Source organism: Pseudomonas sp. PS02302, assembly GCF_029959585.1.
Lineage (GTDB): Bacteria > Pseudomonadota > Gammaproteobacteria > Pseudomonadales > Pseudomonadaceae > Chryseomonas > Chryseomonas aestiva.
The window spans coordinates 1-54,070 of record NZ_JASCON010000035.1; the positions used below are offsets into that span (position 1 = coordinate 1).

Genomic DNA, 54,070 nt, shown 5'->3' on the forward strand with positions numbered 1-54,070 from the left:
TGTCCCGGGGGTTTTTTTTCACCAGCCCCGGGGGGGGGGCAAACCCTCGGGGGGCCCCCCGGGGGCCCGGGGGGGGCCACGAGGGATCAGACCGGGCGAGCCAGCTGGCTGCTCGGGCGCGGGTAGGGACTGCTGACGTAGGTCTCCGGGGCGGACGCGGAGCTGTAGTGGTGCAGCGTGCGCAGCGCCTGGATCACCATCAGATAGCAGATGGTGGCCTGGAGGTACTCGAAGAAGCCGGCCAACGGCCAAATCACCAGCTGGGCCAAGGTGGCGGTCACCACGAAGCCGGTATCGGGGTGCAGCATCTTCGCCCAGCGATAGTAGAGGAACAGCGATACCGGGATGATGATGAAGGCCAGGAAGCCGAAACGGAACAGGGTGCCGAACACCCCGACGTCGGAGAGGAAGAAGTACTCGCCGAAATAGGGGATGAAGCCGTTGTTCCACATCAGCGACAGCGAGCCACTCGGCAACCAGTGGTTCTGGCTGAGGTGGGAGAAGATGTAGCCGATGGTCTGCTCACGCACGCCATCGGTGGGACCGTCCTCCACCGACTGGGCATAGAAGTCCAGATTCAGCCCCAGTACCTTCATCAGGTCGGGGAAGATGAAGAAGGGCGACAGCAGCAGCGTAGAGACGCAGATCCAGACGATGGACTTGCTCTTCAGGCAGAACACGGTGAAAACCAGCGCCAGCACGATCAGCTGCCGGGTCTGGGTACCGAACACCAGGGTCAGCAGGAAGACCATGGCCAGCACGATATGGACGGTCTTGCTGCGCGCCGAGCCATCGATCGGCGAGATGCCCTTGTTCCAGGTCTGGATGCAGTAGAAGTAGGCCAGGCACAGCGCCGGCGCACCGATGGAGGAACGGTCCGGGCGGTCGAAGGAGGATTGCTTGTCACGCAGGTCCGGCAGCACGCCGAACTTGAACATCCAGGCCATGACGGCGGCCAGCAGCGCGGTGATCAGCAGGGCCTTCTCGAATTGCGAGGCGGTCATGTTGCGACCGAGGAACATCAGGGTGGCGAAGCCGAAGCAGAACAGGATCCGCCGCTCCTCGATCAGGCCATAGATCAGCGGCTGACCGTAGAACAGGAAGGAAAAGACCGCCGGCAACCCGATGAAGACCACCGACGAATAGACGGCGTAGGTCATCAGGATCTTGAATTCGCGCTGCTGGGTGCCAATGCTGGTCAGCAGGTAGAAGAAGGTGAAGGCCATGCAGATGGCCAGATACAGCTCGTTCAGATAGAGGATGCCGACCGGGTTGTGCGGGCTTTCGCCGAACACGTCCAGGTGCAGGATCAGCAACGGGACCAGGAGAACGAAGGAAACGGTACTTTTACGGAGAATGCTCATAGACCTACCCATCCAGACGGGACCACCGGACGGCTTGTCCGGTGGTCATCTTCCTTGCGGCTGAGCAGCTGCGGGGCAGCCACTCAGGTGCGTCGACTGCTGCGTTCCTTGAGATAGATGGGCAGGATGCTCAGCGCATCGTGCACGTAACGCTTGGCCAGCCGCTTGGGCTCCGAGCATAGCCGGTGCAACCATTCCAGCTTGGCTTTCTGCATCCAGCGCGGTGCGCGCTTGACGGTGCCCACGGCGAACAGGATGGACGCGCCGATGCACAGACCGACACCGGTACGCTTGCTGCTGTCGATCTGCCGCGCGAGCTTTTCCTGACGCGGCGCCCCTACGGCATAGAGGATGAATTCCGACGGATTCTGCATCACGAAGTCGACGCACTTCTGCGTCTCCAGCGGATCGTTGATGAAGCCCATCGGCGGGTTGTAGTGCGCCAGCTGGATGTGCGGATACATCCGGCGCAGCTTGCCGACGTCGTTCTCGCTGGAACCGATCAGTACCACCGACAGGCGCTCGTCGTTGGCCTTGCGCAGGACGCTCAGGGTCAGATCGCTGCCGGTGATGACCTCGGGCACGGCGACGCCCAGCGACTTGAGGATGGGCATCAGGATGCGGCTGTCGCAGATGCGCTTGCCGGCGCGCTGATAGGACTCGCGCATGTCGGCATTGCTCTGCAGCTGCACGACATGGTCGATGTTCGGCGTGACGATGTAGCTGTAGGGCCGATGGATATCCTGGCTGATCGAGCTCAGCAACTCGTCCTTGGTACCGGTGAAGAAGTCGATACCAAAGGCTTGGGTGCGTAGGTTAGACATGCATCGTCGCTCCCTTGAAGGCGCCCTTGACGCCGGACCAGGCCAGTTTCGGATTCTTGAATTCCTTGAGCACGGTGATGCCGGACAGCAACACGGCGGAGACCAGTGCGTAGGAGGTGCCGTGGAACTTGCGATTGAAACGGGTCGCCGCGCGGTTGCGGAAGTAGTGATAGAAGGCGCTACGTCCGCCCGAGCTCATGGAGCCGTAATGATAGAGCTGGCTCTCGGGCGAAACCTTAAGGGCGACGCCCTTGCGCTTGGCCTGGTGCTGCCAGTCCACCTCTTCGGAGTACATGAAGTAGGCCTCGTCCATGAATCCGATCTCGGTCAGCAGGCTGGCGCAGAAGGCCATGCTGCAACCCATGATGTAGTCGGGTTCACGGTCCAGCTTGGAAATCTCGCTGACCTCGATGTCCTTGCCCAGCAGCTTGGACTTGCCCAGCAGCGGATAGAGGATGCCGCCGCCATAGCATTCCAGGCGCCCGGTCTGAGAGCTCAGGATCACCGAGCCGACGATGGTCTTGGGCGCGCGCTGCAATTCGGCCAGCAATGGCGCGAAGGCATCGTCCTTGACGTAGGCGTCGTTGTTGACGACCCAGAAATGCTTGACCGCCAGATTGTCCAGCGCCCAGCGCATGCCGTAGTTGTTGCCACCGGCATAGCCGTCGTTGCGCGGACTGGCGAGCACGGTAACCTGGCTAAGGCCGTTTTCGGCCTGCCAGCGTTGCAGGACGTCGATGGAGCCGTCCTGGGAATCGTTGTCCACCACCACCGTGTGATCGATGGACGGGCAGTGCTTGAGGATGCTCTCCACACAACTGATGGTTTCGTTGGGGGCCTTGTAGTTGAGCACCATGACTACGTTCATTGGCGTGTTCCTATTCTTCAGAATCATCAATCCGGTACAGCGTCGAGATCCAAGGCTGCCAAGCGTGGCCGGGTTCAGGAGCGAACCCTTCGAAATCGCTGTGTGAGGTAGTTTCTTGTTCGATGCGCCTGTACGAATACTGCCGCGATCCCTGAAGGGATTGGCTGGACGGCGCTCAGGCCGTCCAGCCGGGGTCGTGCATCAGCTCTTGGCGTCCTGCTCGTAGGAGTAGTGGTAGTTGCCATAGGAGCCGTAGTTACTGGCCTTGCGTTCGACGGCGTTGAAGATCACGCCCTTGAGCGGAATGCCGTTGAGGTCGAAGCGGCGCTTGGTCGCCTCAAGCTCCTTGACACTGTTCACGCCGAAACGTGCGACGATCAGGCTGGTACCGGCATGACTGCCGATGATGCCGGCCTCGGTCACCGCCAGGATCGGCGGGGTATCGATGATCACGATGTCGTACAGCTCGCTGAATTTCTTCAGCACGGTGGTGAAGCGGAGGCTCATCAGCAGTTCCGACGGATTCGGCGGGAACTGGCCGCAGGAGACGAAATCCAGGCTGCCGACTTCGGTCTTCTTGATGGCGTCGTTCAGGGCGATGCGGCCACTCAGCAGATCGGACAGGCCGTCCTGCTGCTTGGTGTTCATCAGCTTGTGCAGATAGCCCTTGCGCATGTCGCCGTCGATCAGCAGGACGCGCTGGCCGGACTCGGCGATCACCGCGGCCAGGTTCGAGGACACGAAGGACTTGCCGACGCCCGGGCTGGGACCGGAGATCATCAGGATGTTGTTCTTGGCCTCGATCATGGCGAAGTGCAGGCTGGTACGCAGGCTGCGCAGCGCCTCGGTGCTCAGATCGGTCGGATGGGTGATGGCGGTCAGCGAGGATTCGCCCGGCTGCTTGGTGCCCAGTACCTTGGTGGTGTCCGCCTGGTTCTTGCTGTAGGGGATCGAGGCGTAGACCGGCAGACCGATCTGCTCGATGGCTTCCGGGGTCTCGACACCGCGACGCAGGGTATGACGGGTGTAGACGATGGCCAGGCCGACGATGCCGCCGAGGATGATGGCGACGGCGATGATCAGCGGCTTGTTGGGCGCGGACGGATCGTCAACGTTGGCGTTGGCGTTGTCGATGATGCGGACGCTACCAACGGTACCGGCGCGAATGACTTCCAGTTCCTGAGCCTTGTTCAGCATCAGCGCATAGGTCTGGCCGGTCACTTCGATGTCACGGTTCAGACGCAGCAGTTCCTGCTGGGTTTCCGGCAGCACTTCGACGCGCTTCTGCAGCTTGGCGCGCTCGGCCTGGAGTTGGCCCAGCTGGCTCATCAGCGCCTGGTAGGCCGGGTGCTGGCGAGTGAACTTGCGATCCATCTCGGTGCGCTTCAGGTTCAGCTCGGAGATCTGGTTGTCCAGGGCAACGGTCTGTTCCAGGACACCCTTGGTCTCGCTGTCGATATCGACCGACTTCTTGTTGGTCTGGTAGTAGTTCAGCGCGGACTGGGCCTTTTCCAGGTCGGATTTCACGACCGGGATCTGGGCACGCAGGAATTCCAGACTCTGGGTGGACTCGGCGGCGTTGCGATCGATGTTCTGCTGAACGTAGATGTCCGCGACTTCCTGGACGATGGCCTGGGCCTTCAGCGGATCCGCGTCTTGCAGACCGACACCGATGATGCCCGACATCTTGCCGCGCTCACCGGCGACGATGCGACCCTGGTATTCCTGGATGGTCTTGGAGAAACGCTTCTTCATGATGGTGAATTCGGTGCCAGGGCGAGCCTGCAGCGTAGTCACCTTGATCTGGTACCCGGCATTGCTCACCGGCTGGCCGAGGCCACCGTGCAGTACCACTTCGTCGTCGGCGTTGAAGACGGTGAAGTTCTGGTTGTCCTCGACCTTCAGCTTCATCGGCTTGTCGAGATTGCTGTCCGGTACTTCCAGCTGGTCGATGACCAGCTTCTCGCCACCCCAGGCAAAGCTGTTCAGGCCGAGCAGGGGAGAGGCGACGTCGGTTTCATTCTGCGGATCGAAACGACGCGCGACGAAGTTGCCGATCAGCGGGAAATAGCGCGGCTTGACCTCGATATCCAGCTTGAGGTTCTCGATCGCCTTGCCGATCACGGAGCGCGACTTGAGCAGCTCGATCTCGGTCACCGCCTCGGGCATGGGCGGCGGCATGCCGGTGGACTGATCGGTCAGTCGGGTAACGCCCTTCTTCTCCATTTCGATCTGGATCATGGCGTTGGACGAATACATCGGCGTGGCCAGGATGGCATAGCCGATACCGAGCGCGGCGAAAATGCCGATTACCGACAGGAGTTGCCATTTGTAATCTATCAACATACCGAAGAGTGCGGAGAAGTTGATATCCGACTCATTCTTAACTTCGGGAGTAAAGCGAGGCATCGTGGTCATGAAATTCCTTCTTCCCTATTTGATGTATGGAAGCCAACTGTCTACACAGCGCGTCAAAAGTATTTGGACATTTTGAAACATCTCTTTAGAAAGGCGATAAGGGTCTGGTACTTCTTGATTGCTCAACCATTTCCCGATCAGAAAAACCTTACCCCTGACTTCAGGAGCAATACTTTCGACGGAGCGTGAGTGGAACTCTTCCATGGTCAAAATCAAATCCGCCTTGCGCAGCATCTCTGCATCCGCCTGGCGAGCTTTGTGGGTCGTGAAATCGATGCCGTTCTCCCGTAGTAGTACCTCCTGAGCGGTCTTCTCGATGCCGTGGCCAACCAGCGCCCTGATGCCGGCCGAGCCGACCTGGACGTCACGGCCTTCCAGTGCCTTGGCCAGTAGTGCTTCTGCGACCGGGCTACGGCAGATGTTCCCTTCGCATACAACCAATATCGACTTGATCATTCTTCAAAACCTTCCTGTTGTCCGGACAACAGGTATCGACGGCAGATAGCCCAGCAATCCTTTCGGGAGTTGCTCGCTGCCGATGTAATTAGAGTCAGGAGTCCAGGCTCCAGATCGTCGTGCTGAGCAGTGGGGCCAGCGGCCCCGGCCAGACTCAGTATGCGTTCTTATTGATGAAGCCTTTGAACAGCGTGAGGAAGATGATCTTGACGTCCCACCAGAAGGACCAGTGGTGGATGTAGTCCAGATCGAACTCGACGCGTTTCTGCATCTTGTCCAGGGTGTCGGTCTCGCCGCGCCAGCCGTTGACCTGAGCCCAGCCGGTAATGCCGGGCTTCATCTTGTGGCGGAGCATGTAGCCCTGCACCAGCTTGCGGTACTGCTCGTTGTGAGCGACGGCATGGGGGCGGGGACCGACGATGGACATTTCGCCGCGGAGTACATTAATGAATTGAGGCAATTCATCGAGAGACGTACGTCGTAAAAATGCACCAAACGGGGTGATCCGGGAGTCATTCTTGGTGGCCTGGGTGACCTTGGCGCCGTTTTCCATGACCTTCATGCTGCGGAATTTCCACACTTCGATCGGCTTGCCGTCCATGCCGTAGCGCTTCTGCTTGAAGAAGATCGGGCCGGGCGAGGTGATCTTGATGCCGATGGCGATGGCCAGCATGGGCAGGGAGATCATGGCGAGGATGATCGAAGCCAGCACGATGTCCTCGATACGTTTGACGATATGGCTGGCGCCATCCATCGGGGTATCGAAGATGCTGATGCTGGGCAGGCCGTCCAGGCTTTCGCTGCGGGCATGCAGCAGGTGGAACATGAAGATGTCCGGGATAATGTACACCGAAGCCGTGGTGTCGCTCAGCTCCTGGACCAGCCAGTTGATCTTGCTCTGATCGGCCATGCCCAGGGTGATGTAGACCTTGTCGACCAGGCCGGAGCGGACGTCCTGCATGAGCTGGTCGAGGCCGCCATTCAGCGCCGGGCTGGGCACGCCTTCTTCACCGGTATCCTGGTTGTCGCTATAGAAACCGGCAATGCGCAGGCCCATCCAGGGCGCCGTGCTGATGGTGTGCGCCAGGCGCTGGGCGACCATGCCGTTACCGGCGATGGCGACGTGGCGGGTATTGATGCCGGCCTTGCGCAAGGAATGCATGATCGAGCGCAGCAGCACGCGATAGCCGCACAGGGTGCCCAGCGTCAGACCTAGCCAGCCCTGCATCACGCCAGGCGTCAGATAGGACTGATCGAAGAAGAAGTAGTCCACCATGAACACGGTCGCGAAGGTCAGCACCCAGTAGGTGGCGATCTTGAGCAGTTCATCGGTGATGCGCTCGCCGCGCCAGGAACCATAGACGTGGTTCAGCTCGGTGAGGAAGTGGAAGATCAGCAAGGACAGGAAGATGACGACCCAATGCTCGGGACGCATGCCGGTGTCCGACGCCCAGGTGCCTGCCACGTAGGCGCTCAGGGTGATCACGGCGAGATCGAGCAGGCGGTGTGCGAGCGAGATTGCCGAGGAATTCGTATGCAAAATGCCGCGTTCTTTCAAATTCATGGTTCCATCCTTGTGCGTATACCGTGCACGAACTTTCAACTGGGCGAGGCAGCTACCAGCGTATGAAATGTTCACTATGGCGCTCTAGGACCGATGACTGACCACCGATCGCTAAATGCCATGATGGCTGTAGCGACGTTAGGACTCGGCACTGATTAAGAGGTTCACACGGTAGAAAGGCCGGGCGGCGCTGTCGAGCTGCCCCAAATCAGGGCAAATAGCACGCCAGTCGTTCTGCGACGGGGGGAGGGAAGTGAAAAAGGGCGGAGTGCGTCACAACGTGTGCGGACGGCTGGCACACTTCTTTCGCATCAGGGTGCGATGAGTGGCCTGCCCGGGCAGCGGGAGGGGGTAAAACGTTCCGTCGGACTTTAACGCGGGATGCGGAAGTTGTGAGCTGCTTCACCAAACAATGAGACAGCCAGACCGGTCAGGTCGGGTGTAGGCCAGTCCCTGGCCTGAAACACGCCTCAATGGCGATGGTGGGACTGAAAACTCAGGGGGGAATTGACGGGAAGGCTGGAGATCTTGGAATGCCAGGCTGAATTTCTCGTGTTGTCGTGCGAGAACAGCAGGAACGACCAGCTGACAAGGAGGGAGGCCACCGCAAGCCAGGGCAGCTGGGCTTGGGCGAAGACGAGGCAACCGGCAACGCCGGTCCAAACGGGCAGGTAGTAGCGCATTTTTGTTATTCCTGCTTTTTTTGCGAGATTGCAACCTAACTATTGTGCAGACTTTGTGAGAAGTCCATCACCAAAAGGTATTTTTTACACTCCTCCGCTCAAATTCCGACAAACGTGCAGGGTAGAGCGGCTGTAGGCCTATGCCAGGCAGCGTTTTTCCGCGGTCAGCAGCAGGTTTCGCGGTGTCAGGCTGGCGGGACAGAAGGTCCCCACCCTCACACTGTAACCTTGCTCCTGTAGGAACAGCGCCTGATCCAGCACCAGCCACAGCTCCAGCGGTCGTCGGAACAGACCGGGCAGCAGTTCGAGATTACGAACTTCTGCCAGCCGCTGGAAGCCCCGTTGTTCCCAGAGTGGCCAGTCGATTCCGGCGGGCAGCCGCAATCCCTTGCGCCGCGCCAGTTCCGCACCAAAGGCCGAGAAGGGCTGGCGCAGCCAGTGGCTGGGCAGGGGCGGGGTATTCAGATAGGTATCGCAGCCCCTGATCTCGCGTTGCAGGAGATCGAATCCCAGCCGGCGGGCCATGGACAGATCTCTGTCCCGCCGCACCCGCTGGCCGCCGGTGACGGTTTCGCAGAGGGCCAGGCGCAGGGCTTCCCGGTCCAGGCGCAGCGCCGAGGCCTTGGCCGGCACCGACAGCGGGTCATAGGCCGCGGCGGCGATGCGGTCATAGCAGCAGGGCGCCAGGGCCAGCTGCCGACAGCCACGTTCCGCGGTCACCCTGAGCAGCTGGACGTGCAGGTCGCCGCAGGCGTGCAGGGCGACGGGGGTGTCGCGACTGCCGAGCGATTCTCCTGCCAGCGATTGAAGCACATCAGCCTGATAATGGTGCACCGGGGTTCGCGCCCGGTGGCTGAGCCGTTCGCCTTCCTCGACGAGAGCCGCATCGACCTCCAGACAGACGGCCGGCGCACCTTGATGGGTCAGGTGCCTGGCGAGGTGGCCCTTGCCGGCGCACCAGTCGACCCAGCGCTGCACGGGGTGCTGGAAATCCAGCGTGCGGGCGAAGGCTTCTATCTGCAGCCATTTGCGTCCGGGTACGTCGACTTCCTGCCTGCCAGGCCGATCGCGGCCGGGTTGCGTCTGGCGTTCCTCGACCTGAGCCAGCGCCAGTGAGGTGGCTGCCAGCGAGCGGAAGGGTTCAGGGGCAGCCAGCAGCTGGGGGGTATTATGGGCCGCCTCGGCCGCTTCCAGACTGCGGGCCCGCAGCCAGCGGGCCAGCTCCGGATGGCTCGATTCCCAGGCCAGTTCCCGTTCGACGAAGGGTCTCGGCCGCCACAGGTGCTGATACCGGGTCAGAAAGAGATCCAGGGCGGTGAAGCGGTCTAGCAAGTCGGCGGCAAGCATGATGGCATTAGGCGATGACGGGATTGGCAGGAAGGCAGGGCCTGGCCACTATTGTCACTTCGCCCAGGCAGGCTTGGGTATCGAAATTTCCGGCGCCTGGCTGCGCCTTGCTCGACGGCGTTCGGACCTTGGCTTCCGGTGGCTGAAGCGCGCGAGGCAGAGCGGTGACCGTGAGTCAGCTTGATGAATCGATTTATCTCAAAGCCGGACATCTGGTCGTGTCACCACTACTTGTCGCGCTAACATTGTCTGTTCGGTATATCCCAGAAGGAAAATCCTATGAAGCCAACCTCCCCGCACAAGCTGCGTCTAGCGTTCAGATCCCTGCTGAAATCGGACAGCTGCTACCACACGGCGTCCGTCTTCGATCCCATGTCGGCGCGCATCGCCAATGATCTCGGTTTCGAAATGGGCATCCTCGGCGGGTCGGTGGCTTCCCTGCAGGTGCTGGCCGCGCCGGACTTCGCCCTGATCACCCTGAGCGAGTTCGTCGAACAGGCCACGCGCATCGGTCGGGTCGCCCGGCTGCCCATCATCGCCGACGCCGATCATGGCTACGGCAATGCGCTGAACGTGATGCGCACCATCACCGAGCTCGAACGCGCCGGGGTGGCTGCGCTGACCATCGAGGACACCGTGCTGCCGGCCGGCTATGGCCGCAAGTCCACCGACCTGGTGAGCGTCGAGGAAGGCATCGGCAAGATCAAGGGCGCGCTGGAAGCCCGTATCGACGAAGCCCTGAGCATCTTTGCCCGGACCAATGCCACCGAATTGAGCACCGCGGAAGTCATCTCCCGCACCAAGGCCTACGAGGCCGCAGGCGCGGACGGTATCTGCATGGTCGGCATTCGCGATTTCGCGCACCTGGAAGAGATCACCCAGCACCTGAGCGTGCCGGTGATGCTGGTGACCTATGGCAATCCCCAGTTGCGTGACAACGCCCGCCTGGCCAAGGCCGGTGTGCGGGTCGTGGTGAACGGGCATGCCGCCTACTTCGCGGCGATCAAGGCGACCTATGACTGCCTCAGGGAGCAGCGCAACATCACCGCGTCCGACCTGTCCGCGTCGGAACTCTCCACCAAGTACTCGACACTGCAGGAGTATCGAGTCTGGGCGCGGGAATTCATGGACGTGAAAGAGTAACCATCAGGCCGTGCTCAGCGAACTCGGCTGCAGGCCCTTGCTGGGAAAGGGCGTCACGATGTCCAGATCCAGGTCGGCGGGCAGATGCAGGGCGGCGACCCGGGCTTCGACGAAGGCCCGCATTTCCTGACGGAAGCGCTTGGTGGCGAAGCGCTCGGCATTCTGCCGGCACGCCTGCTGGCTGATCGGCGTTTCCAGGGCCTCGAACTGGCGCACGGCGGCGCATAGCGAGGCAGTGGTCTGCTCCGGATAGAAGACGCCGGTGGGATGTGGCGTATCGAGACCGCGCACGGTTTCCAGGACGCCACCCCGGCCATAGGCGATGACGGGGGTACCGCAGGCCTGGGCTTCGATGGGGGTGATGCCGAAATCTTCCTCGGCGGCAAAGACGAAGGCCCGCGCCCGGCGCATGTGGTCCAGCAGGCAGTCGAAGTCCTGGTAACCCAGCATGGTGACGTTGGGGCCGGCGACTTCCTTGGCCTTCTCGAATTCGGGGCCGGCGCCGATCACCACCAGCTTCTTGTCGGGCATCGAACTGAAGGCTTCGACGATCATCGGCATGCGCTTGTAGGGCACCATGCGCGAGGCCGTGAGATAGAAGTCCTCCTTGCCGCCGCTGGGGGTGAAGCGACTGATGTCGACCGGCGGATAGATGACCTTGGCTTCGCGGCGATAGGCCTTGCTGATGCGCCGGGCGATGAAGTGGGAGTTGGCGACGAAGGCGTCCACGCCAGCGGCGGTGCGCTGATCCCAGATGCGGACGTAGTGCAGGATGACCCGCGCCAGCTTGCCCTTGAGGCCGCGGTCGAGACCGGCTTCCTTGAGGTACTGGTGCTGCAGGTCCCACGCATAGCGGATGGGCGAGTGGACATAGCTGATGTGCAGCTGGTCCGGACCGGTCAGAACGCCCTTGGCCACCGCATGGCTGCTGGAGATGATCAGGTCGTAGCCGGACAGGTCGAGTTGCTCGATGGCGTGCGGCATCAGCGGCAGGTAGGTCTGATAGCGCTTCTTGGCCTGGGGCAGGCGCTGGATGAAGGTGGTGGTCGCCTGCTTGCCCTGCAATTGCGCCCGATCCTCGTCCGAGAGGAAGTCGATCACGCTGAACAGGTCCGCCTCCGGCCAGATGTCGAGCAGTTCGGCAAGCACGCGTTCGGCGCCAGCAAAGGTTACCAACCAATCGTGAACGATGGCGATTTTCATGTCGTCTTCCTTAAGCGTGAAATGAAATCAAGTGCTGGTGCTGATTCATGGAGTGCTGGTTTTTCTGGTCACTGCATATCCCCAGGGCAGCCGGGTTATCTCGATGCTGTCCGAAGGGCTGTCGAGCTCGTGCAACTTGATGGTTGGGCTTTGTGCAACGACGGGGTCTGTTGCAGGCGTTTCGCAAGCAGCGGCGTTATCCGGACATTCCGCGGTCGCTGCCGCGATGTCGTCCGAGCCGCATTGCCTGAGGTGGCATTCAGCGATCTGAAGGGTGCGCCCGAACGGTCTCGCGTCTTTGTCGAGCGTCAGGGGTACCGAGGAGCGGCTCTGGCCTGCCATGGCGTTACTTGTCTCTTCCATGAGTTCTTGATCGCTGAATTGTTGTTCTGTGGTCTTTTCAGGCGGCCCTGGCCGTGGCCTTCGAAGAGCTCGCCAGGGCGCTGTCCAGCAGGTCGGAGACCTTGCTTGCCGAGGTCTGCCAGTTGAAGCGCTGGATGTTGGCCAGACCCTTGGCGCGGAGCGCCTCCCTGAGCGGTGCGTCCTGCAGGATGGTGCGCATCGCCTGGGTGATGCTGGCCGTCTCGTAGGGGTCGAAGTAGAGGACGCTGTCCTGCAGCACTTCCGGCATGGAGGCGGTATTGGCCGAGATCACCGGGCAGCCGCAGGCCTGGGCTTCGAGGGGCGGGATGCCGAACCCCTCGTAGAGCGACGGAAAGACGAAGGCGGTGGCCTGGCGATACTGGCGCGCCAGTTCGGCATCGTCGATGCGGCCGAGCAGCTTGACCCGCGGATCCCTGGCGGCCAGGGTCGCCAGATCGCTCTGGCCGAACACGGCGTGGCTGTCGCCGACGATGCGCAATTCGACCTTGAGGTCGCGGGGCAGGGCGGCGAAGGCTTCCAGCATCCGCGAGAAGTTCTTGTGGTAGCTGGGCGAGGACACCGCCAGCAGATAGGGGGTGTCGGCGCTGTCAATTCGCGGCGCCAGGGTGAAGGCGTCGGCGACGGCGTTGGGCACGACCGTGATCGCGTCGCTCGGGTAGCGATAGAAGCGCGAGATCTCGTCCCGGGAGAATTCACTCACGGTGATCAGGGCATTCGAGCGCTTGAGCAGCATGGGGATCAGGCAGCGGTACGAGGTGCGGAATTTCCACGAGTAACTCTCGGGAAAGCGCACGTAGTTGATGTCGTGGTGAGTGGCGATCTGGTTGGTGTAGAGCAGCGGCGCCGTGCTGCACAGCGACAGCAGCAGGGGGCTGCCCTGGCTCTTCAGCCAGTTCGGCAGGTCCCATTGCTCCCAGCGCTGGCCCTGGCGGGTGCCGATGATCTCGATGTTCAGCCGCTTGGCCACGTCGGGCCTGACGACACCGGGCGGCGCGACGAAGCGCAGGTCGGATCGCAGCTTCGCCAGCTCCAGCGAGATGCATTCCGCGAAGCGCTGAACGCCGCGAAGATCCTGGGTGATGAAGCGGGAATTGACGATGATCATGATTCTGCCCGTTGCCGTGACCTGGGATGGATCAGTTGGAAAGCTGTGTGTGAGGTACGTGAAGCTGCTTGGCGGAGCCGTGCTGCGCCTTGCCGAGGACGTCCTCGAAGAGCGCCAGGTACTGGTCGAGCATGGTGTCCATGCTCAGCAGATCGGCCACCGCGGTGCGACTCAGCAGACTCAGCCGCTGGCGCAGCTCGGCATCGTCATGCAGGCACTGCAGGGCGCGGCCCAGGGAGTCGCGGTCGTCGGGATTGCAGAGCAGGCCGTTGACCCCATCGCGGACGATCTCCGGCAGGCCGCCCATGCGGCTGGCGATGACCGGTTTGCGGAAGGCGCAGGCCTCGACGGCGACCATGCCGAAGGGCTCGGCCCACAGCGAAGGCGCGACGAAGACGTCGATGTTCTGGTAGAAGGCCTCGGGCTTCTGATAGCCGACGAAGCTGACCTTTTGCGGATCGGCCATGGCCTTGAGCTGGGTTTCGTAATCCAGCTGGCCCTTGCCGGCGATGGTCAGGGTCGCGTTGAGCGACAGCCGCTGGAACTGCTCGATCAGCCAGCCCACGCCCTTGTTCTCCGACAGGGTGCCCATGTAGCCGAAGCGGACGACGCCGTCCGGATTGGGGGTCGCGGTCTCGGCATTGCTGCCGGCGATCAGGCTGGCGTTATGGATGACCTGGCGCGGAACGCCGCCGAAGTAGCCCTTGTTGACGATGGTATCCAGCAGGTAGCGACTGACGCCGACGACGGCATCCACCTTGGCGGACTGCTCGGCGTGGGGCCGACGCAGGGCCGCGCAGCTGCCACAGAGTTTCTGGCAGCTCTGGCCCTTCTTGAACAGGGTGTTCTTCGGGCACAGCAGGTACATGTCGTGCAGCACCTGCACGATGGGGACGCCGCTGGCGCGGATCTCGTCCCAGGCCGCGACCGACCAGCCGGACAGGTTGTGGCACACCACCAGGTCCGGCTTTTCCTGTTGCAGCATCTGGCGCAGGGGCGCCCGCATCGCGCTGTTGTACTGGTCGCGAAAGTGCCAGCCGAAGCGCGCCAGCGGACCGGGGCGCTGCTGGGTCAGGGGCCAGTAGAAATTCTTCAGCCCGGCGCGATAGACGCGCACGTCGTTCACCGTCTCCTGCCGCACACCCTGCTCGGGACCGGTCACCAGCACGGCCACGTCGTGACCGCGCTGCTGGAAGCCTTCCACGCTGCGTTGCAGGATGAGCTCCGCGCCACCGCCCACATGGGGCGGATAGAAGCTGTTGAGAAAGAGCAGTTTCATAGCGGATAGCTGCGGTTTATCCCCAGCGCGCCGGTTTCGCCGTCCTGGACCGCCTGCCGGATCAGCGCCAGGCGCTGACGGCTCTTGTCGTCACGGGCGAACCACTTGAGCAGGGTGTGGAAGACGTAGCGGTTGAGGCTGTACATCGGCCGGGAGCTGGCCCAGACGTTCTTGTCGAACCAGGCCTGGTTGCGCGCGGCGTAGTAGGCGCGGAAGTCCGAGCCGGCCTGCAGGTAGTTCTGGTAGACGTTGCTGGTGCCTTCCTTGATGTTCCAGGAATGCTCCAGTTCTTCGAGTTCCGCCTCGGTGACCATGAACAGCTTTCCGCCGGCCTGGGTGATGCGGTAGGTGTACTCGGTGTCGTCGGAGTAGAGCACCAGCTCGCGCAGGGGCAGGCCGATGCGCTCATAGAGGCTGCGGTGGGCGAGCATGCCGCCATAGGGGGCGAAGGGCAGCTCGACCAGGGCTTCCGGCTGGCCACCGCGCGGACGGCCCCAGGGCAGGCGGCGCCAGATCTTGTAGGGGATGCGGGCCACGTGGAAGCCGAAGTAGCTCGAACGCGGCTGGGTGATCATCCGGGTCGGGATGCACTGGGCGATGTCGGCCTGCTGGGTCGGCCGGTAGCCGAGCACGGCGACCTTGTCGCGACCGTGGACGGCGCCGAGTTCGTCGAGGCGACGGTGCAGCACGTCGAGGGCATCGCCCAGGGGCGCGTTGTCGTCGTCCATCATCCAGATATGGGTGGTATCGGTGGCCAGGGCCGCTTCCAGAGCCACGGCGTAACCGTTGGCGGAACCGGTGTTCTCGCTCAGGTTGATTACCTTGACCTGACCGGGCCAGCGGGTTTCGAGGCTATCCAGCGACACCGTGGCCGCATTGCTCACCACAACGACCTGGTGAATGGTGCGTTCGGCCAGGGCGCGGGTGACCAGCTGCTCCAGATAGCCGAGGCGATTGCCGTAGGTGACGGTAACGACCGTGGTCTTGCATTGCATGAACAGATTCCTCCAAAGGGCCTTACAGTTCTTGGTCAGGCGCGCAGCCGCTGGTTGACGGTGGCGACTGCCGACAGTTGATCAAGAGCGACGCTGACCCGTTGTTCGCGCTGCAGGATGCGCAGCAGGATGATGGCCCGCTCGTTGCCATCGGCACTCAGGAACACGGCGTCCATTTCCAGCTCCTGGCTGTACTGCACCCGCACGGTCTCACCGGGCTGATGGCTGGGTGCAGGCTCAGCCAGCGCGGCGAGGCGCTGGCGGATGTCGTCGATGATGCCTTCGCTCACGGCCGTCGGCTGGGTGCCGAAACTGACGATCCGATTGACGCCGCGCGTCGAGCGGATGGGGTACCAGTTGTCGTTCACGTCGTTGAGCTGAATGAACAGATACCCCGGGAACAGCGACTCGCTGCCGCTCGCGCGACTTCTGCCGGAGGCCTTGCGCTCGCGCTGGGGCCGGAAGCAGACGTAACCCTGTCTGCTCAGGTTTTCTTCGGCGCGGACTTCCTGGTTGGGCTTGGTCTGCACCAGATACCAGTGACCGGCGGGATGGGCGAGCGTCATGGGCGAGTTCCTTCTCTAGGGGCAGTCAGGCGCGGCGGAGCGATGTATCAGGTACGGGGGCCGTATTCGTAGTAGCCGTAGACGCCATCGTCTTCCATGGACGTCGAGGCCTTGCGCTGCACGCCGTTGAGGATGGCGCCCTTGATGGTGATGCCGTTCTGGGCGAAGCGACGACGGGAGTTCTCCACCGCCTTGAGGGTGCTCTGACCGAAACGGGTGACCAGCAGGGTGGTGCCGGCGAGACGACCCACCAGGGCGGCATCGGTCACCGCCAGGATCGGCGGGGTATCGATGATCACCAGGTCGTAGAGGCTGCCCACTTCGTCCAGCAGACGGGAGAAGTTGGCGTGCATCAGCAGCTCCGAGGGATTCGGCGCGGCCTGGCCACAGCTGATGATGTCCAGTTGGGCGATACCGCTCGGCACGATGGTTTCACGCAGCTTGCTGCGACCGGTCAGCAGCTCGGACAGGCCGGCTTGCGGTTGCAGGCCGAACACGCGGTGCAGATAGCCCTTGCGCATGTCGGCGTCGATCAGCAGCACGCGCTGACCCGACTGGGCGACCACGGTGGCGAGGTTGCTGGAGACGAAGGATTTGCCGACGCCCGGGGTCGGGCTGGAAATCATGATCACCCGATTCTTGGCTTCCAGCATGGCGAAGTGCAGGCTGGATCTCAGGCTGCGCAGGGATTCCACCGCCAGGTTGGCCGGTTGCACCACGCTCAGCAGGTTGGGTTCGCCGGTACGGGTCTTCTTCTTCAGGCGACGGTTCAGGCGCTCCTGGTCCTTGGTGAAGGGCAGGGTGGAATAGACCGGCAGGCCGATCTGCTCGACGGTGTCGGGATTCTCGATGCCCTTCTGGAAGGCCTGGCGGACGAAGACCACCACCACGGAGGTCACCAGACCCAGCAGCAGCGACAGGATCAGCGCGACCTTGCGGTTGGTGGCCGGCTCGTCGAGGTTGACGTCGGCGTTGTCGACCAGGCGCACGTTGCCGATGGTGCCGGCGCGGATGATGTCCTGTTCCTGGGCCTGATTCAGCAGCAGCTGATAGGTCTGGTTGGTGACCTTCATGTCGCGGTTCAGGCGCAGCAGTTCCTGCTGGGTGCTGGGCAGGGCTTCCACCTTGCGCTGCAGACTGCGTTTTTCCACTTCCAGCTGGGCGAGCTGGTTCAGCAGGGTCTTGTAGCTGGGGTGATCGCGGGTATAGAGGCGATCGTATTCGGCCTGCTTGAGCTTGAGCTGGGAAATGGAGGTGTCGAGGGTGACGATCTTGTCCAGGACGGCCTTGGTTTCCAGGCTGATGTCCACGGAACGGCTGTTGGTCTGATAGCTGTTCAGGGCCGCTTCGGCGCTTTCCAGGTCCTTGCGCACCGCCGGCAGCTGGCCGCGCAGGAAGTCCAGGCGCTGGGCAGCTTCCGCCGAGCTGCGTTCGACGTTCTGCATGACGTACAGGCGGCTGATCTCGGACAGGACGCTCTTGGCCAGTTCGGGATTCTCGTCCGCCAGGGACAGGTAGATGATTCCCGACTCCTTGCCGGCTTCGCTGGTCTTGATGCGATTCTGATAGAGCTGCGCGGTGGTGATGACGCGATTGCGGGTCACCTTGAATTCGGTGCCAGGGCGCGCTGTCAGGGTCTTGATCTGCATGCGATAGCCGTTACCGGCGGCCATCTGGCCGACCTGGCCGTCGAGCAGGGGCTGCTTGTCCTTGTCCAGCAGGCGATAGCGACCGTTGCTGCCGGCGACCACCGTCAGGGTCTCGCCGTACATGTCGTCCGGCACATCGAACTGGAAGACGTCGATCTGCTCGCCGCCCCAGGCGAAGCCGCGCAGTTGCGGCCAGCTGTCCGCCAGTTGACCCGGCTTGTCGGCTTCGTAGTGGCGCCACAGGTAGTGGCCGATCAGCGGGAAGAAGCGCGGCTTGGCCTCGATGTCCAGGCGCAGGTTCTCCACGGTCTTGGTCAGCACCGCGCGCGACTTCAGCAGCTCGATCTCGGCCACGGCCGGCGAGGCCGAATTGGGTCGCACCACGGTCTCGGCAACCGCCGTGAGCGCATTCTTCTTGGGTTCGATCTGGATCATCGCGCCGGCGACGTACTGCGGGGTGGACAGCACGGCGTAGGCGATGCCCACGGCCAGAAAGCCCGCGGTGATGCCTGCGATCAGCTTCTTGTGGTCAAGAAGCGTGAGGGCCATCGTCTTGAGATCCAGATGTTGTTCTTCGTGTTGTTCGAACGAAGAGCGCTGCATGACGGTCATTGGGGTCCCTTCCTTTTAGCTGGATACCTGGCAGCCGGAAAACTGCTCTGTGTAAGTTCAGTAGGTGACGCGTTTGGGGGCGAAGCGTCGGCCGATGTTGAAGGTGATGTTGCTCACCGCCCGCAGAAGCGCCTTGACCTTCTGCGATGGTGGAATCGAGGACAGCGAAAGACTCAGGACCTGGCGCAGGAAGAAAACATGCAGGTCGCGCTCGCCCAGCCGGTAGTAGTAGTTGGCCAGGCAGTACTGGGTGTGGAGATCCATCTGCAGGCGCTTCTGGCTGGCACGCATGGAAAAGATCCCGCCCTCGTGCACGCGGTAGGCGGCGGGGCGGATCTCCTCCATGAACTTGCCCTTGCCGTGGGCACCGAGCAGCGACCACCAGACGATGTCCATGAGCGCAGCGGTTTCCAGCTCCGGCGGCAGTTCCCGCAGGACGTTGCGGAAGCAGGCGGTCAGGGTGGACAGCGGCAGCGCCTTCTTCAGTTCGGTTTCGCTGCGGTCGTAGTGATCCTGGCCCCCGAACCGCTGCGGATTGACGATCCCTTTGCTGTTGAAGGCATAGGAGGCGTGGAAGGTCAGGGCGTAGTCCCGGTTGTTCTCCAGGAAGTCCACCTGCAGCTGCAGCTTGCGCGGATCGTTCCAGTAGTCGTCGCCTTCGCAGTAGGCGATGTAGTCGCCGCGGGCCTGCTGGAACACCGGCATGCCATAGGGCTTGCCCTGGCTGTACTGGTTTTCCTTTTGCAGGATCAGGCGGATCAGCCGGGGATAGCGGCGCTGGTAGTCCTGGAGGATGTCCCGGGTGCCATCGGTCGAGGCGTCGTCGTTGACGATGATCTCGAAGGGGAAATCGGTCTGCTGGCGCAGAAAGCCGTCAATGGCCTGGCCGATGTACTCGCGATGGTTGAAGGTCAGGCAGACGATGCTGGCGACCGGCCGACTGCAATCCGTCGGCCAGTTCTTCATGATCTCTGCTTCGGTCCGAGCGTCCATGTCAGATACCTGCTTTGTAGAGTTGGGAAAACAGGCGCGAGCGGGTCTGTTTCGGAGAACAGAGCACGTAGCTCAGCGCCATCAGCACCAGGGTCAGGCCACCGCCCAGGGCGAGGGTGGCGAGGATGGAGAACCGCTCCTGCGGTTGAATCTCTTGGTACAGCAGCTTGCTCAGGCCCACGCCGATGGCGGTCACCACCACGGCCACCAGCAGGTCCTGGTTCCAGTAGCGCTGCAGATTCGGCGCGAAGCGGCCGTGGACGATCATCGGCCAGATCACGAAGGGGATCAGGCGCATGAAGAACCAGGCCAGCGCTGCGCCATAGACGCCGTAGTGCAGGACCACCAGGATCACGATGGGCACCGAGATGGCCGCGGATACCAGGCTGTACCAGACGTGCAGGCGCAACTTGCCGTAGGCGTACTGCAGATAGAACTGGAACTGGCTCAGGGCGAGCAGGGCCGAGCCCAGGGCGTACCAGAACAGGATCGGCTCGCTCCAGTGGGCGGAGACCTTGTCGCCGGTCCAGGCAAAGACCAGCGCCTCGCCATGGAAGGCCACCATGGCCGCCAGCGGCAGCAGGATGGCGAAGGCGAAGCGCGCCGCGTTGCGATAGAGCCGTTCCAGTTCGAGCGGTTTGTCCTGGGACACCAGCACCGTCATGCGCGGCAGCAGCGCCTGCACCAGCGGGTTGGTCAGGGTGACGATACCGGTGGAGATCAGCGCCACCAGGCTGAAGTAGCCGTACTCGGCCAGGGGCAGCGCCTTGGACAGCACCAGCTTGTCGAGCTGGGTCAGGGCGATCCACAGGATCGAGGTGAAGGACATGCTCAGGGCGAAGGGCACGATGGGCTTGACCCGCTGCCAGTCGAAGCCGCTCCACCAGGTGGGGTTGGGCAGCAGCCGATAGGCCTTGAGCGCATAGACCAGCATCTCGAACACGGCGACGAAGGCCTGGAACACGAAGAAGTCCAGCGGCTCCTGGGAAATCCACATCACCAGGATCAGGCCGCCGAAGTAGCGGACGGTGGCGATCAGCACATTGACCAGATTCAGCCAGCCGTGCAGCTCGACCCCCTGGACGCCGCTCTTGTACAGCGTCGACAGCAGGCGGAAGGCGATCATCAGCCCCATCAGGCCGATGCAGTGGGCCACGGTCTCGGTGGGCAGACCCTGGACATTGAGCCAGTGACCCGCCATCCACTCAGAGTTCAGCTCGATGGCGACGAAGGCCAGGGTCGCCAGGGGGATGAAGATGAATTCCAGCGAGCGCAGCAGTTGACCGCGGGTGCGCCCGGCACCGGTCTGGCCACGGCCATGGGCGACATCGCGCACCAGGGACGCGGAAATGCCGACGTCGAGGAGTTGCAGCCAGGTCTGCAGCACGGCGAAGAAGCCGATCAGACCATAGGTTTCGGCACCCAGATGACCGAGATACATCGGCTGGATCAAGATGCCGATCAGCAGCGCATAGGCTTGGCCGGCATAGTTGATCAGGGTGTTGCGCAACACCGACACTTTCGCGGGACTGGTCATGGGAGATAGCGGGCCGGGGTCAAGTTAGAGCAGGAGAGGAGTCGCCGGGAAAATCCCAGCTCGGCAGCAGCTGTGCCGGGGTGATGAGCGCCCGCAGGGATTCCATGCTGGTCTTTTTCTGCTGCGCGAGGAGCAGGGTGTCGATCAGCAGGTCCTGGGTCGCCTGCGGCAGGTCCGGGTAGAGCGGCACGCAGAGGATGCGGTGACTCAGCTTGCGCGAGACCGGCTTGATCGCCTGGGGCTGCAGGTAATCCAGGGTTTCCAGCGACGGATAGAAGTAGCGGCGCGGATTGATGCCGACGGCGTTCAGGGCCTTCTTGGTGTCCAGCAGACTCGGCTCGTCACGCAGGGCCACCGGGAAGTAGCTGTAGTTCAGCTGGGTGCCGTAGGTGGGACGCTGCAGGTCGAAGGTGCCCTGCAGGCGTCTCTCATAGTGCTGACCGATGATGGCGCGGCGGGCCAGGATGTCTTCCAGCTCGTCGAGGATGCACAGGCCCATGGCCGCGGAGACTTCGTTGAGCTTGGCGTTGATGCCCACGCCTTCGATGCGTTCGGCATCGACGATGCCGAAGTTGATCATGCGGCGGACGCGCTCGGCGAGCTCGTCGTCTTCGGTGATGATCGCGCCGCCTTCGATGGTGTGGAACAGCTTGGTGGCGTGGAAGCTGACGGTGGTGATGTCGCCCCACTGCAGGACCGAGCGGCCTTCGAACAGGGTGCCGAAGGCATGGGCGCCGTCGTAGACGACCTTCAGGCCGTGGCGGTTGGCGACCTGCTGCAGGCCGCGCACATCGCAGGGATTGCCGAACACGTGGGTGGCGACGATGGCCGAGGTGTCGTGCTCGATGGCGGCTTCGACGTTGGCCGGATCCAGGTTCCAGGTTTCCGGATGGATGTCGGCGAAGACCGGCCGAATCCCTTCCCAGTGCAGGGTGCTGGTGGTGGCGACGAAGCTGAACGGCGTGGTGATGGCGCTGCCGGTCAGGCCCAGGGCGCGATAGGCGACCTGCAGGGCCAGGGTGCCGTTGTTGACCAGGATGATGTTTCTGACGCCCAGATAGTCGCGCAGGCGCTCTTCGAGTTGAGCGTGCAGAGGGCCCTGGTTGGTGATCCAGTTGTTGGCGTAGATCTTGTCGATATACGCCTTGAAGCGTTCCTTATCGCCAAGGTAAGGCTTGGTCACATTGATCATGATCCGGTACCTGCTTATCGAGTCCTTGATACGTGTCGGTTCGGTCAAGCGTGTTCGGCGACCGGGCTGGCCGGTTGCCGGAAGGCGGCGCCGGGCTTGTCCAGACGCTCCAGAACCGACTCCAGGGCCTCGCGACTGGCATCGTTGTGGAACTGCCAGACCCCGTAGATGCGTCCGGAAAAGGACGCCTCGCTCCCCAGGCGGGGATCCACTGCCAGTCCCGAGCCCAGGCCGAACAGGTGCAGGCCCTTGAGGCGCTGGCCCTGCTGGTCCAGCGGGCTGCCGGCGGCGTCGGAGTCCAGCCCGCCGCGCAGGGTGCGCAGGGTCAGCGGACGACCGTCCTGGCAGCGCAGCTCGGGCACGATGGGCTGGTAACCCATGCCCTGTACCAGCAGGGCGGCGCTGTCGAACAGCGTCTGGGCGTTGGCCAGTTGTTCGGCGCTGCCATCCAGTTGCAGCGTCTTGACCTTGACCGGGGTACCGCCGATGCCCTGACCGGCAAGGACCTGGCGGCCGATCTCGTGGGCGCGGTAGCGCAGTCCGCCGGAGCGGTTGACCCGCTTGGAGATGGGGCAGATGTCCTGCAGCGGGTCGAAGGGATAGCCGGCGGCCAGGGCTTCGGCGGCGGTCTCGTAGAACAGCCGGATCGGTGAGCGATGGACCAGGGTCAGTTCGCGCAGACCATCGTGGTGCAGGGCGCTGGCCAGGTTGTCGAGGGCGGAGAAGGCGCTGTGGGAGCCACCGACCACGCAGATCGGACCGCCATCCTTGAGGCGGGCCCGATAGCGCTGGCGCAGGGCTTCGGGTTGCAGGCGCAGCAGATTGTCGGAGCTGTCGATCGAGGCGCTCTGGGGCAGTTGCAGGCCCATGGCCTGGATGCTTTCCTCGAAGCTGTGGCGGGTCTGCTTGCCGCCCAGGTTCAGCACCAGGCTGGAGGTGCGGACGCGGCGGATGGCGCCGGCCTGTTCCAGCCAGACGACATAGCTCGAACCTTCGCAGGTCACTTCGGTGATGCGGGTCTGGCGCCAGGTGGGGATGCCGTACTGGCGTTCGAGCCAGGGCAGGACCAGGCCGGCGGCTTGCTGGAAGAGCTGGCCGACGATGGGCAGCGCCGGTGCTTCCTGGGAATTCAGCTTGAGGTGGCGAAACGTCGGGGACGCTTGCAGCGGGGCCAGGATGGGCGCCAGCAGGGGATCGCGCAGGCAGTCCAGAAAGACGTCGCTCACCGAGTTGGCGATGATCTGATAGTCACCCAGCTTGCCGGCGCCGAGTTCGGTTCCGGCATCGACGATGATGGTGCCGGCCTGGGCGAGTTGCTCCAGGGCACCGCGCTTGATGGCATTGAACAGGAATCCTAGGCCTGCCGGACCGGCGCCGCCTATTAGACATCCTAATGTCGATTCCGATAGATCATTCCTTGCCATCGGGGCATCCTCTCTGTGCGCCTTCAGGGCGCAATTAACGTGATTGAAACTGGCTTTCACAGTGCCCGGCAGTCAGCAAGAAATGCAGCGGATCGTTTTAATCTTTATTGACTTAATGACCGTCTGATGAATGTCGGTCAGTACCTGTTTTAACCCTTGCCAATAATTAATCCGCAGGTGTCGGCAGTAGCAGCAGGCGAACTTGTTCGGGGCTGTCTGCCAAGCACTTGCCAAACTAATCCGGGCCAGGTCGCCGGTGACGGGAACAGGCCGAAGTTGGTCTGGCTGAGCCCCTTGCCGGCCTGGTGTGGGCACGGTTGAAGTTGCCTGGGCGAAAAGAATTAAGTCCCGCTCGGGTGACATCCCTGTAGTCCTGCAGGTGCTCGCTGGCACGGTGATCGTCCCCTTCTGTCCAGCACCGGGCATGGCTACCGCACAGGTTTGCCGTGACTTGGGTGGTAACCGATCCTTTCGGGACATGGCTACCGCACGGGTTTGCACCTGGACAGAATGAACAGAGGGTTATTTGCCGATATCAAGGCCTGACAATGCTTGAGCAGGAACTTGAGAAGCCATCGGCGAGACGCAGAGGAGGGGGGAGGTAATGCAGTCTTCCCTGACCTGAACGGCGGCTGGTTCAGCGCGCAATCCCAGCGCTACTTCGAACTTGTCGCAATGATTGTCAAAAGGGTTAGCACTGTCAACGCGAGGTCCGGAGGGGAAATCCGGCCAGCGAGACGGCTATTGGCACTGTTGTTATCGAGGAATCGCCGGCCAAATGAGGTGTGCTTGGCAAAAAATCCTCCGGCCTCGCGGCTTTTGGTGAAGGGGGTCGCAAAGTGCCTGCTGCCGAGGTCGACAAGTGTGACGAATATTTTGGCGATTGGTTAACAGAACCCAGGGGGCTAGTAGACGGCCGGCGAGCACGAAAAATTCAGCCTTTCGGCATTTGGTATTACTGAATGCACGGCTTGCCTGACCAGCCTTCCAGCAGCGAGGGAAGTTCGCTCAGACTGCGGATCTCCGCATCCGGCTTGCCAGCACCCTGCCAGGGGTTCTGCAGGGGATTGAACCAGACGGCGCGGATGCCGGCGCGCTGGGCGCCGGCGACATCGTCCACGGGATTGTCGCCCACGTGCACGGTGGCGTCGGCGGCAATGCCGGTGAGGCGCAGGGCCTCGCGGAAAGGCGCGGGGTCGGGTTTGCCGACGCCCAGCTGCTCGGCATTCAGGGCGAAGCGGAAGTAGTCGGCCAGGCCGATGGTCTGGACGTCCGCGTTGCCATTGGTCAGCACGCCCAGGGTATAGCGATCGGCGAGGCGTTCCAGGGTGGGGTGGACGTCGTCGAACAGGGTGACCTGCTGGCGAGCGGCCAGATAGATCGCGAAGCCTGCTTCGGCCAGCTGGGCGGCCTCGGGTTCGCCGTAGCCAGCATCGAGCAGTGCCTGATGGATGACGCGACGGCGCATCTCGCTGACCCGGTGCTTGAGACCGGCGTCCTGCTGCAGCAGGCGATCGCGGATCGCCCAGAGGTGCTCGACCGGAACGCTGCCCAGCCGCGGTGCGGAGGTGGCGAACCAGTCACGCAGCAGGGCTTCGGCGGAATGAATGACGGGCGCGATTTCCCAGAGGGTGTCGTCGAGGTCGAAGGTTACGAGGTGAATTGTCATCGGCTGGCCTTGCGCTTGGCGCGGGGGTGCGCCTTGTCATAGACTTCGGCGAGCTGACCGAAGTCCAGGTGGGTGTAGATCTGGGTGGTGGCGATGTCGGCGTGGCCGAGCAACTCCTGGACCGCACGCAGATCGCCGGAGGCGCTGAGCATGTGGCTGGCGAAGCTGTGCCTGAGCATGTGCGGATGCAGGTGCTGGCCCAGTTCGCGCACGCCGGCCTCGCGTACCCGCAGCTGAACCGCGCGGGGGGTCAGGCGCACGCCGCGCTGACCGATGAACAGGGCGTCGTCAGGCGGTGCGGCCTGCAGTCGGACCCTGAGCCAGGCCTCCAGGGCGTCCCGGGCCTTGCTGCCGATGGGCAGCACCCGCTCCTTGTTGCCTTTGCCGCGCACCTGGACCAGTCCCTGGGCCAGGTCCACGTCCCCGAGGTCCAGCCCGACCAGCTCGGAGAGTCGCAGTCCGGAGCTGTAGAAGAGCTCCAGCAGCGCCTGATCACGCAGGCCGAGGAAGTCGTCCTCCACGGCGCCATCGAGCAGCTGCATGGAGCGGTCGACGTCGAGCACCTTGGGCAGGGCCTTCTGTGCCTTGGGGGGCGTGAGTCCATGGGCCGGATCCTGGCTGCAGTGGCCTTCGCGGATCAGGTAGAGATAGAAGCCGCGGCAGGCCGACAGCAGCCGCGCCAGACTGCGACTGGAGGCGCCGGCCCGGTGCAGCTGGGCGATCAGGGCGCGCAGGCGGCGACTGTCCAGGCCGTCCCAGTCGCTCAGGCCTTCGGCTTCGACGAAGGTCAGCAGCTTGCGCAGGTCGCGCCGGTAGCCGTCGAGCGTGTGGGGCGAAACCTGGCGCTCCAGCCGCAGGTGGTCGAGATAGGCATCGAGCTGTACCTGCATGCTCCGCTCCCGGGCTCAGCGCACCGTACGCAAGGGGACGGGAAAGCGCGGCAGTACCCGCGCCAGGACTTCCGCCACGTGGCTCAGGAACAGCGTGCCCAGGCTGCTGCGATAGTGCTGGGGATCGGGGCTGCCGATCGCCAGGACGCCATGCAGACCCTGATGGGAGAGGGCGGCGACGGCCGCGGAGCCGACCTCTTCCTTGGCCGAGTCGCCGAACAGGAAGGCCAGTTCGTGGGCGCGCAGCACACCGCTGGTGGTCTTCTCGCCGCCCAGCAGGCCGCCGATCACCTTTTGTGCTTCGGCGGGCGTGACGCTGCGGCCGACCGGCAGGGGATGCTCGTGGAACAGGATCAGGCCGACGTAGGGCACCTTGAATTCATGGCGCAGGCTGTCTTCGACGGTGCCTATCACCTCTTCGAGGCTGTTGGCGTCGAGCAGGCCGATGATCAGCCGCCGGGTCTTGTCGAACAGCCGGTCGTTGTCCCGCGCCACGTCCATCAGGTGGCTCAGGCGATGGCGCATCTCGCCATTGCGATCGCGCAGCAGACCCAGTTGCCGCTCGACCAGGGAGATGGCGGTGCCCCGCTGATGGGGCACGCGCATCTCCGCCAGCAGCTCTTCGCGATCGGCGAAGAAGTGCGGATGGTCCAGCAGCCAGTCGGCGACCTGGTCCGCGGTCAGTTCGGGGGTGTCGCTCATACTCTTACCTGGCCTTCGTAGACACGGGTGGCCGGACCGGTCATGAGCACCGATTGACCGACGCCGTCCCACTCGATGTTGAGCAGGCCGCCCGGCAATTCGATGCTGACCGGGGATTTCAGCCAGCCCTGACGGATCCCGGCCACGGCGGCGGCGCAGGCACCGGTGCCGCAGGCGCGGGTTTCGCCGACGCCACGCTCCCAGACCCGCAGGCGGGCGCGCTGGGCGTCGATGATCTGCAGGAAGCCGATGTTGGCCTTTTGCGGAAAGCGCGGATGGCACTCCAGCTGGGGGCCGAGGGTGAGCACCGGCGCCTGATCGACGTCGGCGACCCGCAGCACGCCATGGGGATTGCCCATGGAAACCACCGCCAGCTCGACCGTCTCGCCCTCGATCTGGACGGCATGACTTAGGGTCTCCGTCTCGGCGATGAAGGGGATCTCGGCCGGCTGCAGGCGCGGCGCGCCCATGTCGACACGGACCTGGCCGTCGCCCTTGAGCAGCAGCTCGATGATGCCGCCCTTGGTTTCGACGCGGATCTGCTTCTTGACCGTCAGGCGCTTGTCGAAGACGAAGCGGGCGAAGCAGCGGGCGCCATTGCCACATTGTTCGACCTCGGAGCCATCGGCGTTGAAGATGCGATAGCGAAAGTCCACGTCCGGGGTGCTGGGGGTCTCGACGATCAGCAGCTGGTCGAAGCCGACACCGGTCTTGCGGTCACCCCACAGACGGACGTGCTTGGGCTGGATGTGCGCGTGCTGGCTGATCAGGTCGAGGACCATGAAGTCGTTGCCCAGACCGTGCATCTTGGTGAAGCGCAGTTGCATGGAACTCCCCTCAGGCCGGCAGCCGGCTCTCGCCTGCGAAGAGTTCTTCCAGCGTCTCGCGCCGACGGACCAGGTGCGCCTGGTCGCCATCCACCATCACCTCGGCCGCACGGCCACGGGTGTTGTAGTTGGAACTCATGGTGAAGCCATAGGCCCCGGCGGAGCGGATGGCCAGCAGATCGCCTTCGGCCAGGACCAGCTCGCGGTCCTTGGCGAGGAAGTCGCCGGTCTCGCAGATGGGGCCGACCAGGTCGTAGCGGCGGGCTTGGCCCTGGCGCGCGGTCACCGGCTCCACCGCCATCCAGGCCTGGTACAGCGCCGGACGGATCAGATCGTTCATCGCCGCGTCGACGATGGCGAAGTCCTTGTGGGCGGTGTGCTTGAGGTATTCCACGCGGGTCAGCAGGATGCCGGCGTTGGCGACGATGAAGCGGCCGGGTTCGAACACCAGGGTCAGATTGCGCCCGGCGGTGCGTTCGCGGATGGCCTGGATGTAGTCGCCGGCCAGCGGCGGCTGTTCGTCGCGATAGCGCACGCCCAGGCCGCCACCGAGGTCCAGGTGGCGCAGGACGATACCGCGCTCGGCGAGGCGATCGATCAGCGCCAGCAGGCGGTCGAGGGCGTCGAGGAAGGGCGGCAGGGTGGTGAGCTGGGAGCCGATATGACAATCCACCCCGAGAATCTGCAGATTCGGCAGCTCGGCGGCGCGGGCGTAGACCGCCTCGGCGTCGGCGATGTCGATGCCGAACTTGTTTTCCTTGAGACCGGTGGAGATGTAGGGGTGGGTACCGGCGTCGACATCGGGATTGACCCGCAACGAGATCGGCGCGACCACACCCAGCTCCGCGGCTACCTGTTGCAGCCGTTCCAGCTCGTCGGCGGATTCGACGTTGAAGCAGTGCACGCCCACTTCCAGGGCGCGGCGCATGTCGTCACGGGTCTTGCCGACCCCGGAGAACACCACCCGGTGCGGATCGCCCCCGGCGGCCAGGACGCGCTCCAGTTCACCGCGGGAAACGATGTCGAAGCCGGCGCCGAGGCGGGCCAGAACATTGAGCACGCCGAGGTTGGAGTTGGCCTTGACGGCAAAGCAGACCAGGTGCGGCAGACCGGCCAGCGCATCGGTATAGGCGCGGTACTGGCTCTCGATGAGCGCTCGCGAGTAGACGTAGGCGGGGGTGCCGAATTCCTGCGCCACGGCGCTCAGGGCTACCCCCTCCGCATGCAGTTCACCTGCACGGACAGCGAAGACTTCCATGGTGGCTCCTTAGAACACGTCGTGGCGGTGTTCTTTGGCGGCTTTCTGGTCGTCCGGCAGGTACAGCGGGCCTTTCTGACCGCAGCCGGCCAGCAGGCAGGCGCAGGCGATGAAGAGGAGAGACAGGCGCTTCATGACGCTAAACCTATGCGAAAATATGATATTGCACCGAGTATAACGGGGTTGAGCGACTCTTTGACACGCCCGGATGGCTGAAGCGCAGCTGCCGGCAACAGCCGCGACTGGACGCCATCTGGGCGGCCCGCTACCGTGCGGCGATTGTTTCCCTTCTTTCGAGGATCGTCATGAGCCGGCTCAGCGAAGCGCAATTCCATCACCTCGTCGACCAGACCCAGCGCCAGGTCGAAGACGCCTATGACGACAGCGGTCTGGACCTCGATCTGGAAAATGCCGGTGGCGTGCTGACGATCAAGTTCGACAACGGCAGCCAGGTCATCCTCAGCCGCCAGCCCCCGCTGGTGCAGCTCTGGGTGGCGGCGCGGTCGGGCGGCTATCACTTCGACTGGGATGGCCAGAGCTGGATCTGCGACACCTCGTCCGAGACCCTCGGCGCGCTGCTGGTGCGGGTGACCCTGGAGCAGACCGGCGAGAACGTGGCCCTGCCCGGGCTATGACGACCTGCGGTCGGTGCGGCTTGACCGCTGCCGCGACCCCTGTGCTAGCGTGACCTGACGGCGCCTTTCGAGCGCCGTTTTCTTTTGCCGCTCGTATCGCGGCTTCCCACTGGGCGTCTGTTGCCCGTCATCCCGTTGGTCCGCCGCTGCTCGCGGCTGGGGCCGCGTCGTCTCGTCCTCCAGGAGTCCGCCATGCGCCATGCATCGCCCATCACCGTTTCCGCCGTCGATCTGCCCCGTCTCGAAAGGCTGCTCGATGACCTGCCCGAATTCGGCCCCGTGGCCGAGGCCCTGGACGAGGAGCTGGCCCAGGCCCGAGTGGTGGCGCCCGCAGAGATCGGCGCGGTGGTCACCATGAATTCGCGGGTGCGTTGCCGCGAGACCGATACCGGCAAGGAGTACCAGGTGGTGCTGGTCTATCCGGAGGACGCCGGTGGCGAGGGACGGGTCTCGGTGCTGGCGCCGGCCGGCAGTGCGCTGCTCGGGGCGACGCCCGGCGAGCACCTCAGCTGGCCGGTGCCCGGCGGCAAGGAGCAGCAGGTTGAGCTGCTGGCGCTGGAGCCGGCCGAGGCCTAGTCTTCCGCCGGCTCCGGCAGCTCGGGCAGGGCCCGCAGCAGGCGCTCGTAGTGGGCGCCATTGAAAGGGCGATCGGCGTCGAGCATGGCTGCGATCTCGTAGGACAGCGCCTGGGCCATCAGCAGGACGGCCTCTTCGCGCTCGTAGCCGACCAGGGTCAGCTTGTTGAGTACAGCCTGGACATAATCCGGCTCGCCGGCGGCGAGCTGGTTCTCCACCGCTTCGATCAGCTGGGAGGACACGAAGGATTCTTCGTCATCGGCGTGGTCAATCATGTCTGGATACCTTTTGTTACAGTGCGACCCCCCCGATGCCGGCCTGGAGTCTTTTCGATGATCACCTGCTATCGCCTGTCCGCCGACGAGCTGGTCGCGCAGCCCTTGTCGCCGGGAGACCCGCTGCCCGCGGATCTGCTCTGGGTCGATCTGCTCGACCCCAGTGAGGCAGAGGAACGCTATCTCGAACAGGCGCTGGCGATGGACATCCCCACCCGGGAAGAAATCGCCGAGATCGAGGAGTCCTCGCGACTCTATCAGACCGACCAGGCCCTGCACCTTACCACCACGGTGGTCAGTGGTTTCAGTGAACACCAGCCGCAGGCCTCGGTGGTCAATTTCGTGCTGACGCCCGAGTGGCTGGTGACAGTGCGCTACGCCGAGCTGGCCGCCTTCAAGGCCTTTCTCGGCAAGGCCCAGCAGCAGGCGCGGCAGCACTGTCGCAGCGACGTCATCTTCGCTTCCTTGCTGGACAGCCTGGTGGATCGGGTGGCCGACATCCTCGAATCGGTGCAGGCGCATCTCAATCGCCTGGCCAAGGCGGTGTTTCGCGAACCCCTCGATCCCCATCAGGAAAAGCAGCCCAAGACCGACCTGCAATCCATCGTCAAGCAGCTGGGTCGCAGCAACCAGCTGCTGGCCCAGCTCAGCGAGAGTCTGCTGGGCATCAATCGCATCGTCTCCTACCTGCGGCGGGCGGGCGCCACCTGGATCTCGGGCACGGCCAAGACCTGGTTCAAGACGCTGGAGCGCGACGTGCGCTCGCTGAGTGACTACCAGACCAAGATGAACGGCGAGATCGGTTTTCTGCTCGACGCCACGCTAGGGCTGATCAGCGTGGAGCAGAACAACATCGTCAAGGTGTTCACCATCGCCTCGGTGCTGTTTCTGCCACCGACCCTGGTGGGCACCATCTACGGCATGAACTTCAAGGTCATGCCGGAGCTGGACTGGCACTTCGGCTATCCGCTGGCGCTGGGCGCCATGGTGGTCTCGGCGCTGATTCCCTATGCCTGGTTCAAGTTTCGCCGCTGGCTGTAGCCGGCGGCATCCATCGCACCTCGAGGAGGCAAAGCTATGCGTATCGGATTCATCGGTCTGGGTGGCATGGGCCAGGGCATGGCCGCCAATCTGCTCAAGGCAGGCCATGAGGTGGTGGTCTGGAACCGCTCCCCGGAGCCGGTCCAGGCTCTGGTCGGGCAGGGTGCCCGCGCGGCGGCGACGCCGGCGGAGGCCTTCGACGTGGAGGTGGTCTTCAGCATCCTGGCCAATGACGCCGCTACCCGCGAGGTGGTCCTCGACAGCGGCGCCCTGCAACAGGCGCGGGCCGGACTGATCCACGTCAGCATGGCCACCCTGTCGGTGGCCCTGGTCGACGAACTGGTCGCGCGCCATGCCGAGGCGGGCGTGGGCTATGTGGCGGCGCCGGTGTTCGGGCGCACCGACGTAGCCGCCAGTGGCCAGCTCAACATCGTGGTGGCGGGGGATCCGCAAGCGATCGCGCGGGTCCAGCCGCTGCTCGATGTGCTGGGGCGCAAGACCTGGCCGGTGGGCGCCGAGCCACGGCAGGCCAATGTGGTCAAGATCGCCGGCAACTTCATGATCGCCAGCGCCATCGAGACCATGGGCGAGAGTACCGCCCTGGCGCGCAGCTATGGCATAGCGCCCGCGGCGCTGCTGGAGATCCTCACCAGCACGCTGTTCGCCGCACCGGTCTACCAGAACTACGGGCGCCTGCTGACCGAGCGAAAGTTCTCGCCGGCGGCCTTCAAGCTCAGCCTGGGACTCAAGGACGTCGGCCTGGCTCTGGCGGCCGGTCAGGAAAAGGCGGTACCGCTACCCTTCGCCAGCGTCCTGAGAGACAACCTGCTGGAGGCCGTCGCCCAGGGCGAGGGCGATCTGGACTGGATCGCGCTGGGGCAGAGGTCGCACAAGAAGGCCGGGCTCGACTGAGCGCCTGCCTACTTGCAGGCGGTGCCCAGCGCCGCCAGCGACAGCGGGTAGAATTGCAGGTTGTAGCCCGAGGTCTTGGCCTGGCTGCAGCGCTTGGTGCTGTAGAGGCCGTAGTCGATGATCATCACCGGCTTCTTCTGGGTGCGGAAGTAGCTGTAGGCATTGCACTCGGCGTAGTCGTAGCAGCTCTCGTTGAGGGCGAAGTCGAACTTGCCGTAGAGGCTCGGCACCAGGTCCACGGCGTTCTTCAGACCCACCAGCAGACTGCGCCTGTGCGCCTCGTCGGCCAGCCAGTTGAGGAAGTCCAGTTGCTGGGCCTTGGTCAGCTTGAGGCCGTTGGGATTGCTGAAACCGTCGACATTGTCCGGATCCACGCCCTGGCAACCCTTCTGCACCGCCAGGTCCAGGCGCTTGGCCAGCAAGGCGCGGACGTCGGCCCGGCGGATGTCCAGCCAGCGTTCGCCCGGCCAGGCGTCCAGCGCCTTGCCCAGGGCGGCCTTGGGATAGAGCGCGGCGTCGGGCCGCCAGTCTTCCCAGGTGCCGGCGCTGAAATAGCAGATCACCGTCTTCCCGTTGCCCTTCAGGTTGGCGATCACCGCCTTGCTGGTGTCATAGAGATCGATGTCGTAGAGGGTGCGATTGGGCTTTTGCAGCACGCCGTTCAGCTGGACATGCCAGGTGAGCGTCTGTGGCAGCGGCGCCGGCAGGGCGGCCTGGCTGGAAGCCGCGGCGAACATTCCGCAAAGCAGGATGGAACAGGCTGAAAGGCGCATGAGACTTGACTCGAACGGCTGGTCAAGTCTCCAGTATCGGCTGCCGGGGCGCAGTCCTGAGCGCCAGTCGTCGTACCTATCAGCGGCTGGTCGGCGGTCGCCTGACCGGCTTTCCAGCCCCCTTGCACAGAGAGCCCTTGCCTAGAGCCCTTGTCTTCGGATCAGGCGCCTGCGCGACGATGGCGTGAGCATCTGCGCCGGTTCGGGCTGCCGATGAGCGGCAGGGGCGGGGTCTTCGGCCGGCGGCTTGCTCGCCCGCCCCGCTGAAGGGGCGGCGAGCAGCGCAAGGGCCGGATCAGCGCTGGGCCAGCAGCGCGCGACCGCGTTGCACGGCGGCGCGGACCTGGGCCGGGGCGGTACCGCCGATATGATCGCGGGCATTGACCGAACCTTCCAAGGTCAGGACGGCAAAAACGTCCTGCTCGATCTGGTCGCTGAAGCGCCGCAGTTCGTCCAGGCTCATCTCGGCCAGGTCCTTGCCGCTGTCCACGCCGTACTTGACCGCGTGGCCGACGATCTCGTGGCAGTCGCGGAAGGGCAGGCCCTTGCGCACCAGGTAGTCGGCGAGGTCGGTGGCGGTGGAGAAGCCGCGGCGGGCCGCCTCGCGCATGATCTCGCGCTTGGGCTTGATCGCCGGGACCATGTCGGCGAAGGCCCGCAGGGAATCGCGCAGAGTGTCGGCGGCGTCGAACAGCGGTTCCTTGTCTTCCTGGTTGTCCTTGTTGTAGGCCAGCGGCTGGCCCTTCATCAGGGTCAGCAGGCCGGTGAGGGCGCCGAACACCCGGCCGGTCTTGCCGCGCACCAGCTCGGGGACGTCCGGGTTCTTCTTCTGCGGCATGATAGAGGAGCCGGTGCAGAAGCGGTCGGGCAGGTCGATGAACTGGAACTGGGCGCTGGTCCAGAGCACCAGTTCTTCGGAGCAGCGCGACAGGTGCATCATCGCCAGGGAGGCCGCGGCGCAGAATTCGATGGCGAAGTCGCGATCCGAGACGCCGTCCAGGGAGTTGCCGCCAATGGCCTCGAAGCCCAGCAGTTCGCAGGTGACCTGGCGCTGGATGGGGTAGGTGGTGCCGGCCAGGGCGGCGCTGCCCAGGGGCATGCGGTTGACACGCTTGCGGCAGTCGACCAGGCGCTCGTGGTCGCGGGAAAGCATCTCGAACCAGGCCAGCAGGTGGTGGCCGAAGGTCACCGGTTGCGCGGTCTGCAGGTGGGTGAAGCCGGGCATGATGGTGTCGGCTTCGGTCTCGGCCAGTTGCAGCAGGCCTGCCTGCAGGCGGTTGAGCTCGACGAGGATGGCGTCGATCTCGTCGCGCAGCCACAGGCGGATATCGGTGGCCACCTGGTCGTTGCGGCTGCGTCCGGTGTGCAGCTTCTTGCCGACCACGCCCAGGCGCTCGGTCAGGCGCGCCTCGATGTTCATGTGCACGTCTTCCAGGTCGACGCGCCACTCGAAGGTGCCGGCCTCGATCTCGCCGCGGATCTCGTCCAGCCCGGCGACGATGGCGTCGCGCTCGGCTTCGCTGAGCACCCCGGCCTGGGTCAGCATGCGGGCATGGGCCTGGCTGCCGAGGATGTCGTGGCGGTAGAGGCGCTTGTCGAAGTCCACCGAGGCGGTGAAGCGGGCGACGAAGGCGTCGACGGGTTCGCTGAAGCGTCCGCCCCAGGACTGGTTGGTTTTTTCGCTGCTCATGGATCGGCCTGCTGCTGGGCTTGTCGGTAAGGGTAGGAGAAGGCCGATGATAGCAGTCCTGAACGGGTGTCGGCCCGATTCAACGGAGCCGACTTGCCGACGAGTGGTATCTGACCCACACTGCCTCCATGATCCTCGAACGCCGCAAAACTCCCCGACCGGTCAAGGTCGACGACTTCTTCGTCCCGGCGCTCTGCGAACCGGAAGCCCTGCTCGTGCTGGTGGTGCTGGCCGAGCTGCTGGTGCTCGTCCTGGTGCTGGCAGAACCCTTCACCCTGCAGTTCAACTGGATCCGCCTGGCGCTGGTCTCGTTGTTCGTGCAATGGATCGTGCTGCTGTCGGCGGCGCTGCTCTGTCGCCTGCGGCCCTGGCTGGCACGCCATCGACCGGTGGTGGCCGGCGGTTTCTGCTGTGCCATCGTGGTGGCCCTGACGCTGCTCTGCACCCTGGTGGCCGACTGGCTGCAGCTGGCCGGGCCCCTGCAGCGGGTCGGCGAGGTGCGGCTGTACATGAGACACGCGCTGATCGCCCTGATCATGTCCATGCTGCTGCTGCGCTACTTCTGGCTGCAGAGCCAGTGGCGCCGCCAGCAGCAGGCCGAATTGCAGGCGCGCATCGAGTCGCTGCAGGCACGCATCCGCCCGCATTTCCTGTTCAACAGCCTGAACAGCATCGCCAGCCTGGTCGCCCTGGACGCCGACAAGGCCGAACGCGCGGTGCTGGACCTGTCGGCGCTGTTTCGCGCCAGCCTGGCCCAGCCGGGCAGCCGGGTACGCTGGTCCGAGGAGCTGGAGCTGTCGCGGCGTTATCTGGAAATCGAGCGCCTGCGCCTGGGTGATCGGCTGCAGCTGCAGTGGGACGTGGACGGGGTGCCGGCGGACCTGCCGATTCCCCAGCTGACGCTGCAGCCGTTGCTGGAAAACGCCCTGATCTACGGCGTCGCGCCGCGCATCGAAGGCGGCCTGGTGACCATCTTCGCCACCTACCGGGACGGGGTCTTCGAACTGGTCATCAGCAATCCCTATGACCCGGAGGTGGAGCAGCAGCCACGCCCACCGAAGGGCACCCGTCAAGCTTTAAGCAATATCGAGGCGCGATTGACGGCACTTTTCGGACCAGCTGCGAGTCTCAAAATCGAACGCCGCGACCAGCGGCATACAACGTCTCTTCGCTATCCATGCGAGCGACTCATGCGGGAAGCCTGAGCTTATGAATGTCCTGATCGTCGATGACGAACCCTTGGCGCGCGAGCGTCTGGCCCGTCTGGTGGGGCAACTGGACGGTTATACCGCCCTGGAGCCAACAGCCACCAACGGTGAGGAAGCCCTCGCTTTGGTCGAAAACCTCAAGCCCGATATCGTCCTGCTCGACATCCGCATGCCGGGTCTGGACGGTTTGCAGGTGGCCGCACGACTCTGCGAGCGCGAATCGCCGCCCGCGGTGATCTTCGTGACCGCCCATGACGAATACGCGCTCGACGCCTTTCAGGTCAGCGCCGTGGGCTATCTGGTCAAGCCGGTGCGACAGGAAGACCTGGCCGCTGCCCTGAACAAGGCCCAGCGTCCCAACCGGATGCAGCTCGCTGCCCTGACCAAGCCGCCGGCCAGTGGTGGCCCGGGTCCGCGCAGCCATATCAGCGCGCGGACCCGCAAGGGTATCGAGCTGATTCCGCTGGACGACGTGGTCTACTTCATCGCCGATCACAAGTACGTGACGCTCAGGCATTCCGGTGGCGAGGTGCTGCTCGACGAGCCGCTCAAGGCGCTGGAAGACGAATTCGGCGAGCGCTTCGTGCGCATCCACCGTAATGCGCTGGTTTCCCGCGAGCGCATCGAGCGGTTGCAGCGGACGCCCCTGGGTCACTTCCAGCTGTTCCTCAAGGGCATGAACGGCGACGCCCTCACCGTCAGCCGCCGCCATGTGGCCGGTGTACGTCGCCTGATGCACAGCATCTGACGGCGCTTCCGGGCCGACGACCGGCGCTTGGCGGGGTAGGGGCGCCGGTCGACCTGCTATCATGGCCGGCAATCTGACATGCCGGTAATGTCCATGCTCCGCGAAATCCGAATCGCCACGCGCCAGAGTGCCCTGGCGCTCTGGCAAGCCAACTTTGTCAAGGATCGCCTCGAAGCGGCGCATCCGGGGTTGCGGGTGAGCCTGCTGCCGATGATCAGTCGCGGTGACAAGCTGCTCGACGCGCCGCTGGCCAAGATCGGTGGCAAGGGCCTGTTCGTCAAGGAATTGGAAAACGCCCTGCTCGACGGCAGCGCCGACATCGCCGTGCACTCCATGAAGGATGTCCCCATGGAGTTTCCCGCAGGTCTTGGCCTGTACGCCATCTGCGAGCGGGAAGACCCCCGTGACGCCTTCGTCGCCAACCGCTACAGCGGTCTTGCCGAGTTGCCCCTGGGCAGTGTGGTGGGGACGTCCAGCCTGAGACGCCAGGCCCAGTTGCTGGCCCTGCGCCCGGATCTGGAGATCCGCTTCCTGCGCGGCAACGTCAACACCCGCCTGGCCAAGCTCGATGCCGACGACTACGACGCCATCATCCTGGCCGCCGCCGGACTGATCCGCCTGGGTTTCGCCGCACGCATTCGTGAATACCTGACCGTCGAAGACAGCCTGCCGGCGGGTGGCCAGGGCGCCGTGGGCATCGAATGCCGGACCGACGATGCCGAGGTCCATGGGCTGCTCGAATCCCTGCACCATTTCGACACCGAACGCCGGGTGGCTGCCGAGCGCGCTCTGAATCGCCGTCTCAATGGCGGCTGCCAGGTGCCCATCGCCTGCTATGCCGTGCAGCAGGGCGAGTTGCTCTGGCTGCGCGGCCTGGTCGGCCAGCCCGATGGCGGCCTGCTGCTGCGCGCCGAGGCCCGCGGCCCGCTGAACGATCCCGCCACCCTTGGCGTGGCGGTGGCCGAGGACCTGCTCGCCCAGGGCGCCCAGGACATCCTCGACGCCGTCTACGGGACCAGCGGCGCATCATGAGCGGCTGGCGGCTGCTGCTGACCCGGCCGGCGGAAGAGAATCCACCGCTGGCCGCGGCCCTGGATCAGGCGGGCATCGCCACTGCCAGCCTGCCGTTGCTGGACTTGCAGCCGCTGGCGGAAACGCCCGCACAGCGCTCGCTCTGGCTCGATCTCGATCGCTATGCCGCGGTACTGGTGGTGAGCAAACCGGCAGCCCGCCTGGGCCTCGCCGCCCTCGACCGCTACTGGCCGCAACCACCGCTACAGGCGTGGTTCGCCGTGGGCGTGGCCACCGCAGCGGTGCTCGAAGACTACGGACTTCAGGTGCACCATCCCCAGCGCGAAGACAGTGAAGGCCTGCTGGCGCTGCCGGCCCTGGCCGCAGCCCTGCAGCGTCCGGAGCCCCAGGTCCTGCTGCTGCGCGGCGAGGGCGGCCGCGACCTGCTGGTCGAAATCCTCACCGCCCGCGGCGCCCGCGTCGAGGTGCTCGAACTCTATCGCCGCCAGTGCCCGGAGTACCCTGCAGGGCAGGTCCTAGAGACCCTGGCAGCGGAACGCCTGAATGCCATCATGGTCAGCAGTGGGCAGGGTTTCGCGCATCTGCAGGCCTGTGCGGGTGCGGATTGGCCCGCGGTGCGCCGTTATCCCCTGCTGGTACCCAGCGCCCGTGTGGCCGAACTGGCTCGCGCCAGCGGCTGCGATCGTATCATCGAGTGCCAGGGCGCCAGCGCCAGCGCCTTGATCGCCGCGCTTGCCCATCACCATCCGGATTGACCCTACAAGGAATTCCCGTGAGCGAAACTCAAGCCCCCCGCGCCGACGACGTCTCTCCCGATCCAGTCGTGACTCCCGCCTCGCCGCCGCCATCACCGCCACCGGCAGGCGTGCGCCGCAAGGGCTCGGGCAAGGCGTCCGGCCTCGCGCTGCTGGCCCTGCTGGTAGCCGCCGGTGGCCTGGGTGTCGGTGGCTGGAGCGTCTGGCAACTGCAGCAGGTGCGCCAGACCGAGCAGAGCCAGGCCGCCCAGGCCGAGGATCTGCGCAGCCAGCTGCGCCAGCTGGAAAATCGCAACCAGGCGTTGAGTGCCGATCTAGGCCGCCTGCCCTCGGCCAACGAGCTGGAAGAGCGCCGCCGTCAGCTGGCCGAGCTGCAGGGGGACCAGCAGCACCTCGCCGAGCAGTTCAAGGAGGTGGTCGGCCAGAGTCGCCAGGCCTGGCGCCTGACGGAGGCCGAGCACCTGCTGCGCATGGCCACTCTGCGCATGACCGCGTTGCAGGATGTGCCCAGCGCCCAGAATCTGCTGCAGGGCGTCGATGACATCCTCAAGGCGCAAAACGATCCGGCCGCCTTCAACGCGCGTCAGCAGGTGGCCAATGCCCAGCAGACCCTGCGTCAGTTGCCCGATCTGGATCGTACCGGGCAGTTCGTCCAGCTGGCTTCGCTGCGCAATCAGGTGCAGAGCCTGGAGCCCCTGCCGCCGCGCTTTTCCACCACGGTGGCCGACCAGCCCGGCGTGGAAAAGGCCGCGGTTCCGCCGAGCAATGCGCTGCAGCAGTGGTGGCAGGATTTCCGCCAGCGCATCTCCAGTTACTTCCGCATCGACTTCTCCGCCGATCAGCCGATTCGTCCGCTGCTGGCCGAGGAATCCCTCGCCCAGGTGCGCCTGGCCATGAGCCTGGCGCTGGAGCAGGCGCAGTGGGCCGTGCTCAACGGCAATCAGGAGGTCTATCGGCTCTCCATCGAGCAGGCCGAAGACGTCCTCGCCGCTCATTTCAACAACCAGAATCCCGACAGCCGTGCGGTCAAGCTGCGCCTGCAGGAGCTGGCCGAGCGTCCGGTCACCTTCGAGGCACCTGACCTGACGCCGGCCCTGACCGCGCTGCAGGCCTACATCGCCCAGCGTCAGCAAATCCAGCCGAACAATGCCGCCGCCGGCGCGGCTCAGGAGAATCGCCCATGAAGCGCCTGTACCTGCTGTTCCTGTTCGTCCTGCTCGTCGGCCTGGGCGTCGCCGTGGTGCTGGCCAAGGAGCCGGGCTACGTGCTGCTGTCCTACAGCAACTTCCGCTACGAATCGAGTCTCTGGGCCTTCCTGGCCATGCTGGTGGCCGCCTGGCTGGCGCTCTACATCCTCAAGCTGGTGCTGGGCGCCCTGGGTCTGACCGGCAAGGTGCTCAATCCCTGGTCGCGGCACAATCGCCAGCGCCGCCTGGAGCAGGCTCGCCACAAGGGTCAGCTGGAGCTGGCCGAAGGCAACTGGAGCGGTGCCCTCAAGCACCTGAAAGGCGCCGCCGAGCACGCCGACCAGCCGCTGTTCGTGCTGCTGGGCGCTGCCCGCGCCGCCAATGAACTGGGTGACCTGGAAGAACGCGACCGCCTGCTGCGCCAGGCCCGTGAGCGCGAGCCCCAGGCCGAGCTGGCCATCGGCCTGCAACAGGCCCGGCTGCAGATCGACCGTGGTCAGTACCTGGAGGCCCGCGACAGCCTGGCGCCGTTGCAGGCCAAATATCCGAAGAATGGCGAGGTGTTGCTGCAACTGCAGCGGCTGCAGGTGACCCTGCGCGACTGGCCGGCGCTGATCGCCCTGCTGCCGCAATTGCGCAAGCAGCAGGTACTGCGACCCCAGGAGCAGGATGACCTGGAGCGCAAGGTCTGGATCGCCACCCTCGACGAGGTGCCCGCCCAGGGCGCGGAATCGGCGGTGGACGCCCAGTGGCAGCAGGTGCCCACGGCGCTCAAGGGCGACGCCTCGGTGGTGCTGGCCTATGCCCGTCAGCTGCGCGCCATCGGCCGCGACGATCTGGCCGAAGAGGTGCTGCACATCACCCTCAATCGCCAGTGGGACGAGCGTCTGGTCGAGCTCTATGGCCAGCTGCGTCCGCGCGACGCCAGTCGCCCGCTGCACCACGCCGAGGGCTGGCTCAAGGACCGACCCCAGGATGCGGTGCTGCTGCTGGCCCTGGGACGGCTGTGCATGAACAACCAGCTGTGGGGCAAGGCGCGCGAATACCTGGAGCGCAGCCTGGCGCAGCGGCCGTCCGCGGTCACCGCCGGCGAACTGGCCCGAGTGGCCATCCAGCTGGGCGATGTGAACCGCAGCCAGCAGCTCCTGCAGAGCCAATGGCGCGAGTCCGACACCACTTCGCTGCCGACGCCCAGGGTCTGACGGCACGCCTCCTCTACCCGGGTCCTTGAAAGGTGCCCGGGCTTTCACTACCGTAACGTCCCAATTCCCTGTTGGAGACGGCGCGTCCGTGACTAGTCCCCGCTTCATCTTCCTGTTCATGGCCGCCACCTGCGCGGTGCTCATGGGCGTCGGTCTCTATCTCGAACACGTGGTCGGCCTCGAACCGTGCCCGCTGTGCGTCATGCAACGGATCTTCTTCATCCTGGTCGGGGTGGTGGCGCTGATCGCCGGCATCCAGGCACCGGGCAAGCGCGGGCGGCGCATCTATGGCGTGGTCCTGCTGCTGCTGGCCGCCGCTGGTGCCGCCACCGCCGGCCGCCAGGTCTATCTGCAGACGGTCCCGGCGGAAGAGCTGGCGGCCTGCCTGCCGAGCCTGGACTACATGATGCAGGCGCTGCCCTTCCAGGAGATCATCCGCCTGGTCCTGCACGGCACCGCCGACTGCGCCGAGGTCAACTGGACGCTGTTCGGTCTGAGCATCCCGGAATGGAGCCTGCTGGCCTTCGTGCTGCTCATGGCCCTGAGCCTGGTCAAGGTGTTCCGCCGTCGCTGAGCTTTCTCCGAGCAACGGCACTCGCCTGGCGAGGCGATGTCGGTATAGTTCCTGATAACACCCGGGCGCCCGCGCCCGGACCGTCTCGCCCGTATAGAGAGCTGCCGTCATGCTAGAAACCTGCCGCAATGCCCAGGAACGCTGGGGTGGGGTCCACCAGCTGATCGACCGCTGGCTGATTGCCCGCCGCGAGCTGGTGACCGCTTACGAAACCCTGGACATGGAGCCCCTGCTGGGACCGGTGCGCGAGGTCAGTGAACTGGAGCGACTCTGCGACATGCTGGTCGACTACATGTCCACTGCGCATTTCGAGATCTACGAGCAGCTGGTGGCCGAAGCCCGGGAATTCCAGGACGAGCGCGCCATCGAGTTCGCCGACAGCGTCTATCCGCGTCTGCAGGCCCTGACCGACGCCGCCCTGAACTTCAACGACAGATTCGAGCGCGGCGCCTACCGGGACCCGGGTCTGCTGACCATCGAACTCAAGCTGCTGGGCGAAACCCTGCGCGAGCGCTTCGAGCTGGAAGACTGCCTCATCGAGGTGCTGCACACCTCGCACCAGCAACCGCGTCTGGCTTCGGTCTAGACCCGGATCATCCGCGCCGCCTCGGCCAGCAGGTCGAGGTCCGCTGCGGCTGCCTCGCGCGGTGTCAGCGCGTGCAGCCAGGTCTCCGAGTCCTGAGCAGCGCGACACGGCCAGTGCGCGGCCAGGCGCGCCAGGCGAGCGAGCTGTTCACGTTCCGCCGCCAATTCCAGTCCCTTGAGCTGCTCGCGCAATGCCGCCAGGCTTTCGTCCGCGCCGGATGCGGCCTTCCAGGCCTGCCGTAGCTGGCGCAGCGGACGCACCACCGTGTCCTGCCAGTGCTGCGCGGCACGCTGCAGCCGCGCCAGTCCTTCGCTGTCTAGGGCGCAGGCGCGCCGATCCAGCCAGAGCGCCGTCAGCACCAGGCAGACATCGGCGCCAGCCTCCTGCAGACGCAAACAGGCGCCTTCCACGCCGGGCCGGGCGTATACTGCCAACGCGAATTCCCACAGGTCCTCTTGCATGTCCGCCTCCCCGTTCGTGGGTGGTGGAGCTGCTACACTCCGCCGCCATGATCCGACTACAGAACCTTACTCTACAGCGTGGTCCCCAGCGCCTGCTCGAAAGCGCTGAGCTGACCCTGCATCCCGGCCAGAAAGCCGGTCTGATCGGTGCCAATGGTGCCGGTAAATCCAGTCTCTTCGCCCTCCTGCGCGGCCAGCTCGGTGCCGACGCCGGCGACTGCCACATCCCGGCGGCCTGGCGCATCGCCCACATGCGCCAGGAGGTGGATACCCTGGAGCGGCTGGCGGTGGACTATGTGCTGGATGGCGACATCGACCTGCGCCGCGTCCAGCGCGAACTGGCGGCGGCCGAAGCGGCCCAGGACGGCAACGCCCTGGGCCGGCTGCACGCCGACTTCGAGGCGGCCGACGGCTATACCGCCGACGCCCGGGCGCGCAAGCTGCTGGCCGGTCTGGGCTTCACCGCCGCGCAGATGGAACGCCAGGTCGGTGATTTCTCCGGTGGCTGGCGGATGCGCCTGAACCTGGCCCAGGCGTTGATGTGCCCTTCGGACCTGCTGCTGCTCGACGAACCCACCAACCACCTGGATCTGGATGCCATCCTCTGGCTGGAAGACTGGCTCAAGAGCTATCCCGGCACCCTGATCCTGATCTCCCACGACCGTGACTTCCTCGACGCCGTGGTCGATCATGTGGTGCACCTGGATCAGCAGAAGCTGGTGCTCTATCGCGGCGGCTATTCCAGCTTCGAGCGTACCCGCGCCGAACGCCTGGCGCAGCAGCAGCAGGCCTACGACAAGCAGCAGACCCAGCGCGCCCACATGGAGAAGTACATCGCCCGCTTCAAGGCGCAGGCCACCAAGGCGCGCCAGGCACAGAGCCGGATCAAGGCCCTGGAACGCCTGGAAGAGCTGGCGCCGGCCCATGTCGACTCGCCCTTCGAATTCGTCTTCCGCGAGGCGGACAAGCTGTCCAGCCCGCTGCTCGACCTGGCCGAAGGCCGGCTCGGCTATGGCGAGACCACCGTCCTGCATCCGGTCAAGCTGCAGCTGACGCCGGGTGCGCGCATCGGTCTGCTCGGCCCCAACGGCGCCGGCAAGTCGACCCTGATCAAGACCCTGGCCGCCGAGCTGGAACCCCTTGGCGGCCGCCTGCAGCGCGGCGAGAACCTGGCCATCGGCTACTTCGCCCAGCACCAGCTCGACTCCCTGGACGCCCAGGCCAGTCCGCTGCTGCACCTGCAGCGCATCGCCCCCGGCGAGCGCGAGCAGAGTCTGCGTGACTTCCTCGGCGGCTTCGACTTCCGCGGTCCGCGCTGCGACGAGGTGGTGCTGAACTTCTCTGGTGGCGAGAAGGCCCGGCTGGCCCTGGCGCTGATCGCCTGGCAGAAGCCCAACCTGCTGCTGCTGGACGAACCCACCAACCACCTGGACCTGGACATGCGCCTGGCGCTGACCCTGGCGCTGCAGGAGTTCGCCGGGGCGGTGCTGGTGGTCTCCCACGACCGTCATCTGCTCAAGAGCACCACTGACGAATTCCTGCTGGTGGCCGATGGCAAGGTGCAGGCCTTCGACGGCGACCTGGACGACTACAGTCGCTGGCTGGTGGATTTCCGCGCCCGGCAGGAGCCCATGTCGGACGGCGACGCGGCGGTCGACAAGACCGATCGCAAGGCCCAGCGCCAGGCCGCCGCCGCCCTGCGCCAGCAGCTGGCGCCGCTGAAAAAGGCCGCCGACAAGCTGGAAGCCGAGCTGGGCAAGCTGCAGGAAAGGCTCGCCACCCTGGAGGCCCGCCTGGGTGACAGCGGACTCTACGACGCTTCCCGCAAGGAGGAGCTGCGCCAGGCGCTGGCCGATCAGGCCACTGCCAAGACCCGCGAAGCCGAGCTGGAAGAACAGTGGCTGGAGGCCCTGGAGCGGCTGGAAGGTCTGCAAGCCGAACTCGAGGGGGCCTGATGACGCAGTGGCTGTACACCTGGCTGCCGGGTTGGGGCGACTACCTGCTGGTGGCCGGTCAGGTGGCCCTGGTGCTGCTGCTCGGCTACGTGCTGCAGCGTATCGTGGCCCGCGCCGTCACCGGCCTGGGCGAACGCTATCCGCTGCCGCCGCAGATCGTCCTCGGACTGCGCGGCGTCCTGCGCTGGCTGATCATGGGCAGTGCCATCCTCATGGCGCTGGAGCGCTTCGGCGTCTCCGCAGCGGTGCTCTGGACGGCCATTTCCGGTTTCGTCGCGGTGGCCGCGGTGGCCTTCTTTGCCATCTGGAGCGTGCTTTCCAACCTGTTCTGCGCGGTCCTGATCTTTACCGTCGGCCCCTTTCGCCTGGGTGATCGCATCGAGGTGCTGGACGCCTCGGACAAGCCGGGCATCAAGGGTCGGGTGGTGGCCATCAACATGCTCTTCGTGACCCTGCAGGAACTGGACGACAACCAGGAAGCCACCCTGGTGCAGATCCCCAATACCCAGTTCTTCCAGAAGTCGGTCCGCCGCTGGCGCGATGCCGACGGCTCCTTCGATTTCCATCTCGACAGGTGAATTCATGAGTCTGCAGGTCTGGACCGGTTTCTTCATTGCCTGCTGGATGATCAGCCTCTCGCCGGGGGCGGGTGCCGTCGCCTCCATGAGCGCAGGCGTCAACCACGGTTTCCGGCGTGGCTACTGGACGGCGCTGGGCCTGCAGCTGGGCCTGGCGCTGCAGATCGCCGTGGTCGCCGTGGGCGTCGGCGCCTTGCTGGCGACCTCGCAGCTGGCCTTTACCCTGATCAAGTGGTTCGGCGTGGCCTATCTCGCCTACCTGGCCATCCGCCAGTGGCGCGCTGCGCCGCTGGACCTGGGCGAGCAGCTGGTCGGCGAACGTCTGCCGCCGCGGATCGGTGCCCTGGTCATGCGCGGCTTCCTGGTCAACGTGAGCAATCCCAAGGCGCTGATCTTCCTGCTCGCGGTGTTGCCGCAATTCGTCGATCCCCACGCGCCCCTGGCTGCGCAGTATCTGCTTATCGGGGTGACCATGGTCACCGTCGACCTGATCGTGATGGCCGGCTACACCGGTCTGGCTGCCCGGGTGCTGACCCTGCTGCGCACGCCTCGGCAGCAGCGCATCACCAACCGGGTGTTCGCCAGCCTGTTTCTCGCCGCGGCCGCGCTGCTGTCCACGGTGCGCCGCGCCGCGGTCTGAAGCCGGGCGCTACCAGACCACCGACTGGCCCTGCCAGTCCCAGAAGCTGCCGGTCTCGGCCGGCGTCCGTGCGGCCAGTACCTCCAGCAGACGGTCTGCCGCATAGGTTGGGGTGAACAGCCTGTCGGCCGGTACCCGGGCCTGGAAGGGCCGGGACAGTGCCGTGTCGGTGGTGCCAGGGTGCAGGGCCAGCACGCAACTCTGCGGATTGAGCCGGGCGAGTTCGATGCTGGCGCAGCGCAAGCCCTGGTTCAGCGCGGCCTTGGCCATCCGATAGCCGTACCAGCCGCCCAGCCGGTTGTCGCCGATGGAGCCGACCCGCGCCGAGAGCGCGGCGATCTGGCAGGGGTGCTGGCCCTTGAGCAGCGGCGTCAGCTGGCGGATCAGCAGCAGCGGCAGCACGGCATTGGCCAGATAGCTTTCCAGCAGTCCGGCCTGGTCCACCTGCGCCAGACTCTTCTCGGCGCGCGCCCGCGCGCCCTGCAACAGGCCCGAGGCGCACAGCAGCAGATCCAGGCGGGGCGTCTCGTCAGTCAGGCGCGCCGCCAGCTCGGGCTCGGCCAGCGGATCGACATCGAGGCGGCGCAGCCGCGGGCCATGGCGGCGCTCCAGCGCGGCCAGACCGGCATGCCCTTCGGCCTGACGGGCGCAAGCCCAGACCCGCGCGACGTCGTCGCGGGCCAGCAGCCGTTCGCTCAGGGCCAGACCGAGGCCGCCGGTGGCGCCATACACCAGGACTTGGGCGGGTTGCTCCAGGCGTTGCCAGAAGGTCATGGGGGACTCCAGTCAGCTCGCTATCCCTGTCGGACCGCGCCGCCGCGCTGGGGTGCGCCGCCGCGGCGCGGTATCCTGGGCTTTTGCCGGAGAAATCCCCCGTGATCCTGTGGATCGATGCCGATGCCTGTCCGCGCGCCGCCAAGGAGCTGGTCTGCAAATTCGCCCTCAAGCGCAAGCTGGAGGTGGTGCTGGTGGCTGGCCAGCCGCAGATCAAGCCGCCCTTCGCCTGTGTGCGCCTGGTGGTGGTGCCCAGTGGCCCCGACGCCGCCGACGACCATCTGGTCGAGCAGGCGCAGCCCGGTGACCTGGTGATCTGCAGCGACATTCCCCTGGCCGACCGGCTGGTGAAGAAGGGCGTGGTCGCCCTCGATCCGCGTGGCCAGGAATTCGACGAGCGCAACATGGGCCAGCGCCTGGCCATGCGCAATCTGATGACCGATCTGCGTGACCAGGGCCAGATGGGCGGCGGCCAGGCCGGCTACGGCGAACGTGATCGCCAGGCTTTCGCCAATGCCCTGGATCGGCTGCTCACCCGCCTCCAGCGCAGCGCCGCTGGCTAGGCGCGGAGCCGCGCCTAGGCCGGTACGGCCGCGAGGGCGGGTTGCTGCAACCAGGTGCGCAATTGCGGCAACGGCATGGGCCGACCGAACAGATAGCCCTGCATGAAGTTGCAGCCGTTGGCCTGCAGGAACTGGCGTTGTTCGCTGGTTTCCACCCCTTCGGCGACCACATTGAGGCCCAGCTTGTGCGCCATGGCGATGATCGCTGCGGCGATGGCCATGTCGTTGCTCTGCTTGGGAATGGTGCGGACGAAGGCGCGATCGACCTTGAGCGAATCCACCGGCAGCCGGCTCAGATAGGCCAGCGATGAATAGCCGCTGCCGAAGTCGTCGATGGACACCCGCACGCCCAGGGTACGGATCTCGCCGAGCACCTCGACGGCCACGTTGAGGCTGTGCATCAGGGCGTTCTCGGTCACCTCGAGGATCAGCGCCGACGCCGGCAGATCCTCGGCCTGCAAGGCCCGGGCGATGGCCTGGGGCAGCAGGCGATCGCTCAGATTCAATGCCGAGCAATTCACCGAAACGCGCAGCTCCGCATGACCCTCACGGTGCAGCTGGGCGAGATCGGCGCAGGCCTGGCGCATGACCCAGCCATCCAGTTCGGCGATCAGTCCGGTTTCCTCGGCGACGCGGACGAAGCGTTCGGGGCTCAGCGGGCCCAGGACCGGATGCTGCCAGCGCACCAGGGCTTCCAGAGCCACCGCAGCACCGCCCGGATCGACGATGGGCTGATAGGCGACGTGCAGGCCGCCCTGGGCCAGGGCATGGCGCAGGTCCATCTCCAGGCTGAGCAGGTCGTCGGCGTCGCGCTGGAGATCGGTGGTGAATCTCTGGCTGCGATTGCGTCCGCTGCGCTTGCAGTGGCCGACCGCAAGGCCCGCACTGCGCAGCAACTGGCCGGCGTTGGCGCCGTCCTGGGGGTAATGGGCGATGCCCAGGCTGAAGGTCATGGCGATGCGCTGTCCGGCCAGCTCGAAGGGCGGGCGCAACTGCTCCAGCAGGCGCATGGCCAGAGGCTGGCTGTCGCCGCGCTGGCCGAGCGGCAGCAGCAGGCTGAATTCGTCGCCGGCATAGCGGGCCAGCGGCAGGTCGTTGTCGAGTACCGCGCGGATCCGCTGCGCCATCTGGATCAGCAGTTCATCGCCGAGGGCATGGCCGAGGCTGTCGTTGATCCGCTTGAAATGATCGATGTCCAGTATCAGCAGGGCGAACTGCTCTCCGGTGCGCGCCTGGCCGATGGCGCGGTCGACGGTCTGGATGAAACTGCCGCCGTTGAGCAGGTGGGTGAGGGGATCGTGCAGGGTGATCTGATCGAGGGTGGTCGAGACCCGCTCCAGCCGCAGACGCTGGGCATTGAAGCGTTCGCCGGCCCAGGCGGCGAGCAGGCCGACCATGATGATGAACAGGGTGCCGAGGGCGATGCCCATGCCCAGCTCCAGGTGCTGATTCACTTCTGCCAGGCCGTCGGGTTCGAAGCCGATGGGCACCGCGAGGGTGAGGGCGGCCATACCGGTGAAGTGCATGGAGACAATGGCGAAACCCAGGACCAGGCTGCCCAGCAGGCGCAGCCAGAGGGTCCTGAGGCCGGTCCTGCCGCGCAGGCGGAAGGCCAGCAGCAGGGCACCCAGGGACGCGAGGCTGGCGATCACCACGGAGATCACCACCAGCAGCGGATCATAGAGCTGCATGGCGACCGATTGCATCGCCAGCATGCCGGTGTAGTGCATGGTCGCGATGCCCAGGCCGGCGGCCAGGGCCGCGAGCAGGTATTGCGGTGCGGTCAGGGACTCGCGCCCGATCAGGTGCATGACCGTGTAGGACACGGCGACGGCGATCAGCAGCGAGGCCAGGGTCTGCAGGGGCGCGTAGTGCACATGGATACCGATCTTGAACGACAGCATGGCCAGGAAGTGCATCGACCAGATGCCCCCACCCAGGGCGACGGCGCCGATCAGCTTGGCCAGCTCGCTGCCGCGGCGGGAGCGACTGTTGGTCACCCAGTCGGCCATGGCCAGGGCGGTGTAGCCGGCGGCGCTGGCGATCAGGTACGCCAGGACCACGAGTAGGCTTTCGTACTCGTTGGCGGCCAGGATCTGATGGCCGGGGGGAAGCAAGGTGGAGAAGTTCAGCATGCTCAATCGCCAGCTTGCATGGAGATGTCGGGAGAGGTTGATGCTCAGGGCATCGGCAGCGGCAACCGAGCCTTTAATCCGTTCGATGGACGTAGCGGGTCACGGGCTGTCCGGCCATCAGGCCTTGGGCGTGCGGCTGCGGCGCCATAGCCAGAGCAGCAGGCCGATCACCACCAGACCGCCCAGCACCATCAGTTCGTACCGCTTGAGATTGCCCAGCACCCCTTCGAGGACGGCGCCGAAGTGATAGGCGGCATAGCCCAGCACCGTGGCCCAGACGATGGCGCCGATGCCGTTGAGGATCAGATAGCGCGCCGGCGGATAGCCCGACAGGCCGATCGCCACCGGCATCACCGTGCGCAGGCCATAGACGAAGCGAAAGCTCAGCACCCAGAGATCCGGGTGGCGCCGGATGTGCGCCAGCGCCTTCTCGCCTGCGGCTTCCCACTTGGGCTTGCGTGCCAGCAGCTTGCGCCCGTGGCGCCGGCCGAGGAAGTACCAGAGCTGATCGCCGGCATAGCTGCCGCAGAAGGCGACCAGGATGACGGTCTGGATGTTCATGTAGTCGCGGAAGGCCAGGAAACCGGCCAGTACCAGAATGGTTTCGCCCTCGAAGAAGGTGCCGAGAAAAAGGGCGAAATAGCCGAAATCGTGGAGGAATTGTTGGAGCATTCGGCGCTACACGAGGTGAATAAAGATGGCGCAGCCTACCCCGGTTGGCGTCTGGAAAGAAAGTGTGACGGACTTCCGTCCGCCGGGTGCCAGGCGGTCAGGCAGGGATTTCGCTGCGACCCTGTGTCACGCCGGGTCCAGCCGGCGTCTGCCTTGGATAGGACCTATAGGCACACCATATTGTCATCTGCTGTTACCAATCGGTCATGATTGTGGCCTATAACCCATCACACTGACCCGTGATCCGGGTCTGGGAGTCGATCGTGAGCTTTACCCCCATCAACCGTAGCTACCCTGCCACTCGCATGCGCCGTCAGCGCCGCGACGAGTTTTCCCGTCGCCTGATGCGCGAGCATGTGCTGACGGTGGATGACCTGATCCTGCCGGTCTTCGTGCTCGATGGCGAAGGCCGTCGCGAGGCCATTCCCTCGATGCCCGGCGTGGAGCGGCTGTCCATCGACCTGCTGCTGGAAGAGGCCGCCGAACTGGTGGCGCTGGGGATTCCCGCGGTCGCGCTGTTCCCGGTCACGCCCACCGAGCGCAAGTCGCTGGACGGCGCCGAGGCCTACAACCCCGACGGTATCGCCCAGCGCGCCACCCGCGCCCTGCGCGAGCATTTCCCGGAACTGGGGGTGATCACCGACGTGGCCCTGGATCCCTTCACCACCCACGGTCAGGACGGCATCCTCGACGAGCGCGGCTACGTGCTCAACGACATCTCGGTCGAGGTGCTGGTCAAGCAGGCGCTGTCCCATGCCGCTGCCGGGGCCCAGGTGATCGCCCCGTCGGACATGATGGACGGTCGCATCGGCGCCATCCGCGCCGCCCTGGAAGACGCCGGTTATCACAACGTGCAGATCATGGCCTACTCGGCCAAGTACGCCAGCGCCTACTATGGGCCGTTCCGCGACGCCGTCGGCTCGGCCGCCAATCTGGGCAAGGGCAACAAGGCCACCTACCAGATGGATCCGGGCAACAGCGACGAGGCCCTGCACGAGATCGCCGGCGACCTGGCCGAGGGTGCCGACTCGGTGATGGTCAAGCCGGGCATGCCCTACCTGGACATCGTCCGCCGGGTCCGCGAGGAATTCCGCGTGCCGACCTTCGTGTACCAGGTGAGCGGCGAGTACGCCATGCACATGGCCGCGATCCAGAATGGCTGGCTGGCCGACGCCGTGATCCTCGAATCGCTCCTGGCCTTCAAGCGTGCCGGGGCCAACGGCATCCTCACCTATTTCGCCAAACGCGCCGCCCAACAACTTCGCCAGGGGCCTTCGCGTTCCTAAGGAGCTTCAATGAGTAGCCAGGGTTTCGTCGAAACCGATCTGCAACAGCCCGTCACCGCCGAGTCTCTGGAGACGCCGGAGGAGGCGATCGCGACAGATGTCGAGGCGCAGCCGTCCGCGCCCGTGCTCGAGGTGCCGGCCGCGCCCAGCGTGCCGGCGGCCAACGTGGACGACAGCAGCCTCTACATCCATCGCGAGCTGTCGCAGCTGCAGTTCAACATCCGCGTGCTGGAGCAGGCTCTCGACGAATCCTATCCGCTACTCGAGCGCCTCAAGTTCCTGCTGATCTTTTCCAGCAACCTGGACGAGTTCTTCGAGATCCGCGTGGCGGGCTTGAAGAAGCAGATCGCCTTCGCCCGCGAGCAGGCCGGGGCCGATGGCCTGCTGCCGCACCAGGCGCTGGCGCGCATCAGCGACATCGTCCACGGCCAGGTGGACCGGCAGTACGGCATTCTCAACGATGTCCTCTTGCCGGCGCTGGCCGAGCAGCGGATTCGCTTCATCCGCCGTCGTTACTGGGACGTCAAGATCAAGGCCTGGGTGCGCAAGTTCTTCCGCGACGAGATCGCGCCCATCATCACCCCCATCGGCCTGGACCCGACCCATCCCTTCCCGCTGCTGGTGAACAAGAGCCTCAACTTCATCGTCGAGCTGGAGGGCATGGACGCCTTTGGTCGTGACTCGGGTCTGGCCATCATCCCGGCGCCACGCCTGCTGCCGCGGATCATCCGGGTGCCGGAGGAGGTCGCGGGACCTGGAGACAACTACGTCTTCCTGTCCTCGATGATCCACGCCCACGCCGACGATCTCTTCCCCGGCATGAAGGTCAAGGGCTGCTTCCAGTTCCGCCTGACCCGCAACGCCGATCTCTCGGTGGACACCGAGGATGTCGAAGACCTGGCGCGTGCCCTGCGCGGCGAGCTGTTCTCCCGTCGCTACGGTGATGCGGTACGGGTCGAGGTGGTGGACATCTGCCCGAAACACCTCACCGACTACCTGCTCAAGCAGTTCAATCTGGGCGAGAGCGAGTTGTACAAGGTCAACGGTCCGGTCAACCTGACCCGGTTGTTCTCCATCACCGGGCTGGATAGCCATCCGGAATTGCAGAGCGCTCCCTTCACGCCGACCATTCCCAAGTTGCTGCAGAAGAAGGACAACCTCTTCAACGTGCTGGGCAAGCTCGATGTGCTGCTGCTGCACCCCTTCGAGTCCTTCACCCCGGTGGTCGACCTGATGCGCCAGGCCGCCAAGGACCCCAATGTCCTGGCGATCAAGCAGACGCTCTACCGCAGCGGCGCCAACTCCGAGATCGTCGACGCCCTGGTGGACGCGGCGCGCAGCGGCAAGGAGGTGACCGCGGTGATCGAATTGCGCGCGCGCTTCGACGAGGAGTCCAACCTGCAGCTGGCCAGCCGCCTGCAACAGGCCGGCGCCGTGGTCATCTATGGCGTGGTGGGCTTCAAGACCCACGCCAAGATGATGCTGATCCTGCGCCGCGAGAACGGCGAGCTGCGCCGCTATGCCCACCTGGGCACCGGCAACTACCACGCCGGCAACGCCAAGCTGTACACCGACTACAGCCTGCTGACCGCCGACGTGGCCCTCACCGAGGACGTGCACAAGCTGTTCAACCAGCTGATCGGCATGGGCAAGACCCTGCGCATGAAGAAGCTGTTGCACGCGCCCTTCACCCTGAAGAAGAACCTGCTGGAGATGATCAACCGCGAAGCGGTGGCGGCCAGCGAAGGACGGCCGGCGCAGATCATGGCCAAGGTCAACGGTCTCACCGATGCCAAGGTCATCCGTGCCCTCTACAAGGCCAGCCAGGCCGGGGTGAAGATCGACCTGGTGGTGCGCGGCATGTGCTGCCTGCGTCCCGGTGTACCGGGCGTGTCCCACAACATCCAGGTGCGCTCCATCATCGGCCGCTTCCTGGAGCACAGCCGGATCTACTACTTCCTCAACGGTGGTGACGAGAAGCTCTATCTCTCCAGCGCCGACTGGATGGAGCGCAACCTCGACATGCGCGTCGAGACCTGCTTCCCGGTGGAAGGCAAGAAACTCATCACCCGGGTCAAGAAGGAGCTGGAAGGCTATCTCACCGACAACACCCAGGCCTGGGTACTGCAGGAAAACGGCAGCTACATCCGGCAATCGCCGACCGGCAACCAGAACGCCCGCAGTGTGCAGGCGACGCTGCTGGAGCGGTTGGCCAGCCCGGTGGTGAATACGCGCTGAGGGCGTTTCGGGCCCATGCCGACGTGGGCCCTGACCGTTCCGTAGGTTGGGTTGAGCGGGAGCGAAGCCCAAAGGTGCGGGGCGCTTAATTCTGCGCCTTGAGTATTACGGTGCCTTAGCTACTTATCGCGCTCTGCCGGTACCTCTTGTTTCGCCCACCCGGGCGACTCACTTTTCTTTGTTTGCGCAAAGAAAAGTAAGCAAAAGAAAGCGCACCCCAACGTTTCGGCCCTCCGCTACGCTCCGGGTACTCTCGTCCCGGCGTCGTGGCAGGGGCACGGCACGAAGGGGCTTCCTGCCCCTCGCGCCTTGCTCGGCGTCCTGCCTCGCAACCCCCGCCACGACACCGGAACTCGGCCTCACTGACGGGGACGGAGCACAAGCCTGAGGCTTGGGTGTTCACAGGTGTAGCGTTTTCCACTGGCGTGTGACGCAGATCTCTGTGGACAAGGCTTCGCCGTTGTCCACGCTACGGGCTACGGCTTTTTGTGGCTATTCAACCAACACTTTCAGGCTAGCGAATCGCCCCGTTCAGGAGGGCGAACGCCAGTGTCGTGGAGTGGGTCGAGCCGCATGGATGCGGCGAGAGGTCCAGTGGGCCATGGATGGCCCATCTGGTCCG

At 64.9% G+C, this 54,070-nt stretch carries 50 protein-coding genes; 19 read left to right on the forward strand and 31 right to left on the reverse strand.

Translation table 11 applies throughout. The features are described from left to right. Window positions 1-86 precede the first annotated feature (86 nt). From QMX82_RS13370 to QMX82_RS13405, 8 genes are all read right to left on the reverse strand, one after another. The gene (locus QMX82_RS13370) at window positions 87-1,364 is read right to left on the reverse strand and encodes a hypothetical protein (RefSeq protein WP_282284320.1); all 1,278 of its coding nucleotides are present in this window, start codon (window positions 1,362-1,364) and stop codon (window positions 87-89) included. Window positions 1,365-1,447: 83 nt separating this feature from the next. After that, entirely contained in the window at window positions 1,448-2,188 is a 741-nt protein-coding gene (locus QMX82_RS13375) for a WecB/TagA/CpsF family glycosyltransferase (protein ID WP_282284322.1), read from the reverse strand. Continuing rightward, entirely contained in the window at window positions 2,181-3,056 is an 876-nt protein-coding gene (locus tag QMX82_RS13380; RefSeq protein ID WP_282284324.1) for a glycosyltransferase family 2 protein, read from the reverse strand. Before QMX82_RS13380 ends, QMX82_RS13375 begins: the two co-directional genes overlap by 8 nt. A gap of 201 nt (window positions 3,057-3,257) precedes the next feature. Beyond that, a complete protein-coding gene (locus tag QMX82_RS13385) occupies window positions 3,258-5,474 on the reverse strand; it encodes a polysaccharide biosynthesis tyrosine autokinase (protein ID WP_133860421.1) in 2,217 nt (738 codons plus the stop codon). A gap of 15 nt (window positions 5,475-5,489) precedes the next feature. Then, a complete protein-coding gene (locus tag QMX82_RS13390) occupies window positions 5,490-5,930 on the reverse strand; it encodes a low molecular weight protein-tyrosine-phosphatase (RefSeq protein WP_133860422.1) in 441 nt (146 codons plus the stop codon). Window positions 5,931-6,084: 154 nt separating this feature from the next. After that, the gene (locus tag QMX82_RS13395) at window positions 6,085-7,494 is read right to left on the reverse strand and encodes an undecaprenyl-phosphate glucose phosphotransferase (RefSeq protein WP_208693180.1); all 1,410 of its coding nucleotides are present in this window, start codon (window positions 7,492-7,494) and stop codon (window positions 6,085-6,087) included. A 470-nt stretch (window positions 7,495-7,964) separates the two neighbouring features. After that, window positions 7,965-8,177 (reverse strand): hypothetical protein, encoded by a 213-nt coding sequence (locus QMX82_RS13400; RefSeq protein WP_133860424.1) that lies wholly within the window; start codon window positions 8,175-8,177, stop codon window positions 7,965-7,967. 138 nt (window positions 8,178-8,315) lie between these two features. After that, window positions 8,316-9,524: a methyltransferase gene (locus tag QMX82_RS13405; protein WP_208693179.1), complete on the reverse strand. Its 1,209-nt coding sequence runs from the start codon at window positions 9,522-9,524 to the stop codon at window positions 8,316-8,318. Window positions 9,525-9,803: 279 nt separating this feature from the next. Here QMX82_RS13405 and QMX82_RS13410 point away from each other — a divergent pair, with 279 nt between their 5' ends. Continuing rightward, window positions 9,804-10,667, forward strand: a complete 864-nt coding sequence (locus QMX82_RS13410) for an isocitrate lyase/PEP mutase family protein (RefSeq protein ID WP_208693178.1) — start codon at window positions 9,804-9,806, stop codon at window positions 10,665-10,667. A gap of 3 nt (window positions 10,668-10,670) precedes the next feature. On the opposite strand, the gene QMX82_RS13415 is transcribed toward QMX82_RS13410, so the two are convergent. The 16 genes from QMX82_RS13415 to lptM all read right to left on the reverse strand — a co-directional run bounded on the left by QMX82_RS13415 (window position 10,671) and on the right by lptM (window position 29,087). Then, complete coding sequence (locus QMX82_RS13415; RefSeq protein WP_208693177.1) at window positions 10,671-11,870, reverse strand: glycosyltransferase family 4 protein; 1,200 nt, start codon at window positions 11,868-11,870, stop codon at window positions 10,671-10,673. Window positions 11,871-12,270: 400 nt separating this feature from the next. Next, a complete protein-coding gene (locus tag QMX82_RS13420; RefSeq protein WP_282284335.1) occupies window positions 12,271-13,359 on the reverse strand; it encodes a glycosyltransferase family 4 protein in 1,089 nt (362 codons plus the stop codon). A gap of 31 nt (window positions 13,360-13,390) precedes the next feature. Then, a complete protein-coding gene (locus tag QMX82_RS13425; protein WP_282284337.1) occupies window positions 13,391-14,638 on the reverse strand; it encodes a glycosyltransferase family 4 protein in 1,248 nt (415 codons plus the stop codon). Next, window positions 14,635-15,633, reverse strand: coding sequence for a glycosyltransferase (locus QMX82_RS13430; protein WP_282284339.1), 999 nt, complete (start codon window positions 15,631-15,633; stop codon window positions 14,635-14,637). The genes QMX82_RS13425 and QMX82_RS13430 overlap by 4 nt, the downstream gene beginning before the upstream one ends. A gap of 35 nt (window positions 15,634-15,668) precedes the next feature. Further along, window positions 15,669-16,199: a transcription/translation regulatory transformer protein RfaH gene (gene rfaH, locus QMX82_RS13435; protein WP_133860432.1), complete on the reverse strand. Its 531-nt coding sequence runs from the start codon at window positions 16,197-16,199 to the stop codon at window positions 15,669-15,671. A 47-nt stretch (window positions 16,200-16,246) separates the two neighbouring features. Beyond that, complete coding sequence (locus QMX82_RS13440) at window positions 16,247-18,460, reverse strand: polysaccharide biosynthesis tyrosine autokinase (protein WP_282284341.1); 2,214 nt, start codon at window positions 18,458-18,460, stop codon at window positions 16,247-16,249. Between the two features lie 57 nt (window positions 18,461-18,517). Beyond that, window positions 18,518-19,453 (reverse strand): glycosyltransferase family 2 protein, encoded by a 936-nt coding sequence (locus QMX82_RS13445; RefSeq protein WP_208693172.1) that lies wholly within the window; start codon window positions 19,451-19,453, stop codon window positions 18,518-18,520. A 1-nt stretch (window position 19,454) separates the two neighbouring features. Next, window positions 19,455-20,990: a lipopolysaccharide biosynthesis protein gene (locus QMX82_RS13450; RefSeq protein WP_158889732.1), complete on the reverse strand. Its 1,536-nt coding sequence runs from the start codon at window positions 20,988-20,990 to the stop codon at window positions 19,455-19,457. Between the two features lie 19 nt (window positions 20,991-21,009). Then, on the reverse strand, window positions 21,010-22,182 hold the full coding sequence (locus tag QMX82_RS13455; RefSeq protein WP_208693171.1) for a DegT/DnrJ/EryC1/StrS family aminotransferase: 1,173 nt from the start codon (window positions 22,180-22,182) through the stop codon (window positions 21,010-21,012). 44 nt (window positions 22,183-22,226) lie between these two features. Continuing rightward, complete coding sequence (locus tag QMX82_RS13460; RefSeq protein WP_208693170.1) at window positions 22,227-23,606, reverse strand: pyridine nucleotide-disulfide oxidoreductase; 1,380 nt, start codon at window positions 23,604-23,606, stop codon at window positions 22,227-22,229. A gap of 955 nt (window positions 23,607-24,561) precedes the next feature. Beyond that, the gene (locus QMX82_RS13465; RefSeq protein WP_282284351.1) at window positions 24,562-25,275 is read right to left on the reverse strand and encodes an HAD family hydrolase; all 714 of its coding nucleotides are present in this window, start codon (window positions 25,273-25,275) and stop codon (window positions 24,562-24,564) included. Beyond that, window positions 25,272-26,165, reverse strand: a complete 894-nt coding sequence (xerC, locus tag QMX82_RS13470) for a tyrosine recombinase XerC (protein WP_282284353.1) — start codon at window positions 26,163-26,165, stop codon at window positions 25,272-25,274. Before xerC ends, QMX82_RS13465 begins: the two co-directional genes overlap by 4 nt. A gap of 15 nt (window positions 26,166-26,180) precedes the next feature. Next, a complete protein-coding gene (locus tag QMX82_RS13475; protein WP_208693167.1) occupies window positions 26,181-26,867 on the reverse strand; it encodes a DUF484 family protein in 687 nt (228 codons plus the stop codon). Further along, window positions 26,864-27,694 carry a diaminopimelate epimerase gene (gene dapF, locus QMX82_RS13480; RefSeq protein ID WP_282284355.1) on the reverse strand — a complete coding sequence of 277 codons (831 nt, stop codon included), beginning with the start codon at window positions 27,692-27,694 and terminating at the stop codon, window positions 26,864-26,866. Before dapF ends, QMX82_RS13475 begins: the two co-directional genes overlap by 4 nt. 10 nt (window positions 27,695-27,704) lie before the next feature. Then, window positions 27,705-28,952: a diaminopimelate decarboxylase gene (gene lysA / locus QMX82_RS13485; protein ID WP_282284357.1), complete on the reverse strand. Its 1,248-nt coding sequence runs from the start codon at window positions 28,950-28,952 to the stop codon at window positions 27,705-27,707. Window positions 28,953-28,961: 9 nt separating this feature from the next. Further along, complete coding sequence (gene lptM, locus QMX82_RS13490; protein WP_007161378.1) at window positions 28,962-29,087, reverse strand: LPS translocon maturation chaperone LptM; 126 nt, start codon at window positions 29,085-29,087, stop codon at window positions 28,962-28,964. Window positions 29,088-29,257: 170 nt separating this feature from the next. On the opposite strand from lptM, the gene cyaY reads away from it, so the two are divergent. Both cyaY and rnk read left to right on the forward strand, forming a co-directional pair. Next, on the forward strand, window positions 29,258-29,587 hold the full coding sequence (gene cyaY / locus QMX82_RS13495; protein ID WP_208693164.1) for an iron donor protein CyaY: 330 nt from the start codon (window positions 29,258-29,260) through the stop codon (window positions 29,585-29,587). Between the two features lie 192 nt (window positions 29,588-29,779). Beyond that, the gene (rnk, locus tag QMX82_RS13500) at window positions 29,780-30,163 is read left to right on the forward strand and encodes a nucleoside diphosphate kinase regulator (protein ID WP_208693163.1); all 384 of its coding nucleotides are present in this window, start codon (window positions 29,780-29,782) and stop codon (window positions 30,161-30,163) included. Here the strand turns inward: rnk and QMX82_RS13505 are convergent. After that, window positions 30,160-30,438, reverse strand: a complete 279-nt coding sequence (locus QMX82_RS13505) for a hypothetical protein (RefSeq protein WP_282284386.1) — start codon at window positions 30,436-30,438, stop codon at window positions 30,160-30,162. The genes rnk and QMX82_RS13505 overlap by 4 nt on opposite strands. A 57-nt stretch (window positions 30,439-30,495) precedes the next feature. On the opposite strand from QMX82_RS13505, the gene QMX82_RS13510 reads away from it, so the two are divergent. Together QMX82_RS13510 and QMX82_RS13515 are read left to right on the forward strand one after the other, a co-directional pair. After that, window positions 30,496-31,479, forward strand: coding sequence for a magnesium transporter CorA family protein (locus QMX82_RS13510; RefSeq protein ID WP_208693161.1), 984 nt, complete (start codon window positions 30,496-30,498; stop codon window positions 31,477-31,479). 36 nt (window positions 31,480-31,515) lie between these two features. Further along, the gene (locus QMX82_RS13515) at window positions 31,516-32,391 is read left to right on the forward strand and encodes an NAD(P)-dependent oxidoreductase (protein ID WP_282284390.1); all 876 of its coding nucleotides are present in this window, start codon (window positions 31,516-31,518) and stop codon (window positions 32,389-32,391) included. Between the two features lie 8 nt (window positions 32,392-32,399). Here QMX82_RS13515 and QMX82_RS13520 read toward each other — a convergent pair whose 3' ends face one another. Next, a complete protein-coding gene (locus tag QMX82_RS13520; RefSeq protein WP_282284392.1) occupies window positions 32,400-33,164 on the reverse strand; it encodes an endo alpha-1,4 polygalactosaminidase in 765 nt (254 codons plus the stop codon). Window positions 33,165-33,459: 295 nt separating this feature from the next. Then, window positions 33,460-34,854, reverse strand: coding sequence for an argininosuccinate lyase (argH, locus tag QMX82_RS13525; RefSeq protein WP_282284394.1), 1,395 nt, complete (start codon window positions 34,852-34,854; stop codon window positions 33,460-33,462). 128 nt (window positions 34,855-34,982) lie between these two features. On the opposite strand from argH, the gene QMX82_RS13530 reads away from it, so the two are divergent. The 8 genes from QMX82_RS13530 (at window position 34,983) to QMX82_RS13565 (ending at window position 42,146) form a co-directional block, all read left to right on the forward strand. Continuing rightward, complete coding sequence (locus QMX82_RS13530) at window positions 34,983-36,059, forward strand: sensor histidine kinase (RefSeq protein ID WP_133860446.1); 1,077 nt, start codon at window positions 34,983-34,985, stop codon at window positions 36,057-36,059. 4 nt (window positions 36,060-36,063) lie between these two features. After that, entirely contained in the window at window positions 36,064-36,810 is a 747-nt protein-coding gene (locus QMX82_RS13535; RefSeq protein WP_208693158.1) for a LytR/AlgR family response regulator transcription factor, read from the forward strand. Between the two features lie 93 nt (window positions 36,811-36,903). Beyond that, on the forward strand, window positions 36,904-37,842 hold the full coding sequence (hemC, locus tag QMX82_RS13540; RefSeq protein WP_442969389.1) for a hydroxymethylbilane synthase: 939 nt from the start codon (window positions 36,904-36,906) through the stop codon (window positions 37,840-37,842). After that, complete coding sequence (locus tag QMX82_RS13545) at window positions 37,839-38,597, forward strand: uroporphyrinogen-III synthase (protein WP_282284397.1); 759 nt, start codon at window positions 37,839-37,841, stop codon at window positions 38,595-38,597. The genes hemC and QMX82_RS13545 overlap by 4 nt, the downstream gene beginning before the upstream one ends. A 17-nt stretch (window positions 38,598-38,614) precedes the next feature. Next, on the forward strand, window positions 38,615-39,781 hold the full coding sequence (locus tag QMX82_RS13550; RefSeq protein ID WP_282284399.1) for a uroporphyrinogen-III C-methyltransferase: 1,167 nt from the start codon (window positions 38,615-38,617) through the stop codon (window positions 39,779-39,781). Then, window positions 39,778-40,986: a heme biosynthesis HemY N-terminal domain-containing protein gene (locus tag QMX82_RS13555; protein ID WP_282284400.1), complete on the forward strand. Its 1,209-nt coding sequence runs from the start codon at window positions 39,778-39,780 to the stop codon at window positions 40,984-40,986. Before QMX82_RS13550 ends, QMX82_RS13555 begins: the two co-directional genes overlap by 4 nt. 88 nt (window positions 40,987-41,074) lie before the next feature. Next, window positions 41,075-41,560 (forward strand): disulfide bond formation protein B, encoded by a 486-nt coding sequence (locus QMX82_RS13560; RefSeq protein ID WP_133860451.1) that lies wholly within the window; start codon window positions 41,075-41,077, stop codon window positions 41,558-41,560. A gap of 109 nt (window positions 41,561-41,669) precedes the next feature. Then, window positions 41,670-42,146, forward strand: a complete 477-nt coding sequence (locus tag QMX82_RS13565) for an Rsd/AlgQ family anti-sigma factor (protein WP_007161363.1) — start codon at window positions 41,670-41,672, stop codon at window positions 42,144-42,146. On the opposite strand, the gene QMX82_RS13570 is transcribed toward QMX82_RS13565, so the two are convergent. Beyond that, entirely contained in the window at window positions 42,143-42,607 is a 465-nt protein-coding gene (locus tag QMX82_RS13570) for a TIGR02444 family protein (RefSeq protein ID WP_282284406.1), read from the reverse strand. The genes QMX82_RS13565 and QMX82_RS13570 overlap by 4 nt on opposite strands. A gap of 47 nt (window positions 42,608-42,654) precedes the next feature. Between QMX82_RS13570 and QMX82_RS13575 the strand changes: the two genes are divergently transcribed. The 3 genes from QMX82_RS13575 to rhtB are packed head-to-tail and all read left to right on the forward strand — an operon-like array spanning window position 42,655 to window position 45,780. Beyond that, the gene (locus tag QMX82_RS13575; RefSeq protein ID WP_282284408.1) at window positions 42,655-44,562 is read left to right on the forward strand and encodes an ATP-binding cassette domain-containing protein; all 1,908 of its coding nucleotides are present in this window, start codon (window positions 42,655-42,657) and stop codon (window positions 44,560-44,562) included. Continuing rightward, window positions 44,562-45,140, forward strand: coding sequence for a mechanosensitive ion channel family protein (locus QMX82_RS13580; protein ID WP_133860455.1), 579 nt, complete (start codon window positions 44,562-44,564; stop codon window positions 45,138-45,140). The genes QMX82_RS13575 and QMX82_RS13580 overlap by 1 nt, the downstream gene beginning before the upstream one ends. Window positions 45,141-45,144: 4 nt before the next feature. Continuing rightward, window positions 45,145-45,780 (forward strand): homoserine/homoserine lactone efflux protein, encoded by a 636-nt coding sequence (rhtB, locus tag QMX82_RS13585; protein WP_184289770.1) that lies wholly within the window; start codon window positions 45,145-45,147, stop codon window positions 45,778-45,780. 9 nt (window positions 45,781-45,789) lie between these two features. On the opposite strand, the gene QMX82_RS13590 is transcribed toward rhtB, so the two are convergent. Then, a complete protein-coding gene (locus tag QMX82_RS13590) occupies window positions 45,790-46,554 on the reverse strand; it encodes an SDR family NAD(P)-dependent oxidoreductase (protein WP_282284411.1) in 765 nt (254 codons plus the stop codon). 101 nt (window positions 46,555-46,655) lie between these two features. Here QMX82_RS13590 and QMX82_RS13595 point away from each other — a divergent pair, with 101 nt between their 5' ends. Further along, the gene (locus QMX82_RS13595) at window positions 46,656-47,117 is read left to right on the forward strand and encodes a YaiI/YqxD family protein (protein WP_158889768.1); all 462 of its coding nucleotides are present in this window, start codon (window positions 46,656-46,658) and stop codon (window positions 47,115-47,117) included. Between the two features lie 14 nt (window positions 47,118-47,131). Here the strand turns inward: QMX82_RS13595 and QMX82_RS13600 are convergent, their stop codons facing one another. Both QMX82_RS13600 and QMX82_RS13605 read right to left on the reverse strand, forming a co-directional pair. Further along, window positions 47,132-49,252 carry a putative bifunctional diguanylate cyclase/phosphodiesterase gene (locus tag QMX82_RS13600; protein ID WP_282284414.1) on the reverse strand — a complete coding sequence of 707 codons (2,121 nt, stop codon included), beginning with the start codon at window positions 49,250-49,252 and terminating at the stop codon, window positions 47,132-47,134. 117 nt (window positions 49,253-49,369) lie between these two features. After that, a complete protein-coding gene (locus tag QMX82_RS13605; protein WP_027598182.1) occupies window positions 49,370-49,924 on the reverse strand; it encodes a DedA family protein in 555 nt (184 codons plus the stop codon). Window positions 49,925-50,187: 263 nt separating this feature from the next. Here QMX82_RS13605 and hemB point away from each other — a divergent pair, with 263 nt between their 5' ends. Then, window positions 50,188-51,210 (forward strand): porphobilinogen synthase, encoded by a 1,023-nt coding sequence (hemB, locus tag QMX82_RS13610; protein ID WP_208693150.1) that lies wholly within the window; start codon window positions 50,188-50,190, stop codon window positions 51,208-51,210. Between the two features lie 9 nt (window positions 51,211-51,219). Beyond that, entirely contained in the window at window positions 51,220-53,448 is a 2,229-nt protein-coding gene (gene ppk1 / locus QMX82_RS13615; protein WP_208693149.1) for a polyphosphate kinase 1, read from the forward strand. Window positions 53,449-54,070: the final 622 nt, after the last annotated feature.

Excerpts from the sequence above, each read along its gene's own strand:
- hemC (WP_442969389.1), top strand. The coding sequence starts at position 36,904 with ATGCTCCGCGAAATCCGAATCGCCACGCGCCAGAGTGCCCTGGCGCTC.
- QMX82_RS13545 (WP_282284397.1), top strand. The coding sequence starts at position 37,839 with ATGAGCGGCTGGCGGCTGCTGCTGACCCGGCCGGCGGAAGAGAATCCA.
- rnk (WP_208693163.1), top strand. The coding sequence starts at position 29,780 with ATGCGCCATGCATCGCCCATCACCGTTTCCGCCGTCGATCTGCCCCGT.
- QMX82_RS13590 (WP_282284411.1), bottom strand. The coding sequence starts at position 46,554 with ATGACCTTCTGGCAACGCCTGGAGCAACCCGCCCAAGTCCTGGTGTAT.
- QMX82_RS13510 (WP_208693161.1), top strand. The coding sequence starts at position 30,496 with ATGATCACCTGCTATCGCCTGTCCGCCGACGAGCTGGTCGCGCAGCCC.
- QMX82_RS13530 (WP_133860446.1), top strand. The coding sequence starts at position 34,983 with ATGATCCTCGAACGCCGCAAAACTCCCCGACCGGTCAAGGTCGACGAC.
- QMX82_RS13385 (WP_133860421.1), bottom strand. The coding sequence starts at position 5,474 with ATGACCACGATGCCTCGCTTTACTCCCGAAGTTAAGAATGAGTCGGAT.
- xerC (WP_282284353.1), bottom strand. The coding sequence starts at position 26,165 with ATGCAGGTACAGCTCGATGCCTATCTCGACCACCTGCGGCTGGAGCGC.
- QMX82_RS13460 (WP_208693170.1), bottom strand. The coding sequence starts at position 23,606 with ATGGCAAGGAATGATCTATCGGAATCGACATTAGGATGTCTAATAGGC.
- QMX82_RS13515 (WP_282284390.1), top strand. The coding sequence starts at position 31,516 with ATGCGTATCGGATTCATCGGTCTGGGTGGCATGGGCCAGGGCATGGCC.
- QMX82_RS13440 (WP_282284341.1), bottom strand. The coding sequence starts at position 18,460 with ATGACCGTCATGCAGCGCTCTTCGTTCGAACAACACGAAGAACAACAT.
- QMX82_RS13555 (WP_282284400.1), top strand. The coding sequence starts at position 39,778 with ATGAAGCGCCTGTACCTGCTGTTCCTGTTCGTCCTGCTCGTCGGCCTG.
- QMX82_RS13375 (WP_282284322.1), bottom strand. The coding sequence starts at position 2,188 with ATGTCTAACCTACGCACCCAAGCCTTTGGTATCGACTTCTTCACCGGT.
- QMX82_RS13400 (WP_133860424.1), bottom strand. The coding sequence starts at position 8,177 with ATGCGCTACTACCTGCCCGTTTGGACCGGCGTTGCCGGTTGCCTCGTC.
- QMX82_RS13505 (WP_282284386.1), bottom strand. The coding sequence starts at position 30,438 with ATGATTGACCACGCCGATGACGAAGAATCCTTCGTGTCCTCCCAGCTG.
- QMX82_RS13425 (WP_282284337.1), bottom strand. The coding sequence starts at position 14,638 with ATGAAACTGCTCTTTCTCAACAGCTTCTATCCGCCCCATGTGGGCGGT.
- QMX82_RS13600 (WP_282284414.1), bottom strand. The coding sequence starts at position 49,252 with ATGCTGAACTTCTCCACCTTGCTTCCCCCCGGCCATCAGATCCTGGCC.
- QMX82_RS13465 (WP_282284351.1), bottom strand. The coding sequence starts at position 25,275 with ATGACAATTCACCTCGTAACCTTCGACCTCGACGACACCCTCTGGGAA.
- lysA (WP_282284357.1), bottom strand. The coding sequence starts at position 28,952 with ATGGAAGTCTTCGCTGTCCGTGCAGGTGAACTGCATGCGGAGGGGGTA.
- QMX82_RS13405 (WP_208693179.1), bottom strand. The coding sequence starts at position 9,524 with ATGCTTGCCGCCGACTTGCTAGACCGCTTCACCGCCCTGGATCTCTTT.
- QMX82_RS13535 (WP_208693158.1), top strand. The coding sequence starts at position 36,064 with ATGAATGTCCTGATCGTCGATGACGAACCCTTGGCGCGCGAGCGTCTG.
- QMX82_RS13390 (WP_133860422.1), bottom strand. The coding sequence starts at position 5,930 with ATGATCAAGTCGATATTGGTTGTATGCGAAGGGAACATCTGCCGTAGC.
- QMX82_RS13380 (WP_282284324.1), bottom strand. The coding sequence starts at position 3,056 with ATGAACGTAGTCATGGTGCTCAACTACAAGGCCCCCAACGAAACCATC.
- QMX82_RS13475 (WP_208693167.1), bottom strand. The coding sequence starts at position 26,867 with ATGAGCGACACCCCCGAACTGACCGCGGACCAGGTCGCCGACTGGCTG.
- rfaH (WP_133860432.1), bottom strand. The coding sequence starts at position 16,199 with ATGACGCTCGCCCATCCCGCCGGTCACTGGTATCTGGTGCAGACCAAG.
- dapF (WP_282284355.1), bottom strand. The coding sequence starts at position 27,694 with ATGCAACTGCGCTTCACCAAGATGCACGGTCTGGGCAACGACTTCATG.
- QMX82_RS13605 (WP_027598182.1), bottom strand. The coding sequence starts at position 49,924 with ATGCTCCAACAATTCCTCCACGATTTCGGCTATTTCGCCCTTTTTCTC.
- cyaY (WP_208693164.1), top strand. The coding sequence starts at position 29,258 with ATGAGCCGGCTCAGCGAAGCGCAATTCCATCACCTCGTCGACCAGACC.
- lptM (WP_007161378.1), bottom strand. The coding sequence starts at position 29,087 with ATGAAGCGCCTGTCTCTCCTCTTCATCGCCTGCGCCTGCCTGCTGGCC.
- QMX82_RS13570 (WP_282284406.1), bottom strand. The coding sequence starts at position 42,607 with ATGCAAGAGGACCTGTGGGAATTCGCGTTGGCAGTATACGCCCGGCCC.
- QMX82_RS13415 (WP_208693177.1), bottom strand. The coding sequence starts at position 11,870 with ATGAAAATCGCCATCGTTCACGATTGGTTGGTAACCTTTGCTGGCGCC.
- QMX82_RS13455 (WP_208693171.1), bottom strand. The coding sequence starts at position 22,182 with ATGATCAATGTGACCAAGCCTTACCTTGGCGATAAGGAACGCTTCAAG.
- ppk1 (WP_208693149.1), top strand. The coding sequence starts at position 51,220 with ATGAGTAGCCAGGGTTTCGTCGAAACCGATCTGCAACAGCCCGTCACC.
- QMX82_RS13565 (WP_007161363.1), top strand. The coding sequence starts at position 41,670 with ATGCTAGAAACCTGCCGCAATGCCCAGGAACGCTGGGGTGGGGTCCAC.
- QMX82_RS13520 (WP_282284392.1), bottom strand. The coding sequence starts at position 33,164 with ATGCGCCTTTCAGCCTGTTCCATCCTGCTTTGCGGAATGTTCGCCGCG.
- QMX82_RS13370 (WP_282284320.1), bottom strand. The coding sequence starts at position 1,364 with ATGAGCATTCTCCGTAAAAGTACCGTTTCCTTCGTTCTCCTGGTCCCG.
- QMX82_RS13450 (WP_158889732.1), bottom strand. The coding sequence starts at position 20,990 with ATGACCAGTCCCGCGAAAGTGTCGGTGTTGCGCAACACCCTGATCAAC.
- QMX82_RS13420 (WP_282284335.1), bottom strand. The coding sequence starts at position 13,359 with ATGATCATCGTCAATTCCCGCTTCATCACCCAGGATCTTCGCGGCGTT.
- rhtB (WP_184289770.1), top strand. The coding sequence starts at position 45,145 with ATGAGTCTGCAGGTCTGGACCGGTTTCTTCATTGCCTGCTGGATGATC.
- QMX82_RS13575 (WP_282284408.1), top strand. The coding sequence starts at position 42,655 with ATGATCCGACTACAGAACCTTACTCTACAGCGTGGTCCCCAGCGCCTG.
- argH (WP_282284394.1), bottom strand. The coding sequence starts at position 34,854 with ATGAGCAGCGAAAAAACCAACCAGTCCTGGGGCGGACGCTTCAGCGAA.
- QMX82_RS13430 (WP_282284339.1), bottom strand. The coding sequence starts at position 15,633 with ATGCAATGCAAGACCACGGTCGTTACCGTCACCTACGGCAATCGCCTC.
- QMX82_RS13580 (WP_133860455.1), top strand. The coding sequence starts at position 44,562 with ATGACGCAGTGGCTGTACACCTGGCTGCCGGGTTGGGGCGACTACCTG.
- QMX82_RS13410 (WP_208693178.1), top strand. The coding sequence starts at position 9,804 with ATGAAGCCAACCTCCCCGCACAAGCTGCGTCTAGCGTTCAGATCCCTG.
- QMX82_RS13395 (WP_208693180.1), bottom strand. The coding sequence starts at position 7,494 with ATGAATTTGAAAGAACGCGGCATTTTGCATACGAATTCCTCGGCAATC.
- QMX82_RS13445 (WP_208693172.1), bottom strand. The coding sequence starts at position 19,453 with ATGGACGCTCGGACCGAAGCAGAGATCATGAAGAACTGGCCGACGGAT.